At 73.5% G+C, this 57671-nt stretch carries 45 protein-coding genes and 2 riboswitches (2 of these 47 cut by a window edge); of the genes, 35 read left to right on the top strand and 10 right to left on the bottom strand.

The annotated features are described in order from the left end of the window. Positions 1 to 106 carry the 3' portion of a class II fumarate hydratase gene (locus ACZLKG_RS06575; RefSeq protein WP_425708280.1) on the top strand. Its footprint begins 1289 nt before the window's first position, so only the last 106 of its 1395 coding nucleotides appear in the window; the start codon falls outside the window, past its left edge; it ends in the stop codon at positions 104 to 106. Positions 107 to 216: 110 nt separating this feature from the next. Here ACZLKG_RS06575 and ACZLKG_RS06580 read toward each other — a convergent pair whose 3' ends face one another. Further along, positions 217 to 1404 carry an acetate/propionate family kinase gene (locus tag ACZLKG_RS06580; protein ID WP_425708279.1) on the bottom strand — a complete coding sequence of 396 codons (1188 nt, stop codon included), beginning with the start codon at positions 1402 to 1404 and terminating at the stop codon, positions 217 to 219. Then, positions 1401 to 3473: a phosphate acetyltransferase gene (gene pta / locus ACZLKG_RS06585; protein ID WP_425708278.1), complete on the bottom strand. Its 2073-nt coding sequence runs from the start codon at positions 3471 to 3473 to the stop codon at positions 1401 to 1403. Before pta ends, ACZLKG_RS06580 begins: the two co-directional genes overlap by 4 nt. 136 nt (positions 3474 to 3609) lie before the next feature. Here pta and ACZLKG_RS06590 point away from each other — a divergent pair, with 136 nt between their 5' ends. Beyond that, on the top strand, positions 3610 to 4812 hold the full coding sequence (locus ACZLKG_RS06590) for an SURF1 family protein (protein WP_425708277.1): 1203 nt from the start codon (positions 3610 to 3612) through the stop codon (positions 4810 to 4812). A gap of 14 nt (positions 4813 to 4826) precedes the next feature. Here ACZLKG_RS06590 and ACZLKG_RS06595 read toward each other — a convergent pair whose 3' ends face one another. Both ACZLKG_RS06595 and ACZLKG_RS06600 read right to left on the bottom strand, forming a co-directional pair. Beyond that, positions 4827 to 6560: an ABC transporter ATP-binding protein gene (locus ACZLKG_RS06595; protein WP_425708276.1), complete on the bottom strand. Its 1734-nt coding sequence runs from the start codon at positions 6558 to 6560 to the stop codon at positions 4827 to 4829. Further along, complete coding sequence (locus ACZLKG_RS06600) at positions 6557 to 8413, bottom strand: ABC transporter transmembrane domain-containing protein (RefSeq protein WP_463648328.1); 1857 nt, start codon at positions 8411 to 8413, stop codon at positions 6557 to 6559. Before ACZLKG_RS06600 ends, ACZLKG_RS06595 begins: the two co-directional genes overlap by 4 nt. 106 nt (positions 8414 to 8519) lie before the next feature. On the opposite strand from ACZLKG_RS06600, the gene ACZLKG_RS06605 reads away from it, so the two are divergent. The 5 genes from ACZLKG_RS06605 (at position 8520) to ACZLKG_RS06625 (ending at position 12485) form a co-directional block, all read left to right on the top strand. Further along, the gene (locus ACZLKG_RS06605) at positions 8520 to 8993 is read left to right on the top strand and encodes a DUF3817 domain-containing protein (protein WP_425708274.1); all 474 of its coding nucleotides are present in this window, start codon (positions 8520 to 8522) and stop codon (positions 8991 to 8993) included. Continuing rightward, on the top strand, positions 8990 to 10594 hold the full coding sequence (guaA, locus tag ACZLKG_RS06610; RefSeq protein WP_425708273.1) for a glutamine-hydrolyzing GMP synthase: 1605 nt from the start codon (positions 8990 to 8992) through the stop codon (positions 10592 to 10594). Before ACZLKG_RS06605 ends, guaA begins: the two co-directional genes overlap by 4 nt. A gap of 117 nt (positions 10595 to 10711) precedes the next feature. Continuing rightward, positions 10712 to 11059, top strand: a complete 348-nt coding sequence (locus tag ACZLKG_RS06615) for a hypothetical protein (protein ID WP_425708272.1) — start codon at positions 10712 to 10714, stop codon at positions 11057 to 11059. 128 nt (positions 11060 to 11187) lie between these two features. After that, positions 11188 to 11661: a DUF456 domain-containing protein gene (locus ACZLKG_RS06620; protein ID WP_425708271.1), complete on the top strand. Its 474-nt coding sequence runs from the start codon at positions 11188 to 11190 to the stop codon at positions 11659 to 11661. Continuing rightward, entirely contained in the window at positions 11658 to 12485 is an 828-nt protein-coding gene (locus ACZLKG_RS06625; RefSeq protein ID WP_425708270.1) for a hypothetical protein, read from the top strand. The genes ACZLKG_RS06620 and ACZLKG_RS06625 overlap by 4 nt, the downstream gene beginning before the upstream one ends. A gap of 15 nt (positions 12486 to 12500) precedes the next feature. Here ACZLKG_RS06625 and ACZLKG_RS06630 read toward each other — a convergent pair whose 3' ends face one another. Next, the gene (locus ACZLKG_RS06630) at positions 12501 to 13160 is read right to left on the bottom strand and encodes a response regulator (RefSeq protein ID WP_425708269.1); all 660 of its coding nucleotides are present in this window, start codon (positions 13158 to 13160) and stop codon (positions 12501 to 12503) included. Positions 13161 to 13169: 9 nt separating this feature from the next. Beyond that, positions 13170 to 14705, bottom strand: coding sequence for a sensor histidine kinase (locus tag ACZLKG_RS06635; protein ID WP_425708268.1), 1536 nt, complete (start codon positions 14703 to 14705; stop codon positions 13170 to 13172). Between the two features lie 160 nt (positions 14706 to 14865). On the opposite strand from ACZLKG_RS06635, the gene ACZLKG_RS06640 reads away from it, so the two are divergent. From ACZLKG_RS06640 to ACZLKG_RS06680, 9 genes are all read left to right on the top strand, one after another. Further along, a complete protein-coding gene (locus tag ACZLKG_RS06640; RefSeq protein WP_425708267.1) occupies positions 14866 to 15642 on the top strand; it encodes a DUF4352 domain-containing protein in 777 nt (258 codons plus the stop codon). Positions 15643 to 16022: 380 nt separating this feature from the next. Next, a complete protein-coding gene (locus ACZLKG_RS06645) occupies positions 16023 to 16649 on the top strand; it encodes a hypothetical protein (protein ID WP_463648276.1) in 627 nt (208 codons plus the stop codon). Positions 16650 to 16681: 32 nt separating this feature from the next. Beyond that, positions 16682 to 17272, top strand: coding sequence for a hypothetical protein (locus tag ACZLKG_RS06650; RefSeq protein WP_425708265.1), 591 nt, complete (start codon positions 16682 to 16684; stop codon positions 17270 to 17272). A gap of 136 nt (positions 17273 to 17408) precedes the next feature. After that, positions 17409 to 17930, top strand: coding sequence for an NYN domain-containing protein (locus tag ACZLKG_RS06655; protein ID WP_425708264.1), 522 nt, complete (start codon positions 17409 to 17411; stop codon positions 17928 to 17930). A 107-nt stretch (positions 17931 to 18037) separates the two neighbouring features. Then, positions 18038 to 20752, top strand: a complete 2715-nt coding sequence (locus ACZLKG_RS06660; RefSeq protein WP_463648277.1) for a UvrD-helicase domain-containing protein — start codon at positions 18038 to 18040, stop codon at positions 20750 to 20752. Positions 20753 to 21013: 261 nt separating this feature from the next. Continuing rightward, positions 21014 to 23101, top strand: coding sequence for an acyltransferase family protein (locus ACZLKG_RS06665; RefSeq protein ID WP_463648278.1), 2088 nt, complete (start codon positions 21014 to 21016; stop codon positions 23099 to 23101). Positions 23102 to 23284: 183 nt separating this feature from the next. Next, positions 23285 to 24451 carry an ADP-forming succinate--CoA ligase subunit beta gene (gene sucC / locus ACZLKG_RS06670; protein ID WP_425708261.1) on the top strand — a complete coding sequence of 389 codons (1167 nt, stop codon included), beginning with the start codon at positions 23285 to 23287 and terminating at the stop codon, positions 24449 to 24451. 18 nt (positions 24452 to 24469) lie between these two features. Further along, complete coding sequence (gene sucD / locus ACZLKG_RS06675; protein ID WP_463648279.1) at positions 24470 to 25396, top strand: succinate--CoA ligase subunit alpha; 927 nt, start codon at positions 24470 to 24472, stop codon at positions 25394 to 25396. A gap of 216 nt (positions 25397 to 25612) precedes the next feature. Beyond that, positions 25613 to 27250: a cell division protein PerM gene (locus ACZLKG_RS06680; RefSeq protein WP_463648280.1), complete on the top strand. Its 1638-nt coding sequence runs from the start codon at positions 25613 to 25615 to the stop codon at positions 27248 to 27250. A 60-nt stretch (positions 27251 to 27310) separates the two neighbouring features. Here the strand turns inward: ACZLKG_RS06680 and ACZLKG_RS06685 are convergent, their stop codons facing one another. Beyond that, positions 27311 to 28489 carry a cystathionine gamma-synthase gene (locus ACZLKG_RS06685; RefSeq protein ID WP_425708258.1) on the bottom strand — a complete coding sequence of 393 codons (1179 nt, stop codon included), beginning with the start codon at positions 28487 to 28489 and terminating at the stop codon, positions 27311 to 27313. 101 nt (positions 28490 to 28590) lie between these two features. Continuing rightward, a complete protein-coding gene (locus tag ACZLKG_RS06690; protein WP_463648281.1) occupies positions 28591 to 29151 on the bottom strand; it encodes a hypothetical protein in 561 nt (186 codons plus the stop codon). A 40-nt stretch (positions 29152 to 29191) separates the two neighbouring features. Between ACZLKG_RS06690 and purN the strand changes: the two genes are divergently transcribed. Together purN and purH are read left to right on the top strand one after the other, a co-directional pair. After that, positions 29192 to 29803: a phosphoribosylglycinamide formyltransferase gene (gene purN, locus ACZLKG_RS06695; RefSeq protein ID WP_463648282.1), complete on the top strand. Its 612-nt coding sequence runs from the start codon at positions 29192 to 29194 to the stop codon at positions 29801 to 29803. Positions 29804 to 29840: 37 nt separating this feature from the next. Further along, a riboswitch (ZMP/ZTP riboswitch) is annotated at positions 29841 to 29929 on the top strand. Between the two features lie 45 nt (positions 29930 to 29974). Continuing rightward, positions 29975 to 31735, top strand: a complete 1761-nt coding sequence (gene purH / locus ACZLKG_RS06700) for a bifunctional phosphoribosylaminoimidazolecarboxamide formyltransferase/IMP cyclohydrolase (protein WP_463648283.1) — start codon at positions 29975 to 29977, stop codon at positions 31733 to 31735. Between the two features lie 23 nt (positions 31736 to 31758). Here the strand turns inward: purH and ACZLKG_RS06705 are convergent, their stop codons facing one another. Then, entirely contained in the window at positions 31759 to 33189 is a 1431-nt protein-coding gene (locus ACZLKG_RS06705; protein ID WP_463648284.1) for an FAD-dependent oxidoreductase, read from the bottom strand. Between the two features lie 22 nt (positions 33190 to 33211). On the opposite strand from ACZLKG_RS06705, the gene ACZLKG_RS06710 reads away from it, so the two are divergent. The 5 genes from ACZLKG_RS06710 to ACZLKG_RS06730 all read left to right on the top strand — a co-directional run bounded on the left by ACZLKG_RS06710 (position 33212) and on the right by ACZLKG_RS06730 (position 42748). Continuing rightward, positions 33212 to 33478: a hypothetical protein gene (locus tag ACZLKG_RS06710; RefSeq protein WP_425708254.1), complete on the top strand. Its 267-nt coding sequence runs from the start codon at positions 33212 to 33214 to the stop codon at positions 33476 to 33478. A gap of 93 nt (positions 33479 to 33571) precedes the next feature. Further along, entirely contained in the window at positions 33572 to 34963 is a 1392-nt protein-coding gene (locus ACZLKG_RS06715) for a hemolysin family protein (RefSeq protein ID WP_463648285.1), read from the top strand. Between the two features lie 96 nt (positions 34964 to 35059). Further along, positions 35060 to 36049 (top strand): malate dehydrogenase, encoded by a 990-nt coding sequence (locus ACZLKG_RS06720; protein ID WP_463648286.1) that lies wholly within the window; start codon positions 35060 to 35062, stop codon positions 36047 to 36049. Positions 36050 to 36316: 267 nt separating this feature from the next. Beyond that, the gene (locus ACZLKG_RS06725; protein ID WP_463648287.1) at positions 36317 to 37411 is read left to right on the top strand and encodes a CE1 family esterase; all 1095 of its coding nucleotides are present in this window, start codon (positions 36317 to 36319) and stop codon (positions 37409 to 37411) included. A 252-nt stretch (positions 37412 to 37663) separates the two neighbouring features. Continuing rightward, positions 37664 to 42748 carry an ExeM/NucH family extracellular endonuclease gene (locus ACZLKG_RS06730; RefSeq protein ID WP_425708250.1) on the top strand — a complete coding sequence of 1695 codons (5085 nt, stop codon included), beginning with the start codon at positions 37664 to 37666 and terminating at the stop codon, positions 42746 to 42748. A gap of 166 nt (positions 42749 to 42914) precedes the next feature. Here ACZLKG_RS06730 and purU read toward each other — a convergent pair whose 3' ends face one another. Then, positions 42915 to 43787 carry a formyltetrahydrofolate deformylase gene (purU, locus tag ACZLKG_RS06735; protein ID WP_463648288.1) on the bottom strand — a complete coding sequence of 291 codons (873 nt, stop codon included), beginning with the start codon at positions 43785 to 43787 and terminating at the stop codon, positions 42915 to 42917. A gap of 89 nt (positions 43788 to 43876) precedes the next feature. Here purU and ACZLKG_RS06740 point away from each other — a divergent pair, with 89 nt between their 5' ends. The 12 genes from ACZLKG_RS06740 to ACZLKG_RS06795 form a co-directional block, all read left to right on the top strand. Further along, positions 43877 to 44383: a GNAT family N-acetyltransferase gene (locus ACZLKG_RS06740; protein WP_425708248.1), complete on the top strand. Its 507-nt coding sequence runs from the start codon at positions 43877 to 43879 to the stop codon at positions 44381 to 44383. A 101-nt stretch (positions 44384 to 44484) separates the two neighbouring features. Then, a riboswitch (ZMP/ZTP riboswitch) is annotated at positions 44485 to 44585 on the top strand. A 49-nt stretch (positions 44586 to 44634) separates the two neighbouring features. Next, entirely contained in the window at positions 44635 to 45936 is a 1302-nt protein-coding gene (gene glyA / locus ACZLKG_RS06745) for a serine hydroxymethyltransferase (protein WP_463648289.1), read from the top strand. Next, positions 45933 to 46817, top strand: coding sequence for a bifunctional 5,10-methylenetetrahydrofolate dehydrogenase/5,10-methenyltetrahydrofolate cyclohydrolase (locus tag ACZLKG_RS06750; protein WP_425708246.1), 885 nt, complete (start codon positions 45933 to 45935; stop codon positions 46815 to 46817). Before glyA ends, ACZLKG_RS06750 begins: the two co-directional genes overlap by 4 nt. Positions 46818 to 46930: 113 nt before the next feature. After that, entirely contained in the window at positions 46931 to 47443 is a 513-nt protein-coding gene (locus tag ACZLKG_RS06755; protein WP_425708245.1) for a 2Fe-2S iron-sulfur cluster-binding protein, read from the top strand. Beyond that, positions 47440 to 48453 carry an FAD binding domain-containing protein gene (locus ACZLKG_RS06760; RefSeq protein ID WP_425708244.1) on the top strand — a complete coding sequence of 338 codons (1014 nt, stop codon included), beginning with the start codon at positions 47440 to 47442 and terminating at the stop codon, positions 48451 to 48453. The genes ACZLKG_RS06755 and ACZLKG_RS06760 overlap by 4 nt, the downstream gene beginning before the upstream one ends. Continuing rightward, the gene (locus ACZLKG_RS06765; protein WP_463648290.1) at positions 48446 to 50518 is read left to right on the top strand and encodes a xanthine dehydrogenase family protein molybdopterin-binding subunit; all 2073 of its coding nucleotides are present in this window, start codon (positions 48446 to 48448) and stop codon (positions 50516 to 50518) included. The genes ACZLKG_RS06760 and ACZLKG_RS06765 overlap by 8 nt, the downstream gene beginning before the upstream one ends. A 43-nt stretch (positions 50519 to 50561) precedes the next feature. Further along, entirely contained in the window at positions 50562 to 51377 is an 816-nt protein-coding gene (locus ACZLKG_RS06770) for an exodeoxyribonuclease III (RefSeq protein WP_425708242.1), read from the top strand. A 51-nt stretch (positions 51378 to 51428) separates the two neighbouring features. Then, complete coding sequence (locus ACZLKG_RS06775; RefSeq protein WP_425708241.1) at positions 51429 to 52670, top strand: YihY/virulence factor BrkB family protein; 1242 nt, start codon at positions 51429 to 51431, stop codon at positions 52668 to 52670. Further along, positions 52667 to 53785 (top strand): mannose-1-phosphate guanylyltransferase, encoded by a 1119-nt coding sequence (locus tag ACZLKG_RS06780; RefSeq protein ID WP_463648291.1) that lies wholly within the window; start codon positions 52667 to 52669, stop codon positions 53783 to 53785. Before ACZLKG_RS06775 ends, ACZLKG_RS06780 begins: the two co-directional genes overlap by 4 nt. 67 nt (positions 53786 to 53852) lie before the next feature. Beyond that, positions 53853 to 55136, top strand: coding sequence for an amidohydrolase (locus ACZLKG_RS06785; RefSeq protein WP_463648292.1), 1284 nt, complete (start codon positions 53853 to 53855; stop codon positions 55134 to 55136). A 200-nt stretch (positions 55137 to 55336) separates the two neighbouring features. Then, complete coding sequence (locus tag ACZLKG_RS06790; protein ID WP_463648293.1) at positions 55337 to 56542, top strand: BMP family lipoprotein; 1206 nt, start codon at positions 55337 to 55339, stop codon at positions 56540 to 56542. A gap of 178 nt (positions 56543 to 56720) precedes the next feature. Continuing rightward, a protein-coding gene (locus ACZLKG_RS06795; RefSeq protein ID WP_463648294.1) for an ABC transporter ATP-binding protein crosses the window boundary here: on the top strand, positions 56721 to 57671 show its 5' portion. Its footprint extends 618 nt past the window's final position; the window shows 951 of its 1569 coding nt (coding positions 1–951); its start codon is at positions 56721 to 56723; its stop codon lies beyond the right edge, outside the window.

Raw genomic sequence — 57671 nt, forward strand, 5'->3', positions numbered from 1 at the left:
CGAGGCGACCCGCGACCTCGGCTACGTCGAGCGCGGCGAGATCACCGAGACCCAGCTCGACGAGCTCCTCGACGTCCGCACGATGACGGGCCCGAACCAGGCCTGAGCCTCCGTCCGGGCCGCGCTGGACCCGACACCCTCGAGATGGACCTCTGCACGGTCCATCTCGAGGGCCTCTGGTCCAGCTCGGCGCGGGGCTGCCGTCGACGGCGTCGGTCAGGCGCCGCTGACCTCGATCGTCTGCCGAGCGATCGCCAGCTCCTCGTTCGTCGGCACCACCAGCACCGTCACGGCCGAGCCCGGCGTCGAGATCACCCGCGGCTCGCCCGAGCGCGCGGTGTTCGCGTCGTCGTCGAGCTCGATCCCGAGGAAGGCCAGGGGAGCGAGGACCTCGGCCCTGATGAGGGCGTCGTTCTCGCCCACGCCGGCGGTGAACGTCACCGCGTCGAGCCCGCCCATGACGGCCGCGTACGCGCCGATGTACTTGCGCAGCCGGTGCGCGTAGACGTCGAGGGCGAGCCGGGCGTCGGCGTCGCCGGCTCCGGCCAGCTCGCGGACCTCACGCATGTCGTTGTGCCCGGTCATGCCCTTGAGGCCGGACCGCTTGTTGAACAGGTCGTCGATCTCGGCCACGTCGAGCCCGCCGACCCGGTGCAGGTGGAAGGCGACCGCCGGGTCGATGTCCCCGGTGCGGGTCCCCATGACCAGGCCCTCCAGCGGCGTGAGTCCCATCGACGTGTCCACCGCTCGTCCGGCGCGGACCGCCGACGCCGACGCCCCGTTGCCCAGGTGCAGGACGATCTGGCGCAGGTCGTCGCGCCCGAGGCGCTCGCTCACGGCCCTTGATACGAGCTCGTGCGAGGTCCCGTGCGCCCCGTAGCGCTTGACCGCGTACCGCTCGGCGGTGGTCCGCTCGAGCGCGTAGGTGGCTGCGGCCGCCGGCAGGTCGGCGAAGAACGCGGTGTCGAAGACGGCCACGTGCGGGACGTCCGGCACGAGCTCGCGCGCCACCCTGATGCCGGCGACGTTGCCGGGGTTGTGCAGCGGGGCGAGCGGGGAGAGCGCGTCGATGCGCTCCACGGCGTCGTCGTCGAGCTCGACCGGGCCGGAGAACTCCGCGCCGCCCTGGACGACCCGGTGGCCCACCGCGCGGATCCCGGCGTCGGCGAGGACCGGCCCGAGCTCGTCGAACGCCTCCAGCACCGCCGCGAGCCCGGCGGTGTGGTCCGGCACGGGCAGGTCCCGTTCGGTGGTCCCGTCCCCGGTCGTGTGCCGCAGGTGCCCGGAGACCTCGCCGATCCGCTCGAGCAGGCCGGAGGCGACGACGTCCGCGGTGTCGGGGTCGACCAGCTGGTACTTGATCGACGACGATCCCGAGTTGACGACGAGGACGGTGCCGCTCATGCGTTCTCCTTCTGCGCCTGGGCCTGGACGGCCGTGATGGCGACGGTGTTGACGATGTCTCCGACCAGTGCCCCGCGGGAGAGGTCGTTGACCGGCTTGCGCAGGCCCTGCAGGACCGGGCCCACGGCGACGGCCCCGGCCGAGCGCTGGACCGCCTTGTACGTGTTGTTGCCCGTGTTGAGGTCGGGGAAGATGAAGACCGTCGCCCGGCCCGCGACCTCGCTGCCGGGCAGCTTCTTCGAGGCCACGGAGGCGTCGACGGCGGCGTCGTACTGGATGGGGCCCTCGACGACGAGCTCGGCGGCCCGCTCCCGCACCGTGTCCGTCGCCGAGCGCACCTTCTCCACCTCGGCGCCGGCGCCGGACGCGCCGGTGGAGTAGGAGAGCATCGCGATGCGCGGGTCGACGCCGAACTGCGCTGCGGTGTCCGCCGAGCTGATGGCGATGTCGGCGAGCTGGTCCGCCGTCGGGTCCGGGTTGACGGCGCAGTCGCCGTAGACGAGGACGCGGTCCGCGAGGCACATGAAGAACACCGAGCTGACGATCGAGACGCCCGGCCGGGTCTTGATGATCTCGAACGACGGCTTGATCGTGTGGGCGGTGGTGTGCGCGGCGCCGGAGACCATCCCGCCCGCGAGCCCGAGGTGGACCATGAGCGTGCCGAAGTAGGAGACGTCGGTGATGACCTCGCGCGCCCGCTCCAGCGTCATGCCCTTGTGCTCGCGCAGCCGGGCGTACTCGGCGGCGAACTCCTCCACGTGCTCCGAGGTGGCCGGGTCGACGACGCGCGCGGCGTCGATGTCGAGGCCGAGCTCGGCGGCCCGCGCCCGTACCTCCGACTCCTTGCCGAGGATCGTCAGGTCCGCGACCTGGCGGGAGAGCACCGTCGACGCCGCGCGGAGGATCCGGTCGTCGTCACCCTCGGGGAGCACGATGTGCTGCCGGTCGGACCGCGCGCGGTCGAGCAGGGTCGCCTCGAACATCAGCGGCGTGACGACCTCGCTGGCCGGGACGTCGATGAGCCCGAGCAGCCGGTCGGCGTCGAGGTTCTGCTCGACGACGCCGAGCGCGAGGTCCCTCTTGCGCTGGGTGTGGCGGGACATCACGCCGCGCGTGCCGGAGACCTTGAGCGCCGTCTCGAACGTGTCGTCCTCGGTCGTGATGACGGGGAGCCGGTCGACGAGGCCCGACATGAGCTGCCGTAGCTGCTCGCTGGGCAGGTGACCGCCGTTGAGCACGAGCCCGGACAGCGAGGGGAAGCCGTCGGCCGCGTGGGAGGCGATGACGGCGAGGACGGCATCGACCCGGTCCGCGGGCGCGATGACGAGCGTGCCCTCGCGCAGCCGTTCGATGATGTGCTCGGCGTTCATCCCGGTGACGAGGATGTGCTCGGCCTCGCGGGAGAGCAGGTCGGGCTCGCCCATGTACAGGCGTCCCCCGAGGGCCTCGCGGACCTCGTCGACGGTCGGCGCCGACAGCACGGGGATCTCGGGCAGGACGCCGGTGTCCAGGGGCTCGTCCTTCAACGCTGCGCGGACCTCCTCGACCCGGTCGGCCTCGCACCGGTTGACGACCACGCCGACCGTGGTCGCGTGCCCCTGGGTGATCTCGTTGGTGCCCACGCCGACGACCTGGCGGATCTCGTCGACGCTGCGCCCGAGACCGCGGACCACCAGGAGCACGGGCGCCCCGAGGTTCGCCGCGATCCGCGCGTTGGACGCGAGCTCGGTCGGCGTCGTCACGTCCGTGTAGTCCGAGCCCACGACCACGACGACGTCGGTCTGCCGGGCCACCGCCCGGTAGCGCTCGACGATGGTCGTCAGCGCCGCCTCCTCGTCGGCGAACCACTCGTCGTAGGTCACGCCCAGGCACTCGTCGAACCCGAGGTCGACGGCGTCGTGCTCGAGCAGGAGCTCGAGGACGGGGTCGCGCTCCTCGCGGGACTCCACGAGCGGCCGGAAGACGCCGACCCGGGACGCGCGCCGGGCGAGCTGGTCGACCACGCCGAGCGCGACCAGTGACTTTCCCGTGAACCCCTCGATCGAGGCGATGTACAGGCTCTGGGTCATGCTCCGGGCTCCTTACGGGAGAGGACGGGACGCAGTCCTGGGGAGGACGGGACGCAGCCTCGATGCTTCCAGATCGGCGGCGTCCGCGCGTCGGCCGGCTCAGTCAACAGTGCCTGTGCTCGCCTACCCTGGGACGATGGACCCTGTCGCCGAGCGCTTACCCGGCGGGTCGGGGCGTACCGGCGGTGAGCCGGGGCGCACCGGCGCCCGTGGCGGCCTGGCGACGGCCCTGCCCGGCCGTGGCGACGACGAGGCGGCGGAGGACGCCGCGACCGGCGGCGACGGGGACGACCCCGTTCCGCCTCCCGCCCGCGGGATCGCGCCGGACCGGGACCCCGCCGCCATCGCCGCGGACACCGCCCCCGCGCCCGACGCCTCCGCCGGCCGCACACGTCGTCGCCGGGCGCCTCGCCCGAAGGTCTCGGCCCGCGAGCTGTGGCGCTCGGCCTTCTCGCTGCGGATGGTCGGGCTCCTCGTGCTGCTCCTGGCGGCCGCCGTCGTGTGCGTGCAGCTCGCCGCCTGGCAGCTCGACCGGGCCTCGCTGCGGGGGGCCGAGCGCGCGATCGCCGAGCACGCCGCCACGCTCGAGGCCGACCCGGTGCCGCTGGACGACGCCCTGCGGGCGCAGTCGAGCTTCTCCTCCGACGTCTACGCCACCGGAGTGAGTGTCATCGGGCGGTGGGAGCCCGAGAACCAGGTCCTCGTCGTCGACCGTGCCGTCGAGGGGGAGCCCGCGGTCCTCGTCGTCACGGCGCTGCGGCTGACCGACGGTCCCGACGCCGGCGCGATGATCCCTGTCCTGCGCGGATGGCTCCCCGCCGACGACGTCTCGGTGACCGACGCCGGGGCGCAACCTGCCGACCCGGCGGCGCTCGACGTCCCGGACGGGGAGGTCACGGTGACCGGCCACCTGTCGAACTCCGAGGCGCAGCGCACGGGCGACGCGGCGCCCGGCACCGCCCTGTCCATCTCCACGCCCGGCCTCGCCGGCGAGTGGGGCGGTCCGACCTTCTCGGGCTACCTCGTCCAGGGCGCGCACGACGGTGAGGGCTGGGTCCCGCTCCATGGCGCCGACGACGCGCTCGAGCAGGCGCCGGACCCGACCATCGCGGTCGAGACCGGGCTCAACATCCAGAACCTCGCGTACGCGATCGAGTGGCTCGTCTTCGGCGGCTTCGCGCTGTGGCTCTGGTGGCGCCTCGTCCGCGACGACGCGCTCGACCGCCGCGACGAGGAGCTGCTCGACGCGGAGCCGGTCGGGCCCGACGCCGAGGCAGACGCCGACGCCCGGCTCGTGTCGGCGGGCGACGGATCAGTCGGCCGAGCGACCGCCGACTGACTGCCGGCCTGCGCTCAGTCCTGCTGCCAGCTCGCCCACAGGGCCGCGTACTCGCCGCCGGCGGCGACCAGCTCGTCGTGCGGGCCGAGCTCGACGATCCGGCCGTCCTCGACGACGGCGACCCGGTCGGCGTCGTGCGCAGTGTGCAGTCGGTGCGCGATGGCGACGACCGTGCGCCCGGTGAGCACGTTGCCCAGGGACCGTTCGAGGTGCCGCGCGGCGCGCGGGTCGAGCAGCGAGGTGGCCTCGTCGAGGACGAGCGTGTGCGGGTCGAGGAGCACGAGCCGCGCCAGCGCGAGCTGCTGGGCCTGCGCGGGTGTGAGCTCGAGCGCCCCGGAGCCCACCTCGGTCTCCAGCCCGAGCTCGAGCCGGTCGACCCAGTCGAGGGCGTCGACGGCGTCCAGCGCGCGGCGCATCCCGGCCTCGTCCACGCCGGCGTCCGCGAGCCGCAGGTTGTCGGCGAGCGTGCCGACGAACACGTGGTGCTCCTGGGTGACCAGCGCGACCTGCCGCCGCAGCTCCTCCTCGGGCAGGTCGACGAGCCGGACCCCGCCGACGGTCACCGCACCGCCGGTGGGCGGGTGGATGCCGGCGAGCATGCGGCCGAACGTCGACTTGCCCGCGCCCGAGGGGCCCACGATCGCCAGGCGCTCGCCGGGCCGCAGGTCGAGGTCGATGCCGTGCAGGACGTCCTTGCCCTCGACGTACGCGTAGCGCACGGAGCGCGCGCTGATCTCGGCGCCGCGGGGGCGCTGCTCGCCGACGGTCCGGTCGGGCTCGACGAGCGAGATCCCGAAGATGCGGGCCAGGGACGCGGCGGCCACCTGCAGCTCGTCGATCCACATGAGCAGCTCGGTGAACGGTGCCCGCACCTGCATGGCGTACAGCGCCACGGTGGTCACCGCGCCGATGGTGACGACGTCCTGCTCGATGAGCAGCGCACCCCACACGACGACCGCGGCCAGCGGCAGCACGAAGCTCAGCTCGAGGCTGCGGAACAGGTGGACCCGGAGCCAGATGGTGACGACCTCCCAGTGCCAGGCCTCGGCCATCGCGCCGTCCGAGCGTCGGCGGCGCTGCCGTCCGAGCGAGAGGGCGTCGACCGTCCCGGCCTGCTCGACGTTCTCGGTGACGACGCCGTTGATGTCCGCGAACGCGGCAGAGTCGGCGAGGTAGGCGGGCATGGCGCGGCGCAGGTAGCGACGGGCGCTCCACCACAGCAGCGGCAGGCCGACGAGCATGCCGAGCGCGACCCGCCAGTCCACGAGGAACGCGGCCCCGTAGGTGAGGACCACGGTCGTGGCCCCGACGAGCAGCGCCGGGATCCCGAACCTCAGCACCCACTGCACGCGGTCGATGTCGTTCGTCGTCCGGCCGAGCAGGTCGCCCGTGCCGGCGCGCTCGACCGTGGACAGCGGCAGGTGGGTGACGGTGCGCAGGAAGTCCTCCCGCAGCTCGGCGAACAGCTGCTCGCCGAGGACGAGCGACGCACGGTGCGCCCAGGCCGCGAGCAGGGTCTGCGCGACGACGGCGGCCACGAGCCACAGCGCCGTCTCGTCGACCTCGGCGGCGACGGTCCCGGCGGCCACCGAGTCCACGAGCCGGCCGAGCAGCCAGGGCATCGCGAGCGCCGCGACGGCGGCGAGCGACTGGACGAGGACGACGACGGCGAGCTGGCCCGCGTGGGCGCGCAGGAAGCGCAGGCCCTGCCGGGCGGTCGTGCGCGTGTCGGCGACGGGGAGCCTCATCGCACGGCCTCCTGCTCGTCGTCGGCGGTGGACCTGGTGACGACGGCGCGGTAGCGGCGCGCCGCGGCGTCGCCCTCACGGGCGCGGCGGGCGAGCTCGGCGTGCGGGGCCTGCACGGTCACCCGACCGCCGTCGAGGAACGCCACGTCGTCGGCGTGCTCGAGGACGAGCGGGGAGGAGGTGACGACGACGGTCGTGCGGCCGGCGCGACGTCGCACCAGCGTCGCGGCGATCCGCGCCTCGGTGTGGGCGTCCACGGCTGACGTCGGCTCGACGAGCACGAGCGCCGGGGCCTCCGTGAGCAGGGCCCGGGCCAGTGCCACGCGCTGGCGCTGACCGCCCGACAGGGAGCGGCCCTTCTCCGCTATCTCGCCGTCGAGCGCGCCGCCGACGGAGTCCAGGACGTCCTGGCCGTCGGCCGCGGCGAGGGCGTCCAGCAGCGCGGTGTCGTCCCCGCGGTCGCGCACGTCGAGGGTCTCGCGCAGCGTGCCCGCGAACAGCTCGGGGCTCGAGCCGGCCACGACGACGCGCTCGCGCACCTCGGCCACGGCGAGCTCGTCGACCGGCGTGCCGTCGAGCAGCACGGGGGAGGGGGGCGCGGTGGCGCGGTCCGTGCCCGGCAGCGGGTCGGTGGCGTCGGGGACGAGGGTGGGGTCCACGAGCCCGAGGTCCGAGCGGTCCGGGTCGAGGAGCCGGCCGAGGCGGGCGGCGAGCGCGCTCGCGTCCTCCGGCGGGTCGGAGACCACGGCGACGAACGTCCCGGGCTCGGCGGCGAAACCGGACGTGGGGTCGGTGAGGCCCGCCCCGGATCGTGCGGGTCCGGGCCACGGGCGGTCGTCGGCCGCCTCGGACTCGGCGAGCGTGCCGGCGGACGGTCCGGTGCCGACCACCCGGATGACCTTGTCGGCGCCGACGCGGGCGCGGACGAGGAGCTGGACGAACTGGGTGAAGGCCTGGAGCGGGGCCGCGAGGTAGGTGGTGTAGCCGAACAGGGCCACGAGGTCGCCCGGCGACATGTCGCCGCTCAGGGCCAGGTGCGCCCCGAACCAGACGACGAAGGCGACGAAGAGGCCGGGCAGCAGGACCTGCAGACCCCGCATGAGCGCGGCGATCGTCGCAACGGAGACCCCGGCGGCGCGTACCTCCTGCGACCGGGTCGCGTACCGGTCGGTGAACACGTCCTCGCCACCGATGCCGCGAAGCATCCGCAGGCCGGCCACGGTGTCGGTCGCGAGCGCGCCGAGGCGGCCCTGGGCCTCGCGCTGGGCCCACTGGCGCCGCTGCAGGGGCCGGACGAGGAGCGCCACGGCCGCGGAGACGACGGGCATGCCGATGAGCACGGCGAGCCCGAGCTGCACCGAGGTCTGCAGGAGCACGACCGCGACGAAGAGCACGCCGGCCAGCGACCCGACGAACCGCTGGGCCATCTCGAAGACGTTGCCGATGTGGAACGTGTCGTTCGTGACGCTCGCGACGACCTCCCCGGTCGCGGCGTTGCGCGTGACGTTCGGCCCGATCCGCGTGACGTGGTGACCCACGAGGCGGCCGGTGTGGAAGGTGCCGTAGACCCAGCTCATCGTCTCGAAGAGGTGCCCGTACGCCGAGGTGAGCGCGGCGGCGACGCCGACGAGCAGGACGGCACCCGCGCCCCACCAGGTGGCCGCCGACAGTCCGTCGGTCAGGCCCGTGTCGAGCGCCCGGCCGAGCACGAGCGGGATCCCGGCCGTCGCGACGTTGCGCGCGACGCCGAACAGGACGGCCACCAGCAGCGTGAGCCGCTGCCTGCGGGCCAGCCAGGCGAGAAAGGCGTTCGCACCCGTGAGCGGCGGCGACCCGGGGTGGTCGGTGGGCATGGTCAGCACCGTCCGGACGCTACGCCGCGGCCCCGACACCGGCCACGGCATTTGGGGTGACCGCCGACTCACCCTCCCCACCTCGTCGAGGAGGGACAATGGAGGCATGTCGGAGACAGGGCCCACCACCACGTCGGCCGAGGCGCGCGCGGCCGGCCAGGCCGCCGCCGAGGTGGCCGAGACCAGGGCGCACCGCGCGTTCGGCTGGTACCGCGCGATGGCGTTCGTCACGGGCGTGATGCTGCTCGTCCTCACCGCCGAGATGGTGCTGAAGTACGTGTTCGGCGCCGCCGGGTACGAGGACGAGTCGAAGTGGTGGACGGCGCGTCCCGTCATGGGCGCATGGGTCGCGATCCTGCACGGCTGGATCTACGTGGTCTACGCCGCCACCGTCCTCAACCTGTGGTCGGTCATGCGCTGGGGGCTGGGCCGGATGGTCGCGCTCGTCGCCGCCGGCGTCGTGCCCGTCCTGTCGTTCGTCCTCGAGCGGAAGGCCCACCACTGGGTCGAGGCCGACCTGCCCGCCGTCACCGGCCGTGCGCGGGTCGTCGCCGAGCGCCGGACTACCCTGGGCCGGTGACCACGGACGCGCCGGACACCGCCGGCACCACGAACCACCGCCCCGTCCTCGTCGTCGACTACGGGGCCCAGTACGCCCAGCTCATCGCGCGGCGCGTGCGTGAGGCCAACGTCCTCTCCGAGGTGGTGCCCCACACCGCCTCGGTCGACGACATGCTCGCCAGGGAGCCCGCGGCGATCATCCTCTCGGGCGGGCCGTCCTCGGTCTACGCCGAGGGCGCCCCGGGGGTCGACCCGGCCCTGTTCGACGCCGGGGTGCCGGTCCTCGGGATCTGCTACGGCTTCCAGGCGATGGCCAAGGCCCTCGGCGGGACCGTCGACCGCACCGGCGAGCGCGAGTACGGCGGCACGGTCGTGCGCGTCGGCGAGGAGCGCGAGGGCTCGACCCTGCTGGCCGGCTCGCCCGACGTGCAGACCGTGTGGATGTCCCACGGCGACGCCGTCTCCGCGGCGCCCGACGGGTTCGAGGTCCTGGCGACCTCGACCGGCGCGCCCGTCGCGGCGTTCGAGGACACCGACCGGCGGCTCTACGGCGTCCAGTGGCACCCCGAGGTCCACCACACCGAGCACGGCCAGACCCTGCTCACCCGCTTCCTGCGCGAGGGGGCCCGGGTCGACGCCGACTGGACGGCCCGCTCGGTGGTCGCCGAGCAGGTCGAGGCCATCCGCAGCCAGATCGGCGACGCCCGCGTGATCTGCGGCCTGTCCGGCGGCGTCGACTCCTCCGTCGCAGCCGCGCTCGTCCAGCGGGCCGTCGGCGACCAGCTGACCTGCGTGTTCGTCGACCACGGGCTGATGCGCGCCGGCGAGGCCGAGCAGGTCGAGCGGGACTTCGTGGCAGCGACCGGCGTCGACCTGCGGGTCATCGACGCCTCGGAGACGTTCCTCGACGCGCTCGCCGGGGTGACCGACCCCGAGGAGAAGCGCAAGATCATCGGCCGGGAGTTCATCCGCACCTTCGAGGAGGCCGCGGCGGGCATCGTGGCCGAGGCGGGGCAGCAGGGCGAGCAGGTGCGGTTCCTCGTCCAGGGCACCCTCTACCCCGACGTCGTCGAGTCCGGCGGCGGCGAGGGCGCGGCGACCATCAAGTCGCACCACAACGTGGGCGGCCTGCCCGAGGACATGACGTTCGAGCTCGTCGAGCCGCTGCGCCTGCTGTTCAAGGACGAGGTCCGCGCCGTGGGTCGCGAGCTCGGCGTCCCCGAGGTGATCGTGGCCCGCCAGCCCTTCCCGGGGCCCGGCCTCGGCATCCGCATCGTCGGCGAGGTCACGCGCGAGCGACTGGAGATCCTCCGCGCGGCCGACCTCGTCGCCCGGGAGGAGCTGACGGCCGCCGGCCTCGACGAGGCGATCTGGCAGTGCCCGGTCGTGCTGCTCGCCGACGTCCGATCGGTCGGCGTCCAGGGCGACGGCCGCACGTACGGACACCCGATCGTGCTCCGACCGGTCACGAGCGAGGACGCGATGACCGCCGACTGGTCGCGCGTGCCCTACGACGTGCTCGCCCGCATCTCGACCCGCATCACCAATTCCGTCCCGGAGGTCAACCGGGTGGTCCTCGACGTGACGTCGAAGCCACCGGGCACCATCGAGTGGGAGTGACGTCGCGCCACGGGTGAGCGGCCCGTGCGCGAGCGGGCCGGGCCCGCGCCCCGTGCGGTGAGCGACCTCATCGGCGCGTGGCAACTGTGCTGACACGGTGACAGATAACCTGGAGGCATGGACATCGTCACCGGCATCCTCCTCGTCATCCACCTCCTCGGCTGGGCGATGGCCCTCGGCATGGCGATCGCCGGGCTGCGCGGCGGCGAGCTCCCCAAGGGTGCGACCCACGGCGTGCTCACGGCCCTCGTCGCCGGCATCCTGCTCGTCGGCATGGCGGAGATGGGCGACGGCGAGGTCAACCACATCAAGATCGGTGTCAAGCTCGTCATCGCCCTCGGCGCGACCGTCGTGGCCTTCCTCGGCGACCGCGACCGCAGGGACGGGAAGAAGGGTTCCCCGATGATCCCGACCCTGATCGGGCTCATCGTCGTCAACGTGGCCGTCGCGGTGCTCTGGACCTGATCCGACGCCGCACCGAGGGGCCGGGACCTGACGGGGTCCCGGCCCCTCGCGCGTGCGGGGCGGCTCCCGCGCGTACGATCTGAGCCGCGCCGCCGACCGGCGCGCACCGACGAGGCAGGAGCGCGACCGTGGCCGAGCTGCTCACGATCCTGGCGATCGTCGTCGGGCTGTTCGGCACGGTGACGATGATCTTCCCCGGCGGCGGTCTCGTCGCGGCAGCCGTCGCGATCTGGGGCTGGTACCAGGGCGGCACGCTCGGCCTCACCGTCGCGATCATCGCGATCGCGTCCTTCCTCCTCGCGATGGTGCTCGGCTACGTCCTCGCCGGGCGGTACATGCAGCGCGGTGGCGTGCGCACGTCCACGCTCGTCGTCGCCGCCCTCGCCGGTGTCGTCGGATTCTTCGTCGTGCCGGTCGTCGGACTGGTCCTGTTCTTCGTCGGCACCGTGTTCCTCGTCGAGCTCGCGCGGCTGCGGGATGTCCGGAGCGCCTGGCCGGCCACGGTCCGCGCGCTCAAGGCCGCCGGGCTGACGATCCTCATCGAGCTCGCCGGGGCGATGGTCGCCGTCGGTACGTTCGTCGTCGCCTGGATCGTGCGGTGAGCGCGCACCCGGGGCGACCGCTGTCGCCGGCTCAGGAACGCCGGGCACGTGCGCGTGCGCCGGTCGGACTCGCCTCGTTCCTCGCGCTCGCCGGCGCGCTCGTCGCGTGCGGGCCGTCGGACGACGAGGCGACGGGGGAGTCGTCCACCGACGCACCCTCCGACGCGGCGTCGGAGGGGCCGCCCGACGCGTCCGCGTCCGACGGACCGGACGAGCCGACCGGTCCGGCCGTGACCGCGCGCACGGTGGCCGACACCGCTTCGCCCGGTGACGTGGTGGTCATCGACGCCGCTCTCATCGCGTACGAGCGGGCCGAGCTGTGCGACGTCGTCGGTGAGACGCACCCGCCCGTCTGTGCGCCCGCGATCCTCGAGCTGACCGGCGCTCCCCTCGACGATCTCAACCTGCTCGAGGCGTCCGGCGCCCGGTGGGGAAGCGTCGTCATCGTCGCCGAGGTCGTCGACGCGGACACGGTGGCCTATCTCGACGTGGTCGAGCAGAACGAGACCCCGTCCGGGTGGCCCGTGTCCGAGGGGCGAGAGTCGTGGACCGTGGCGGACGCCCTAGAGATCGCGGTGCCGAACCTCGGGCTCGTCGTCGACTCTGTCCTAGTCACCACGGATGCTCCGGACGGCTCGGCCTACCTCTGCGACGAGGTCACTGAGACGGAACCGCCCGCGTGCGACGAGCCCCGTATCGAGGTCACCGACGCCCCGCTCGACGAGCTCGACCTCGACGAGTCCGGCGGCGAGCAGGTCGGGCCCGTGCGCCTGGACCTCGGGTTCGTGGACGAGGACACGGCTGTGTTCCTCCGGGCGCGGTAGGCGGCTGCTCGTCGCTCAGTCGCCGAATGCCGCCCGGTCGACGATGACGGCGACCTGCGTGCGGTTCTCCGCCGCCAGCTTGGCCTGGACGCCCGCGAGGTAGGTCTTCACCGTTGTCTCGCCGAGGTGCAGGCGACCCGCGATCTGGCCGTTCGACAGCCCCTGAGCGACGAGGCGGGCGACGTCCATCTCGCGCTCGGTCAGGCCGGCCAGCGCCTCGCGCGCTGCCGTCCGACGCGTGGAGCCGGCTCCCGCCATCCGCCGCAGCAGCCCGGGCTGGACCTGCGGTGAGATCGCGCCGTGCCCCGCCGCCACCGCGTGGATCGAGGCGAGGAGCTCGGCCGGCTCGGCGGTCTTCAGCTGGTAGCCGACCGCCCCGGCCTGCAGGGCGGCGTCGACGCTGCTGTCGACGTCCCACGTGGTGAGGACGAGCACCGCCGGCGGCGACGGGCGCGCGCGGATGGCCCGGGTCGCGGCCACGCCGTCGGTGCCCGGCATCGTCAGGTCCATGAGGACGACGTCCGGGTGGTGGGCGATGACCGCCTCGAGCGCCGCGGCGCCGTCGGCGGCCTCGCCGACGACCTCGAGGGCGTCGTCGGTGTCGATGATCCGTCGCACGAACGCGCGCACCATCGGGTCGTCGTCGACGACGAGCACGCGAGTGGGCGGGGGCACCCGAGCAGTCTAGGAGGAGGTGCTGCCGTCCCCGTCCTGCCAGGGGAGGTGGACGTCCACGCGGAACCGGTCGCCGTCGACGCCGTACCGCGCGGTCCCGCCGAGCAGCTCGGCACGCTCGACGATGCCGACGAGCCCGGCGCCGCCGGGCGCGGCGCCGGGGCCGCGGCCAGTGGCACCGACCGGACCGAGACCGGGTTCGCCAGCCGGACCACCGGACTCGTCGGGCTCCGGTGGTGCGGGCACGCGGTTCGCGGCCTCGACGTCGATACCGGTCCCGGGGCCGCCCGTCACCCGCAGGCGGAGTGTCTCGCGGGGAGCGTGCTTGCGCGCGTTCGTCATGATCTCGGTCGTGATGCGGTGGACCGCCCGGGTGAGCGTGGCCGGCGCGGCGGCACCGTCGTCGATCCGCACCGTCGCCGACAGGAGCTGGCCGGCGTCCGCCGACTCGTCGAGCACGGTCTGCAGGTGGTCGAGCGTGACGACCGGCTCGGGCGTGGGCTCGCGCAGCATCCCCACCAGCGTCCGGAGCTCCTGGGTGGCCTCGGCGGCCTGCGAGCGCAGGCGTGCCGCCGATTCCTCGAGCCGGCCGTCCCCGCGCGCCTCGAGCTGTAGTGCCCCGGCCTCGAGGGAGAGCAGGGAGAGGCGGTGCCCGATGCCGTCGTGGATCTCGCGGGCGACCTGCTCGCGCTCGGCTCTGCGGGACGCGGTCGTCACGGCGTCGTCGCGTTCCCGGCGGGCGTCCATCTCGGCGGTACGCGCCTCCTCGGCCACGCTGCGGGCGCGGTCGGCGGCGTCGCGGGCAGCCCGCGCCTCGAGCCGCGCGCGCCGCAGCTGGCCGATGCCGATCGACGCACCGAACGTGAGGCCGACGAGGACGACGACGCCTGCCCACGGCACGGGTGCGGGCGCGTGGTCGGACGGCGCGTTGGACAGCAGGACCCGCATCCACGACGTCCATGTCGTGGTGCCGAGCAGGTCCCGCCACGTGCACACAGCCGTCGCGACGGCGACCACGGCGCAGGCGAGCACCGGACGGTCGAGCCGGCGGTGCGTGAGGTGGCTCGAGAGCACGACGAGCGCGGCGACGGGGGAGAACGGCAGGACGAGGGCGCTTGCCGAAGCGATCGCCAGGGTCACCCGCGGCCACCGAGCGCGCGGGAGGACCACCAGTCCGTGCAGCGCGCCGGCGAGGGTGAGGACCAGGACGAGCACGACCTTCCAGATGGCGGTCGTGTCGGGGTCCTCCTCCATCCATGCCCGCACCCAGGGGGAGTAGATGAGGTCCATCAGGGCGAAGACCCCGATCACCACGCAGAGCGCGATCGTCCGCGTCCGCCGCAGCTCGCGGCGGACCACCCCGAGTCGAGGAGCCGTGGAGGTGGCTCTGTTCGTGCCGGAGTCCCGGGGCGCTCGCCCGGGCGCCCTGACCCCTGCGGGCTGCATCGCCTCGCTCTCCCAGGCGGTGCCGTAGGCGCCCGGAGGGAGCACGGACGCCGGATCGGCGTGGTGCTCGCCGGGACGGCCGGCGCTCGGGATGGTCATGGCGCACATTGTGTCCGCTCCCGCGGCCTCCGGCGCCCTCCGTACGGCCCGGCCGGTCGGACCGATCGGAGGGGGCGGGGCGGACCGGTCGGGGGAGCCGCCGTGCGGGCCCGGCGGGCGAGTCTTCCCCCGTACCGACCAGCCCCCACCGGAGGATCCGATGACCACGCAGCCCACGCCCGAGAACGGCGGCCCTGCCGCCCCCACCCCCTACGGCGCGCCCGCCGTGCCGATGAGCAAGAAGGAGCTCAAGGCGCAGAAGCGCATGCAGAAGGCGAGCCGCGGCTGGCTCGCCCGCCACAAGGTGCTCACCGGCGTGCTCGTCCTCGCCGGCGTCGGGGTCGTCGGCTCCCAGCTCGGTGGGGACGAGGACGCCTCCGAGGCCGCGACGCCGAGCGTGACCTCGGCGCCCACCGCCTCCGCCGAGGCGACCGCGCCGGATGGCGACGCCTCTGCCGAGGCGACCGACGGCGTCGAGGTGGCCGACGGGGCCCCGGCGGACGACGCGCCGGCGGCCGACGCGCCGGCCGAGGAGCCGGCCGACCCGCAGATCGGCGTCCCGGTCCAGGTCGGCGACCTCGAGGTCACGGTGACCGAGGTCGAGACCGGCATCGCGTCGGTCGGCGACCAGTACTTCGGCGAGCAGGCCCAGGGCCAGTTCGTCCTCGTGCAGCTGAGCATGACCAACACCGGCGACCGCGCCGAGACCTTCGTCGAGTCGAACGCGGTGCTCGTGGACACGGCAGGCCGCCAGCACGACACGTCGTCGGCATCCATCTACCTCGACGGGACCACCTCGTGGCTGGTCACCGACATCAACCCCGGCAACACCGCCTCCGGCGCACTGCTCTTCGACATCCCGGCCGACGCCGAGGTCGACCTCCTCCAGGTCTCGTCCGGCCTGTTCTCCAGCCCCGAGGACGTCCGGTTGCGCTGACCATCGACCGCCCGGCCCGCGACCTCCCCGGCGCGGGCCGGGCCCCCGGTCCGGGATCGCGCGACCCCCGGCGCACGATCCCGGTGCCACGACGGCGGGCCAAAAGAGGAGGCTACCCCCCCCCCTCTGCGCCCAGACCCCCCCCTATCGCGCAACCCCTGGCACACGGTCCTGGTGCCACGATGGTGGCCCGACGGCGGAGCTCACCCTCCGCCGTCGGGCCGCCGTCCCTCATGGTTCCCCGCTGCTCGTCGGCGCGCCGCCGCGACCTGCGACCGGGCAGAAGGCCCCGTCGGGACCGGTGTGCGCGTGACCGGTCGGCTGAGACCCTCGGGCGGACGGCGCGCCGACGCGGGTGCGAGGGACGGAGGGTGAGGGGCATGTCGGGCGACGCCGACCAGGAGAGACCGAGGAACGGGGCCACCGGTGACCGCGACCGGCACCCGGGACGGACGCGGCTGCTCGTGGTGCTCGTCGTCGCGCTCGTCGCCGCCAACGTCTACCTGTGGTTCGACGGCTGGCCGGCCTTCGGCCAGGGCGGCGGCCCCGACGGTGACGCCGGGACCGTCGGCCTCGGAGAGCCGGTTCCGGTCGGTGCGCAGTTGCGGGGCGGAACCTCGGCGACGCCCGGCTCCGCCGGGACGCTGCGCGTCGACGAGGTCGAGGTCGGCGCCCCCGCGCCGCGCGGTTTCCGCGAGACCGACGGTCGGTACGTCGTCCCCCGGGTCGTCGTCGAGTCGGACTCGGACCAGATCCCGCTCCACCTCGACTCGGGCCGGCTCCGCGTCGTCGATGAGGAGGGGCGCCGGTACGCGGCGGTCGCCTCCGACGAGCAGCTGAGCGAGCACGCGTGGCTGATGGGCGGCGACGTGACGGTCGACGCCGGAGGACGGACGTCCGGGCGGCTGGTCGTCGACCTGCCCGCCGACGCCGTCCCGGACGCACTCTGGGTCCCGGCGCACCTCACGTCGGGCGCGACCGGTGACGTCCTCGTGGAGCTGCGATGAGCGGCGCGGAGGAGAGCGTGGGTCGCAGGTCCATGACGCGTCCTCAGAAGGTCCTCGCGATCGCGGCCGCGGTGCTGCTCGCCGTGTTCCTCGTCCAGGTGATCGTCGGGTTCGCCAGCACCAACGACGTGCCCGGACGGCTGGGCACGGCCGACGACGACGCCCCTGGCCTCGACGACACCGTCGAGATCGGGGAGCTCGAGGTGCGGGTGACGGATGTCGACGACGTCCTCCTGGGGACCCAGGTCGTCATGCGCGACTACGCCGACGAGGAGGACGGGCCGGGCTACGCGCGCAAGGTCACGGTCGTCACCGTCGCGATCTCCAACCCCACCGACGGCCCGCAGGAGATCGGTCTCGTCAACAGCGTGCTGGTGGACCGCGTGGGCGGTTGGTACGGCACGGTCGAACCCGACTGGCTGGGCGACGAGGCGCTGGCCGAGATCGCCGGCGAGGGGCGAGCCATGCCGCGCACCCAGCACGTCAATCCAGGGCAGACGGTATTCCGGGACCTCGTCTTCGACGCGTCCGAGGAGAGGATGCCGGACCACGTCCGTCTCGTCGGCGGCACGGAACGGTTCGAGCCCACCACGGGTGAGCACGTGGTCCGGTTGGAGGAGTAGGTGCGCCGTCCGGCCCGGTCGGTGAACGGCCCGGACGAGGCCCGTCGATCGGTCCGGCTGGACGGGCCAATCGGCGGTGTGGCTCCAGGCCGATCAGAGGTCCCTCAGAAGGCGGTCTCGAGGCGAATCTTGGCCCATGACAACGACACTCATGGCCCCGTCCACCCCCAGCCCCGCACGGTCCGGCGTCCGCGCCGATCGTCGCCGCCTCGTTCTCGTCGACCTCGAGAACGTCGTACGCGGCGGCGTCTCCACCCCGCAGCTCGCCCGTACCGGGCGCGCGATCATCGAGTCCCAGGTGGGCGTCGGTGAGCATGAGCAGGTCGTCGTCGCGACCGACGTGACCGGCGTCTTCAACGCCCGTACCGCATGGTCGGGCGCTCGCCTCCGGATCGGGACCGGTCCCGACGGCGCCGACCGAGCACTCCTCGAGGTGCTCGACGAGGGCCTGCCCGAGCGGTTCGACGAGCTCGTCCTGGTCTCCGGTGACGGCATCTTCGCCGACCCCGTCGGGCGCCTCGTGCGGCGAGGCCTTCCGGTGCGGGTCGCGGCGTGGAGCTGGTCGCTGTCGCGCCGGCTGAGGAGGGCGGCGTCGGAGACGATCCTCCTCGACCCGTGGTTCGTCACGGACGCGCCTGGCGTGCCGACACTCGCCTGATCAGACGGGGCGTCGGCACGTGTCTCGTGCCGATGCCCCACCTGCGCGCGTCCCCGTCCACAGGCCGGCGCCAGGGTGTCGGCGGGCGCGGCTAACCTGGACCGACGATGAGCACCCTGTTCGACGGACTCGACCTCCCCGCGCGCCCGGGCCGTACCACGGCCCTTCCCGCGACCCTCGCCCCGCGCCCCGACGAGGACGACTGGGTACCGCCCGAGGCGCCCCCCGAGGAGGACCCGGGCCCGTCGGACTCGCTGCCCGCGCAGGCCGACCCGTTCGCCGGCCTGCCGACGGCGGGCTCGGGGGCGCAGCTCCCGACCAGGGCGGAGCGTGACGCGGCCCGCGCCGCGGCGGCCGGGGCGAGCGACGACGAGCGCGCCGAGTCCCTGCTCGTGGGGCTCAATCCGCAGCAGCGCGAGGCCGTCGCGCACGCCGGCAGCCCGCTGCTCATCGTCGCGGGCGCCGGCTCGGGCAAGACCCGGGTGCTCACGCACCGCGTCGCCCACCTGCTCGCCACCGGTCGTGCCCGCCCGGGCGAGATCCTCGCGATCACCTTTACGAACAAGGCCGCCGCGGAGATGCGCGAACGCGTCGAGGACCTCGTCGGCGCCTCCGCACAGCGCATGTGGGTCTCCACCTTCCACTCCGCCTGCGTGCGGATCCTGCGCCGCGAGCACGAGGCGCTCGGGATGCGCTCCTCGTTCTCCATCTACGACTCGGCGGACAGCCAGCGGCTCATCACGCTGGTCGGGCGCGAGCTCGACGTCGACCTCAAGCGTTTCCCCGCGAAGCTCCTCGCCCGCAAGATCTCCGACCTCAAGAACGAGCTGATCGATCCCGACGACCACGCGTCATCGGTGATGGGCTCCGGCCAGGAGCTCGACGAGGTCGTCTCCCAGGTCTACCGGGGCTACGACGCGCGGCTGCGCCAGGCCAGCGCGATGGACTTCGACGACCTCATCATGCGCACGGTCCACCTGCTCCAGGCGTTCCCGGCGATCGCCGAGCACTACCACCGCCGGTTCCGGCACGTGCTCGTCGACGAGTACCAGGACACGAACCACGCCCAGTACGTCCTCGTCCGCGAGCTGTCCGGCGGCACCGAGGACGCCGGCGCGCCGACGGGCCCCGGGCAGGCGGTGCCGCACGCCGAGCTCACCGTCGTCGGCGACGCCGACCAGTCGATCTACGCCTTCCGCGGCGCCACGATCCGCAACATCCTCGAGTTCGAGGCCGACTACCCGGACGCCCGCACGATCCTGCTCGAGCAGAACTACCGCTCGACCCAGAACATCCTCACCGCGGCCAACGCGGTTATCACCCCCAACCCGGGGCGGCGCCCGAAGAACCTGTGGACCGACTCCGGCTCGGGCCCGCGCATCGTCGGCTACGTCGCGGACAGCGAGCACGAGGAGGCGCGGTTCGTCGTCGAGGAGGTCGACCGGCTGCGGGACGACGAGGGCGCCACCACCGGTGGGCCCGGGCCGGGCGAGCGCGCGCTGCGCTACGGCGACATGGCGATCTTCTACCGGACCAACGCCCAGTCCCGGGCGCTGGAGGAGATGCTGGTGCGGGCGGGCGTCCCGTACGTCGTCGTCGGGGGGACGCGCTTCTACGAGCGGCGCGAGATCAAGGACGCCGTCGCCTACCTGCGGGCCGTCGCCAACCCCGACGACGAGGCGAACCTGCGGCGCATCATGAACGTCCCCCGGCGAGGGCTCGGCGACAGGGCCGAGCAGATGCTCGAGCGGCACGCGGCGCGGGAGCGCGTCTCGTTCGGCCAGGCGATCGCCGACGCCGCCGGCACGCCGGGGGCGAGCGTCGACGGCCGGACGACCCCCGAGGTGCTCGGCCTGGCCACCCGCAGCCGCACCGCCGTGGGCGGCTTCCACGAGCTGATGAGCGGCCTGCGCGAGATGCTCGACGCCGGCTCGACCCCCGCAGAGATCCTCGACGCCGCCCTGGACCGGTCCGGCTACCTCGCCGAGCTGCGCGCCTCGGAGGACCCGCAGGACGCCGGCCGGGTGGAGAACCTCGCCGAGCTGCACGCCGTGGCCCAGGAGTTCGCCGAGGCCGACCCCGAGGCCACCCTGGGGGACTTCCTCGAGCGGGTCGCCCTCGTCGCCGACGCCGACCAGATCCCCGGCCGCGCGGGGGACGAGGGCGTCGTCACCCTCATGACCGTCCACACCGCCAAGGGCCTGGAGTTCCCGGTCGTGTTCGTCACCGGTCTCGAGGACGGCACGTTCCCGCACCAGCGCTCCCTGGGGGAGTCCGACCAGATCGCCGAGGAGCGCCGCCTCGCCTACGTCGCGCTCACCCGCGCGCGCGAGCGCCTCTACCTCTCCCGGGCGGCGGTGCGCACGGCGTTCGGCCTGCCCCAGGAGATGCCGGAGTCGCGGTTCGTCTCCGACATCCCGCCCGAGCTCGTCGAGTGGCGCCGCGAGCAGTCCTCGACCGACGCGATCCGTGGCTCCGGCCGCGGCGCCGACGGCCGCACCTGGGCCTCGGGCGTGCGGATCTCCCGCGCCGAGCCCCCACGCCCGGCGCGGCCGCCCCGGGGAGGTGCCTCCCCGGGGCCGTGGAAGCCCGGCGAGAACGTCCGCAAGGACGGCGAGGCGCGCTTCGGGTCCGCGACCCCGCGGCCCGACGTCGAGGTCCCGTCCCTGAGCCCGGGCGATCGCGTCACGCACGACGCCTACGGGCTCGGGACCGTCGTCTCGCTGGAGAATCCCGGCCCGTCCGCGGTCGCCAAGGTCGACTTCGGCGGCGGCCAGGTCAAGCGGCTGCTCCTGCGCTACGCGCCGGTGACCAAGCTCTGACGTGTCCGGCACGGCCGGGGACCTCGCGAGGACACCCGGCGTGAACGGGTGAGCCCGTGCCCGGATGCTGCTCCGAGAGGCCCTGACCACGGTGCTCGTGGTGCGTCTGTGGCTGGTGTGACCTGCGGGAACGGGCGGGCGAAGTGCGGGGATGTCTGCCCGCGCGTCGACCTCCCACAGGGCAGAACTGAGTCATAGCGTGTGCGCGGACGACGTGGCACCGGAGAGCGCCGGTGCAGCGAGCAACAGGTGGGTGAGGCGATGGACGACCGTCAGCGGCCAGGCGGCCCGGTCGGTGTGCAGCGCGGCCCGACCGCACGAACCGGCCCGCCCCGCGGGGGCTCCTCGGCCCGCGACATCGTCCGCTCGGGACGCATCCCGGGCCTGGACGGCATCCGGGCGCTCGCCGTCGGCGCCGTGCTCGTGTTCCATCTCTTCCCGGCGCTCTCCCGCGGCGGGTTCATCGGCGTCGACCTGTTCTTCGTCCTGTCCGGCTTCCTCATCACGACCCTGCTGCTGCGCGAGATCGGGCGCTCGGGCCGGATCGACCTGCCCGGATTCTGGCGGCGGCGGGCCAGACGCCTGCTGCCCGCCCTCGCGCTCGTCGTCGTCGTCACCGTGCCGGTGGCGGCCCTCGTCGAGCGCGACCTCATGGTCAACATCGGGCGGCAGGTGCTCGGCGCCCTGACGTTCTCCTCGAACTGGCTGGAGATCGCGGCGGGCTCCTCCTACGCCGACCAGACCGCGCCCCAGCTGTTCGTCAACTTCTGGTCCCTCGCCGTCGAGGAGCAGTTCTATCTCCTCTGGCCGCTGCTCGCGCTGCCGCTCGTCAAGCTCGTCCGCGCGCCGCGGGCCCTCGCCGCCGTCGCGATCGCCGTGGCCGTGGCCTCGGGCGTCCTCATGGCCGTCCTCGTCACCCCCGGCGCCGACCCGACGCGCGTCTACTACGGCACCGACACCCACCTGTTCGGCCTCATGCTCGGGATCGCGCTGGCGTTCGTCGCGCAGGACTCCCGCGGGCCGCTCACCGCGCCCGCGTGGCAGCGAGCGCGACCGGTCGTGCCGTTCGTCGGCCTCGCGGTGCTGCTCCTGCTCTCGACATTCATGGCGTTCGACTCCGTGTGGACGTTCCGCGGCGGCCTGTTCGCCGCCTCGCTCGCCGCGGCGCTGCTCGTGGCCGCGCTCCTCGGCCCGCGCACCTGGTTCACCGCCGTCATGGAGCTCGCGCCGCTGCGCTGGCTGGGCGAGCGCTCGTACGGCATCTACCTCTGGCACTGGCCGGTCGTCATCGTCCTCGACGCGCTCGTGCCGACTGCCGAGGGCTCCGCCGCACGGACCGTCCTGCGGCTCGCCGCGCTCGTCGTCACTCTCGGGGTGTCCGCCGCTTCCTACGAGTGGCTCGAGCAGCCCGTGCGCCGCAACGGCATCCGCGCCACGCTGCGCTCCTGGCTCGCCGCCATCACGGGTTTCCGCCCCGCCGCCGCAGCGCCCGCCCGCATGGCCGGCGCGCTCGGGCTCCTGCTCGTGGCCGGGACCGGGGTGGCCGTCGCCACCGCGCCCGACCAGACCGACACGGCCGCCCAGATCGAGACCAACGAGGACCGCCTGGCCCAGCAGCGCGCCGAGGAGCTCGCCGCCGCCGAGGAGGCGCAGGGGGCCGCGGGAGAGGCGCCGTCGGGCGGCGAGGACGCCGTGCCGGGGGAGCAGCCGCCGGAGGCCGAGGAGGGGGCCGGCGAGGAGAACTCCGGTTCGGAGAGCCCTGGTGAGGAGGGGTCCGGCGAGGCGGCCCCGTCGGACGAGGAGCCTGCGGAGGAGACCGACCCCGTCGACTCCGACGCCGACTTCTCGGTGCCCACGGGCGACGAGCTGTCCGTGTTCGGCGACTCGATGGTCGTCACGACGCTCGACGCCCTGGAGTACTACTACCCGGGCGTCCACGTCAGTGCCCTGTCGAACGACCAGTGGCCGGCGGGGGAGGCCGTCGTCGACGCCGCGATCGAGGCCGGCACGGTGCGCCGCGCCGTCGTCGTCCACTACGGGACCAACGGCGGCGTGCCCGACCCGAGCATCCCCGAGCGGATCCTCGACGCGCTGGGCCCCGACCGGCCCGTCGTGCTCGTCAACCTCTACGGCGCGTCGTCGTGGATCCCCGCCGCGAACGAGGAGCTCGAGCGCCTCGCCGAGGGCCGGGACAACGTGGCGATCGCGGACTGGAACGCCACCGCGACGGCGAACCCCGGCGCGCTGCAGGCGGACAACATCCACCCCGACATCGACGGTGCCCACGAGTACACGCACACGCTGACGGCTGCGTTCGAGGAGATCGCCGAGCGCCACGGCCAGGGATAGGACAACGCCCCGCCACGGTCGTCCCAAGACTTGGCCACGATTGCCGGAAACCGCGGGAATCCGCCGTGGAACGTGGTCTGGCACACCCTGAGACGGTCCGGCCGGGACCTAGGTCCCGCGCTACGCTCCCAGCGGTGTCCCGGAGTCGAGACACCGCCAACGAGCGAGGGAAGGAACCATCGGGTGGACCTCTTCGAGTATCAGGCGCGCGACATGTTCGAGAAGCACGGCGTCCCCGTGCTGCCGGGCATCGTCGCCTCGACCCCGGCCGAGGCGCGCGCCGCCTACGAGGAGCTCGGTGGCGAGCTCGCGGTCATCAAGGCACAGGTGAAGATCGGCGGTCGCGGCAAGGCCGGCGGCGTCAAGCTCGCCCGCTCCGCCGACGAGGCCGAGCAGCACGCCCAGGCCATCCTCGGCATGGACATCAAGGGCCACACCGCCCGCAAGGTGCTCGTCGCCGCCGGCGCGGACATCGACACCGAGTACTACTTCTCCGTCCTCCTCGACCGCTCCGAGCGCCGCTACCTCGCCATGGCGTCCGTCGAGGGCGGCATGGAGATCGAGCAGCTCGCCGTCGAGCGTCCCGAGGCCCTCGCCCGCGTCCCCGTCGACCCGGTCGTCGGCATCGACAAGGCCAAGGCCGACGAGATCGTCGCCGCCGCCGGGTTCTCCGACGACGTCGCCCCGAAGGTCGCTGACGCGATCCAGCGGCTGTGGACCGTCTACCGCGAGGAGGACGCCACGCTCGTGGAGGTCAACCCCCTCGTGCGCACCCCCGACGGCGACATCATCGCCCTCGACGGCAAGGTCTCCCTCGACGACAACGCCTCCTTCCGCCACGAGGACCACGAGGCGCTGGTCGACGCGGCGTCGGAGGACCCGCTCGAGGCCAAGGCCAAGGCCAAGGGGCTCAACTACGTCAAGCTCGACGGCTCGGTCGGCATCATCGGCAACGGCGCGGGCCTCGTGATGTCCACGCTCGACGTCGTGGCCTACGCGGGCGAGACGCACGGGGTCGGACCGGCGAACTTCCTCGACATCGGCGGCGGCGCCTCGGCCCAGATCATGGCCGACGGCCTCGACGTCATCCTCGGCGATACGCAGGTCCGCTCGGTCTTCGTCAACGTCTTCGGCGGCATCACCGCCTGCGACGAGGTCGCCCGCGGCATCGTCCAGGCGCTCGAGATCATCGGCGACCAGGCCACCAAGCCGCTCGTCGTGCGGCTCGACGGCAACAACGTCGAGCAGGGCCGGGCGATCCTCGCCGAGGCGAACCACCCCCTGGTCACCCAGGCGGACACCATGGACGGCGGCGCGGCCAAGGCCGCCGAGCTCGCGGCAGCGAAGTAAGGAACGGGACCCACCACCATGTCGATCTTTCTCAACCGCGACTCCAAGGTCATCGTCCAGGGCATCACGGGCTCCGAGGGCACCAAGCACACCGGCCGCATGCTCGCCGCCGGCACGAACGTCGTCGGCGGAACCAACCCGCGCAAGGCCGGCACCACCGTCGACTTCGACGTGACGCCGATCGGCCCGGGCGCCGAGGAGCGCACCGGCGGGGCGGTGTCCGTCCCCGTGTTCGGTACGGTCGCCGAGGCCAGGGAGGCCACCGGCGCGAACGTGTCGGTCATCTTCGTCCCGCCGGCGTTCGCCAAGGGCGCCGTCGTCGAGGCCGTCGACGCCGGCGTCGAGCTGGTCGTCATCATCACCGAGGGCATCCCGGTCAAGGACTCCGCCGAGTTCTTCACCTACGCGCAGACCAAGGGCGTGCGCCTCATTGGCCCGAACTGCCCCGGGATCATCACGCCCGGCCAGTCCAACGTGGGCATCACCCCGCCGGACATCACCGGTCCCGGCCGCATCGGCCTGGTCTCGAAGTCGGGCACGCTGACCTACCAGATGATGTACGAGCTGTCCGACATCGGCTTCTCCACGGCCATCGGCATCGGCGGTGACCCGGTCATCGGCACCACGCACATCGACGCCCTGCGCGAGTTCGAGGCCGACCCGGACACCGACCTCATCGTCATGATCGGCGAGATCGGCGGCGACGCCGAGGAGCGGGCGGCGGCGTTCATCAAGGACAACGTCACCAAGCCGGTCGTCGGATACGTCGCCGGCTTCACCGCCCCCGAGGGCAAGACGATGGGCCACGCCGGCGCCATCGTCTCCGGCTCCGCCGGCACGGCCGCGGCCAAGCAGGAGGCCCTCGAGGCCGCCGGCGTCCGCGTGGGCAAGACCCCCACGGAGACGGCGAACCTCGCCAAGGAGATCCTCGCGGCGAAGGCCTGACCCGACGTCGGGCCCGCACCCGCGGCCCGGTGCTGCACGGACGTACGCCCCCGGGCGACCATCTGGTCGCCCGGGGGCGTATGTCGTCGTCGGGCTTGCGCAGTGTCGGGTGCCGGGTGCCGGGTGCCGAGGGGCGCGGGCCGCGGCCCGCGGTGAGCACCGACACCCGGGCGTGGCTCCCGCTCTCGGGCGACGATCGGCGCGACCATGTCCCCGATGACCGCCACGACGACCCGACCCGCGGCGACCGGCACCGGCCGCCGGTCGCTCCTGCCCGAGGGCTGGCTGCGCGCGCTCGTCGCCGCCCTCGAGGCGGCGCTGCTGGGCTGGCTGGTCTGCGTGGTCCCCGCGATCGCCGCCTACGTGGCCACGGCCGCCTCGCCGGCGCTGGGGGAGACGACGTGGCAGTCCGCGCTCGGCGTGGGCTCGGCCGCCTGGCTGCTCGGCCACGGCGCACCGGCCGGGACGCTCTCGCTCGTGCCGCTCGGCCTCAGCGCGGTCCTCGCCGCGCTCGTCATGGCCACCGCCCGGCGCCACGTCCTGGTCGGCGCGACCCACGTCGTCGTCGGCGTCGGCTACGTCGTCCTCGTGCAGGGCGTCAGCCTCCTCTCGCCGTTCGACGTCGACCACCTGCGCCTCGCGCTCGGGTCCGCCCTCGTGGCCGCGGCCGGTGGCCTGTGGTCGTGGTGGCGCACCGGGGCTCGGACCAGGGACGTCATCGCCGACGACGCCGCGGCCGCCCCGAGCGACCGGTTCGGGTACCGCAGCCTCCTGGTCGGTGTCCGCGCCCTGCGCGGTGCGGCCGCGACGCTCGCCGTGCTCGTCTGCCTCGGCCTGCTCGCGTCGGTGGCCGCGCTCGCGCTGCACGCCGACCGGGTCCTCGCCCTCCACGAGTCCTTCGACGCCGGGGTCGTCGGGGCCACCGTGCTCGTGCTCGGCCAGCTCGCGTACCTGCCGACCCTGGGGGTGTGGGCGCTGTCCTACATCGCGGGTCCGGGCTTCGCCGTCGGCGCCGGGACCTCGGTCGCGCCCGGCGGTGTCGAGCTCGGCGCCGTCCCGGGCATCCCGCTCCTCGGCGCGCTGCCGGAGTCGCCGTCACCGCTGGGCGCCTGGCCCGTGCTGCTGGTCGTCGTCGCGGGCGCCGTCGGGGCCTGGTGGACGAGCCGGCCCGGCCACGCCCACCGCCTCGTCGACGCCGTCGCCGGCGCGCTCGGCGCCGCCCTGATCGTGGGAAGCGCGACCCTCGTGGCCGCACTGGCGTCGTCGGGCGGCATCGGCTCGGGGCGGATGGCCGACCTCGGCCCCGACGCCCTCGTGCTCGCCGGCCTCGTGACCGCAGGGGTCGCGCTCGGCGCCCTCCTCACCACAGTCCTTCTCCACCCCCTCGTCCGCGCCGGGATCGCCGGCGGTGTCCGCTCCGTGCGGGGGCGCACGGGAGGTACGGAGGGCACGGACGACGCTGACGCGGGGTCCGGGGCCGCCACAGCAGGGACGTCTACGAAGGGTCCGCGGAGCGAGAAGGGTCCGCGGGGTGAGAAGGGCGCGGCCGCTACGCAGGGCGCAGCGAGCACGACGGACTCGGCGAGCGCGGGTGCGGCGGGGGAGAGCGTGGCGAGGTCGACCGGTGCCGGGAGCGGCGCCGGCACGACCTCGACGCAGTCCTCCTCGGCCCGCTCGAACCGGTCGCGGACGTCGTCGACGCGCACCACCTCGTCGACGAGCGCCACATCCACGACCCGCACCACCTCGTCGACGAGCGCCGGCCGCTGGTCGGTGACGGGCTCCATGGCGAGCTCCTCGCGGTCCCGCGGCGGTCGAGCGCACGGCGCCGCGGCCTCGGGCTCGACGCGCTGACGGCGCCGCGGCCTCGGACCCGTGGGGCTGACCGCCCCCGGCGTCGGTCAGGCGGCGTAGTCAGGCGGTGGCGGTGACCTGCCGGTCGGCCGAGGTGCGTGCGCGGTCGAGCGCCCGGAGGAGGTCCTCGACCAGGTCCCCGGCGTCCTCGATGCCGACGGAGATCCGCACGAGGTCGTCCGGCACCTGCAGGGGCGTGCCGACGGCGGCGAGGTGCGTCATCGTCGCCGGGTGCTCGATGAGCGACTCCACCCCGCCGAGCGACTCGGCGAGCGTGAACAGCTCGGTGGACTCGACGAAGGTGCGCGCCGCCTCGGCGTCGGTCAGGCGGACCGAGACCATGCCGCCGAACCCGGACATCTGGCGGGCGGCGACGTCGTGCCCGGGATGGGTGGTGAGGCCGGGGTAGGCGACCTCGGTGACGAGCGCGTGGTCCGCGAGGGCCTCGGCGACCCTCGCGGCGTTCGTACAGTGCCGGTCCATCCGCACGGCGAGCGTCTTGATCCCGCGGCTGACCAGCCAGGAGTCGAACGGGGACAGGCCGGTGCCCGCCCCGTTCTGCAGGTCGGCCAGGGCCTCGCGCCACGTGTCGTCGGCGAGGACCACCGCGCCGCCCACGACGTCGGAGTGCCCGCCCAGGTACTTGGTCAGCGAGTGCACGACGAGGTCGGCCCCCAGGGCGATCGGCTGCTGGAGGTAGGGCGTGGCGAAGGTGTTGTCGACGACGACGACCGCCCCGGCCGCGTGGGCGATCTCGGCGACCGCGGCGACGTCGACGATCCGCAGCAGCGGGTTGCTCGGGGTCTCGATCCAGACGACCCGCGGCGGGGTGTGCGCGACGGCCGCCCGCACGGCGTCGACGTCGGACAGGTCGACCGTGGACAGCGTGACGCCCCACGGGCCGAAGGTCGACTCGATGAGCCGGTGCGTCCCGGCGTACGCGTCGTCGCCGAGCAGGACGTGCGCCCCGGGGCCCGTCAGCGTCCGCAGCACGGCGTCCTCGGCGGCCATCCCGCTGGCGAACGTGAACGCCCCCGCGCCGCCCTCGAGCTCGGTGAGCGTCTCCTGCAGCGCGTCCCGCGTCGGGTTGCCGGTGCGGGTGTACTCGTAGCCCGCCCGCAGGACACCCACGGAGTCGTGGCGGAAGGTCGAGGAGAGGTGGAGCGGCCTGCTCACCGCGCCCGTCGCCGGGTCGGGGGACTGGCCCGCGTGGATGGTCCTGGTGCTCGGCTGCGTCATGCCCGCGACGCTAACGGCGCGGCGGAGCGGGCGCTGACGGCGAGGAGCGGTGTCCGGGACGTGGGACGGCGGGACCGGGGTCGGTGGCTCCGGAGCGTCCCTCAGCCGATGGGGAGCATGTCCCGCAGCCGGTCGTCGAGCTCGTTGGCGCAGGCGTCCCGCCCCTGGTTCGTCACGGCGCCGTCGAGGCACTCCTGGTGGTCGAGCTGGATGTTCCAGGCGAGCGCGGGCAGCAGGTGGAGCGCCGCGACGATCGAGCCGATGACGATCGTCACGACGGTCGAGCGCGCACGGCGCTGCTCGAGGGTGGGTCCCGGGCGGTCCTCGGGTGCGTCAGCGGCGCCGGCCCGGCCACCACTGCCGCCCTTTGCACCGCGGCTGCCCTGGCCGCCGACTGGCCCGGCCGGTCCCGCACCCGCCGTCGGTGCGCGGAACCGACGCGCGTAGACCGCGGCGGCGAGGCCCATGAGCGCGAGCACCCCCAGCCCGATGCTCTGCGGGAAGCGGGTGACGACCAGGGTGCCCAGGGCGCTGCCGATGACCAGGACGCTGGCCGCCGTCGACCAGCGGGCCAGCTGCGTGGCACGCTCCTCCTCCGCGGACCCGGACGGCCCCGGGTCGCTCGTCGGGGCGGGCGTCCGTCCGGTCGGTGGCGTCGTCACCGACCCATTGTCACCTCTTCGACGTCTACCGTTGGTCGTCGTGACCACCTCCGCCGCGCAGCGGCTGCGCCTCGTCGTGCTCGTCTCCGGATCGGGGACGCTCCTCCAGGCCGTCCTCGACGCCGCTGCGGGCGGGGCGCCGATCGACGTGGTCGCCGTCGGCGCGGACCGGCCGGGAACGCTCGGCGAGCAGCGCGCCCGGCGGGCGGGCGTGCCGACGTTCGTCGTCGCCCTCGGGGACCACCCGGACCGCGGGGCCTGGGACGCCCGGCTCGCGGAAGAGATCACCACCTGGTCGCCGGACGTGGTCGTGAGCGCGGGGTTCATGAAGATCCTCGGCCCGGCCGTGCTGGCCGCCGGCACCGTGCTCAACACGCACCCCGCGCTCCTGCCCGCCTTTCCCGGCGCCCACGGGGTGCGGGACGCCCTCGCCCATGGGGTGCGCGTCACCGGCTGTACCTGCCACGTGGTCGACGCCGGGGTCGACACCGGACCGATCGTCGACCAACGGGCCGTGCGGATCGAGCAGGACGACACGGAGGCGACGCTCCACGAGCGCATCAAGATCGAGGAGCGGGACATGCTCGTCGACGTCCTCACCCGGCTCGCCCGGGGCGAGCTCGCGCTCCCGGAGGCGCGTCCCACGTCCTGACGGCGCGCCGTGCGCCGCGGGAGCGAGCCGTAGACTGGCCACCGGTCGCGACTGGCGAACGAGGTGGGTGACCACCGGGGAGCGACCGACGCACCCCTCACCGCGCCGCTCGCCTGGGCGCCGGGGCCGGGCGCCCGCCGCGCCCGGGACCGCCGACCCGAGGAGGACCCCGTGACCGTCCAGCCGAACACCGACGCCGCGCCCGACGCCGACGCCCCGTCCACGAGCACCGCACCCGGGACGGGCCCCGAGCGCTCCGTCCGGGCCGCCGCGGACCGCCACCAGGTCCGTCGCGCGCTCGTCTCCGTCTACGACAAGACCGGCCTGGAGGACCTCGCCCGGGCGCTCGCGGAGGCGCGCGTGGAGATCGTCTCCACGGGCTCGACCGCCGCCCTCATCGCCGACGCCGGTATCCCCGTCACCCCCGTCGAGGCCGTCACCGGGTTCCCCGAGTGCCTCGACGGACGGGTCAAGACGCTGCACCCGAACGTCCACGCCGGAGTCCTGGCCGACCGTCGGCTGCCCGCGCACCGCGAGCAGCTCGACGAGCTCGGCATCGAGCCGTTCGACCTCGTCGTCGTCAACCTCTACCCGTTCGCGCAGACCGTCGCCTCCGGTGCCGGGTACGACGCCGCGGTCGAGCAGATCGACATCGGCGGACCCACGATGGTGCGCGCCGCGGCGAAGAACCACCCCTCGGTCGCGGTCGTCGTCGACCCGGGCCGGTACGGCGAGGTCGTCGCCGCGCTGGACGCCGGCGGGTTCACGTTCGCCGAGCGGCGGGCGCTCGCCGCCGACGCCTTCGCCCACACCGCCTCCTACGACTCGGCCGTCGCCTCATGGTTCGCCGAGCAGGTCGGGAAGGCCGAGACCGCGTCGACCGGCTATGACGCCGACGCCCCCGTCGCGCAGGCACCGGCCTTCGTGGGGCTGGCGCTCGAGCGGCGCGCCACCCTGCGCTACGGCGAGAACCCGCACCAGGCCGCCGCCCTGTACGCCCCCGCGGGTGCCGTCGACGGTATCGCGGGAGCGACCCAGCTGCAGGGCAAGGCGATGAGCTACAACAACTACGTCGACGCCGACGCCGCCCTGCGCGCCGCACTCGACCACGAGCGGCCCGCGGTGGCGATCATCAAGCACGCCAACCCGTGCGGAATCGCGGTCGGTCAGGACGTCGAGGACGCCTACCGCGCCGCGCACGCCTGCGACCCGGTCTCGGCCTACGGCGGCGTCATCGCCGTGAACCGGCCCGTGACCGCCGCGATGGCCCGGGCCATGAAGGGCGTGTTCACCGAGGTGCTCGTCGCACCGGAGATCGAGCCGGAGGCCGTCGAGGTGCTGTCCACGCGGAAGAACCTCCGCGTCCTCACGGTGACCCCGGCGCCGCGCGACGGCACGGAGATCCGACCCGTCACCGGCGGTGCGCTCGTCCAGGCCCGCGACGCGGTCGACGCCCCCGGCGACGCCGTGGAGGCCTGGACCCACGTGGCGGGCGAGCCGGCCGACGCAGCCACGCTCGCGGACCTGGAGTTCGCGTGGCGGTCCGTGCGGTCCGTGCGCTCGAACGCGGTGCTGCTCGCGCACGCCGGCGCGACCGTGGGCGTGGGCATGGGCCAGGTCAACCGCGTGGACTCCTGCCGGCTCGCCGTCGAGCGCGCGAACACGCTCGGGGTCGAGGTGAGCTCGGACGTCGACTCCGCGGGCGGCGCGCAGGCCACCGGTGCGGCCGCGCGGCCCGAGCGTGCGCGCGGCGCGGTCGCCGCGTCCGACGCGTTCTTCCCGTTCGCCGACGGGCTGCAGGTGCTCCTCGACGCCGGCGTCCGCGCCGTCGTGCACCCGGGCGGCTCGATCCGCGACGACGAGGTCACCGCGGCCGCGCAGGCCGCCGGCGTGACGATGTACCTCACGGGCACCCGCCACTTCGCCCACTGAGCCGGGCCCGGCCCGGTGCGCGGTCAGCGGCGCGCGATCGCGTCGCGCAGCCGCCGGGACGGGTCCGCCGCGACGGCGGCGTCGAGGTTGGGCCGGCCCCCGCCCGCCAGCGCGCGGCGCAGCGGCGGCACGTCGCGGGGGTGGTCGGCCGTGGCGGCACCGACCAGCCGGCCGGCGTCGTCGGTCCACAGCCAGGTGACCCCGGCGTCGTCCGACCGTTCCACGGTGGGCGGTCCGGCCGGGTCGCCGAGGACCGCGACGTCGTGCCCGAACATCTCCGAGAAGACGTAGGACGCCGGCGGTGGTGGGGCATCGAGGCCGAGGACGCCCGCCGCGAGCGCCGTCGGGTGGTGCAGCGCTCCCTCCCAGTGGGCACCCGGCTCCGTGCGGCCGTCGGGACGGACGGTCGCCGCGGCGTCCCCGACCGCCCACAGCCACGGCGGCCCGTCCAGGGCCCGCCCCAGGGCGTCGACCCGCACGTGACCGGTCGGGGCGAGCGGGGCGGCGCCGGCCAGCCAGTCCGTCTCCGGCACGGCCCCGAGGGCCGCGAGCACGACGTCGGCACGCACCTCGCGGCCGTCCGTCAGGGTGACGACGCGCTCGCCCGGGTCGGCCGGTCCGGCGTCGGGGCCCTCGGCCGGTCCGGCGTCGGAGGCTGCGGCCGGGTCGGCCGGTCCGGCGGCCTCGCGCGTCAGGGCGACGGTGGACACGCCGGTCCCGGTGAGCAGCTCGACCCCCGCGGACTCGAACCAGCCGCGGACGTGGCGCCCGAGCACGCGGGGCGCACGACCGAGCGGCTCGTCGGCGGTCTCGACGACCGTCACCCGGACCCCCGCCGCGGCGGCCGCCCCCGCTACTTCCGCGCCGATCCAGCCCGCGCCGACGACGACGAGCCGCGCTCCGGGTGCGAGCGCGGCCCGCAGACCCGTGGCGTCGGCGGCCGACCGCAGGGTCCGCGCGCCCGGCCACGGAGCGGCGACGGCGCGCGCACCGGTCGCGGCGACGACGACGCGGGCGCGCACGACCGTGCCGTCGTCGAGCGTGACCTCGGCCCTGGCGCCGGCGGGCGCCCCGGGACCGGTCGTCGTGCGGACCGCCGGTCGTGGCGTCGTGCCGGGGGTGCTCCCGGCCGCGTCCTCTCCGGTGGTGTAATCGCCGGCCGCGTCATCGCCCGCCAGGTCTCGCACCGACCGGACGGCCGCCCGGCGATGGGGGACACCGAGCGCGTCGAGGTCGCCGAGGCCGCCCGCGGACAGCAGCGGGGGTGCCTCCTGTGTGAAGAGGTGGGTCGACAGGGTGGTGCGGTCGTACGGGTCGCCCTCCTCGGCGCCGACGAGGAGCACCGTCCCGGCCAGGCCCGCCTCCCGCAGGGCGGCCGCCGTCCGCAGGCCCGCCAGGCCGCCGCCCGCCACGAGGACGTCGACCTGCTCGGGACGGGCTGCCGGCGGACGCATCCGCCCACGGTAGCCTCGCCGCGTGACGACGAACCGGGCACCCGTCCTCCCCGGACTCGCGATCCTCGGCTGGGTCGCGGTCGTCGTGCTCGTCGGCGTCGTCGTCGGCGTGCCGACCGCCTGCTACCTGCTCGCCGGCATGCTCGTCGTCATGGCCGTGGTCCGGGCCGCGTTCGGCGCGCGCGAGATCATCGGGGGCCGCGCGCTCGCGATCGACCTCGCCACGCTGCTCGGTGCGGCGGCCGTCCTGGCCTTCCTCGCCCCGTGGGGGAACGCCGTCGCGGTCTGACGGCCGGGCCGGGCGCGACGGCCGCCATCGCCGGAGCGGAGCGCCACACGCGGCCCGCCACCACGCCCGGTCGACCGACCCGATAATGGACGGGTGCACCCGCTACTTCAGGACTCCTTGCTCGTCCTCGTCTTCGTCCTCATCGGCGGGGTGTTCGCGGCCTCGGAGTTCGCGCTCGTCTCGCTGCGTGAGTCGCAGGTCCGATCGATGGCCGCCCGCGGCGGAAGCGGCGCCACCGTCGCGAAGCTGACCGAGAACCCCAACACCTTCCTGTCCGCGGTGCAGGTCGGCGTCACGCTCGCGGGCTTCTTCTCGGCCTCCTACGGCGCGTCGACGATCGCCCCCTACGTCTCCCCCTACCTCGTGGACTGGGGACTCTCCGAGCGGGTCGCCGGCACAGCGGCGTTCATCGGCATCACGCTCATCGTGTCCTACATGTCGCTCGTCTTCGGCGAGATGGTGCCCAAGCGGCTCGCGATGCAGGGCGCCGAGAAGTTCTCGATGATCGTGGCCCGGCCGCTCAACGTCATCGCCCTCGTCCTGCGCCCCGTCATCTGGCTGCTCGACGTCTCCACCAACCTCGTGCTCCGTGTCCTGGGCCGCGACCCGCACGCCCGCGCGGAGGAGATGGACGCCGAGGAGCTGCGCCAGATCGTCGCCGGCCACGAGGGGCTCGGCGCCGAGGAGCGCCAGATCGTCACCGACCTGCTCGCGGTGGGGGAGCGGTCCGTCCAGGAGGTGATGACGCCGCGCACGGAGGTCGAGTTCCTCGACGCCGACACCCCGATCGAGGACGCGCGCGCGACGGTGGGGTCGATGGAGCACTCGCGCTACCCGGTCCGCGGCGAGAACGACGACGACATCCTCGGCTTCGTCCACGTCCGCGACTTCATCAACCCCGGCCCCGAGATCCGGTTCGTGCGGGACCTCGTGCGCGAGACCCTGTACTTCCCGACGGGCAAGGAGGTCCTCTCGACGCTCACCGAGATGCGCCGCACGCACGCGCACTTCGCCGTCATCGTCGACGAGTACGGCGGCACCGACGGCATCGTGACGATGGAGGACGTCGTCGAGGAGTTCGTCGGCGAGATCCACGACGAGTACGACCGTGAGGAGCCGGAGGTCGTGGAGGGCGCCGGCGCCGACGACGTCTCCGGGCTGCTCAGCCGCGCAGAGATCCAGCGGCTGTTCGATGTCGAGCTGCCGGAGGGCCCCTACGACACGCTCGCGGGCTACATCATGTCCGAGCTCGGTCGTCTGCCGGCCGAGGGCGACGCCGTGGCCTGGGGCGACGCGACGCTCACCGTGCGGACCCTCGACGGACGCCGCATCGACCGCGTCACCGTCACGCGGCCCGAGCCGGAGCCCGAGGACGCCCGTGCGGACGGGGCGGACGCGTCCGTCGCCGGTGCCGACGGGGAGCAGGCCCGCGCCGGTGCGGCCGACGACGGACGACCCGGCCCGGACCGGCCGCACGCCCACTAACCTGGAGGCGCGCGGGGCACCCACCGGCAGGCCGCGACCCGACCTGGCGGCGCCCCACCGGCCCACGTCCGCACATCCCCGACGAAGGAGTCCTGCATGTCCGCCACCCCCGTGAACGTCACCGTCACGGGCGCCGCCGGCCAGATCGGCTACGCCCTGCTCTTCCGCATCGCCTCGGGCCAGCTGCTGGGCGCCGACACGCCCGTGCGCCTGCGTCTGCTCGAGATCCCGCAGGCCGTCAAGGCGGCCGAGGGCACCGCGATGGAGCTGGCGGACGGCGCGTTCCCGCTCCTGGCCGGCGTCGACATCTTCGACGACCCGGTCAAGGCCTTCGACGGCACCAACGTCGGCCTGCTCGTGGGCGCACGCCCGCGGGGCGCCGGCATGGAGCGCGGCGACCTGCTCGCGGCCAACGGCGGCATCTTCGGCCCCCAGGGCAAGGCGATCAACGCCGGCGCCGCGGACGACGTCCGGGTCCTCGTCGTCGGTAACCCGGCCAACACCAACGCGCTCATCGCGGCCAAGAACGCCCCCGACGTCCCGGCCTCTCGCTTCACCGCGATGACCCGCCTGGACCACAACCGGGCCGTCAGCCAGCTCGCCTCGAAGACCGGCGCCGCCGTGAGCGACATCGACCGGCTGACGATCTGGGGCAACCACTCCTCGACCCAGTACCCGGACCTCACGCAGACGACGATCGCCGGCAAGCCCGTCACCGACCTGCTCGCCGACCGCGAGTGGGTCGAGAACGACTTCATCCCGACCGTCGCCAAGCGCGGGGCGGCCATCATCGAGGCGCGCGGCGCGTCGTCGGCGGCCTCGGCCGCGTCGGCCGCGATCGACCACGTGCACGACTGGGTGAACGGCGTGACGGGCTCGTGGACGTCGGCGGCCATCTACTCCGACGGCTCCCACTACGGCGTGCCCGAGGGCATCGTCTACTCCTTCCCCGTGACGTCGGAGAACGGCGAGTGGAAGGTCGTCGAGGGCCTCGACATCGACGAGTTCTCCCGCGGCCGGATGGACGCCACCGCTGCGGAGCTCGTCGAGGAGCGCGACGCCGTCGCGGAGCTAGGCCTGATCTGATCCGTCCCGCCGGCGGGTGAGCCGGCGGGTCGTCCGTGGCTTGCGAGCGGGTGGGGACCACGGCACGTTGCCGGAGCGGACCCCGGTAGATCGCCGGAGCGGACCTCACGGGGCCGCCACCTACGGGTGGCGGCCCCGTCGTCGTTCGTGCTCGTCAAAGGTGCGGTGCGCCCGCTGGTTCTCGCGATGTGGGACCTCGGCATCGTCGGAGATTCCCAGGTCGCGGCGGGGATAGCGTCACGGTTCCCCTCGAGATCAAGGAGAACCATGAGGACCCCTCGACGCGTGATCGGTGGCGCTGCGCTCGGCACGCTGCTCCTGACGGTGGCCGCCTGCGGTGCCGACGATGCTGCGAACGACGACGACACCGCGACGGACGAGTCCGCGACGGACGACGACGCCGGAGAGAGCGAGTCCGGGACGGACGGGGCCGGCGGCTCGGGAGACGCCGTCGACGACGAGGAGCTCGCGCCCGGGCAGCACGAGTTCGCGGCCGAGATCGACGGTCACGACAGGAGCGGAGTCGTGCTCCTGCCGTCCGGCTGGACGCCCGACGCCGATCTCCCGCTCGTGGTCAACCTGCACGGATCCGGCTCGGACGGCGCCGAGCAGGTTCTGTGGTCCGCCGCGACCGGCACGGCGGACGCGGAGGGCTACGTCGTCGTGCTCCCCGACGGAGGGTTCGAGGACCCGGACGGCGGTCGGCTGTGGAACGTCCCCGGCGTGACCGACGCGCCTGACGACGCCCCGGACGACATCGCCTTCCTCCAGGCTCTGGTCGACTGGTCCGCCGAGGAGTACGGGACCTCGACCCAGGACGTCTTCGCGACCGGCTACTCCGGCGGGGGCCGGATGATCTCGCAGGCCGCGTGCGACGACCCGGACCTGTTCCGTGCCATCGCGCCCGTGACGGGACTTCGCTCCGGGGCGCCCGTCGAGGGCGAGGACGGCTGGGTGCCCGACCCCGCCACCTGCGAGCCGGACGAGGTCACGCCGATCGTCACGTTCGTCGGCACCGACGACCCGGTGAACCCGCTCGACGGGGGCGGCGCCGACTACTGGCGTTACGGGCACGAGGCCGCCCTCGACCGGTGGGCCGAGATCGGCGGCTACGAGGTCCGGGAGGACACGGACCAGGGGGACGGCGTCACCCTCACCTCCATCGGCGACGGCGAGGGCCCCGACGAGATCCGCTCGTGGTCCATCGACGGGGCCGGACACGTCTGGCCCGGATCGCCGGCGTTCGAGGAGGAGACCGACTGGGCCGGGACGCCCACGGACGCGATCGATGCGAACGAGCTCATCTGGGACTCCTTCGAGCAGTTCCTGGGCGAGAACCCGACTGCCGACGCAGGGCGCTGAGGCGTCGGACGTGGGTCGGCGGGCGCTGTGGACGTCCGACGACGTCCGCAGCGACCGCCGCACGTGACGGTGGTCAGGGTCGTGAGGGTGTGCGACACTCCCGTCCGAAGGCGCGGTGAACGGGAGATGCACAGTCGACGACGAGTGTGCTGACCGGTCCTGCAGGGCGGTCGCCCGGGGCGAGGATGGTCCGGGCACCGGTGACGGTCGCCCACCCTGCCCATGTCCCCACCCGGCAAGGAGCAACACGACGTGACTGTTCGCCCCATCACCGGACGACGGGGGGTGGGGCTGGGCGCTGTCGTCGCTCTCGGTCTGACCTCCGCCGTCGTTCCCGTCGCCGCGGCGCCCGCGGTGGCCGCACCCGACGACTCCGACGTCATCATCAACGAGTACTACGCGCGCGGTGGGTCCGCGAACGCGCCGTACCAGCAGAAGTTCGTCGAGCTGTACAACCCGACGAGCGAGCCGATCGACCTGTCGGGCATGTCGCTGCAGTACCGGTCCGCGACCGGCACCGGTGCCACGAGCGGCAACGCCGCGCTCGAGGGCACGATCGAGCCCGGCGAGTACTTCGTGGTCTCCGGCGGTTCGAACGGATCGACCGGTCAGGACCTCTCCGAGCTGTCTGACCTTCACGTCGGCGGCTCGCTCAACCCGGGCGGGAGCAACGGGGTGATCGTCCTCGTCGACGGCACGGACAACGTCACGCTGCCGCAGGGCAGCGTGGCGACCGGTGACCTCGACGGCGCGATCGTCGACCTCGTCGGGACGGGCACCGCGACGACGTTCGAGGGCACGGGGGCTGCTGCCAACCAGGGTGGTACCACTGACCCGCTGTCCTGGCAGCGCGACGGCCACGCGGACACCGACGACAACGCGGCCGACTTCGAGATGGCCGCCCCGACCCCGGAGATCGAGGGCGGTGGCACGGACCCCGACCCCGACCCGGATCCGGACCCCGAGCCGGGCGAGCCCCTGACGATCGAGCAGATCCAGGGCATCGGCGACGCGACCCCGTACGACGGCGACGCCGTCACCACACGCGGCGTCGTCACCGCCGTCTACCCGGCCGGCGGGTTCGACGGCTTCACCATCCAGACCGAGGGCACCGGAGGCGACCTGAGCGAGCACACCGCCTCGTCGGGCATCTTCGTCTACGGACCCGACGTCGTCGGCGACGTGGAGATCGGCGACTTCGTCGAGGTCTCCGGCACCGCCGGCGAGTACTTCGGCCTCACCCAGATCTCCGGGCCGACCGTCACGCCTCTGGAGGAGGAGTTCACCGACGTCGAGCCGGTCGAGATCGCCTGGCCCGAGACCGACGCGGAGCGCGAGCTCTACGAGTCCATGCTCATGCTGCCGACCGACGAGTTCACCGTCACCAACACCTACTGGACGCTCCAGTACGGCGAGGTCGGCCTCGCCACCGGCGACAGCCCGCTCATCACCCCGACCGACGTCGCCAACCCGGTGACGGACCCCGAGGGCGTCGCCGCCGTCGAGGCCGACAACGCCGCCCGCGGCGTCGTGCTCAACGACGGGTCGAGCTTTAACCTCATCAACTTCGACTTCGACGACCACGAGATCCCGCTGCCGTACGTCACGCCCGACGCGCCCCTGCGGACCGGCGCAGCCGCGACGTTCGAGGCCCCGGTGATCGTCGACTTCCGCCGCGTCCAGAACGGCGACAGCGCATGGAGCTTCCAGCCCACCACCCGCGCCAGCGGCGAGAACTACACCGACTGGCTCGAGTTCGAGAACGACCGCGCCGAGCACGCCGCCCCGGCGGAGGTCGGCGGCAACATCCAGGTCGCCTCGTTCAACGTCCTCAACTACTTCTCCACCCTCGGCGAGGACGAGGAGAACTGCGACTTCTACCCCGACCGTGAGGGCAACCCGACCACGGCCGACTGGTGCGACGTCCGCGGGGCCTGGTCCAGCGAGGCGTTCGCCCGCCAGGAGGAGAAGATCGTCGACGCGATCAACACCCTCGACGCCGACGTCGTCGCGCTCGAGGAGATCGAGAACTCGGCCGAGTTCGGTCAGGACCGCGACGCGGCCCTCGCCACGCTGACCGAGGCGCTCAACGAGGACGCCGGCGCCGGCACGTGGGGCTACGTCGAGTCGCCCGCCGAGCTCCCCGCGGACGAGGACGTCATCCGTACGGCCTTCATCTACCGGGTCGACACGATCTCGCCCGTCGGCGAGTCGCTGATCCTCACCGACAGCGACGCGTTCGGCAACGCGCGCGAGCCGCTCGCGCAGGAGTTCGCCGCGGTCGGCGCGGACGAGGAGCTCTCGGAGACGACCTTCGTCGTCACCGCGAACCACTTCAAGTCCAAGGGCTCCGGCACCGACGACGGCACGGGCCAGGGCAACGCCAACCCGGACCGCATCGCGCAGGCCGAGGCCCTCGTCGAGTGGACCGAGGGGAACTGGGGCGCCGACCAGCCCGTCCTGCAGGCCGGTGACTTCAACGCCTACTCGGCCGAGGACCCCATGCAGGTCTTCTACGACGCGGGGTACACGAACCTCACGGAGTTCGACCGCTCGGGCGCGCACAGCTACAACTTCGACGGCATGGACGGGTCGCTCGACCACATCCTCGCCAACGAGGCTGCGCTCGAGCTCTTCACGGGCTCGACGATCTGGGAGATCAACGCCAACGAGCCGCTCGCGCTCGAGTACAGCCGGCACAACTACAACGTGACGAACTTCCACGAGGTCTCCCCGTTCCGGTCCTCCGACCACAACCCGGGCATCGTCGGCCTCGACATCCCCCTCGACGCCGAGCCTCCGGCCGACCCGGGTCCGCTGTCGCTCACGGTGGTCAACCGGCAGGACGGTGTGGTGGGTTCGACGGGCTGGTTGTTCGAGTCGGAGGACGGCGCGTCGTTCTACGTCGCGGACAACAACCGGTCCACCGGTGAGGACGGCGTCGAGACGCTTGTCGACGAGGACTCCGCGTTCGGGTCGATCGTGGTCAACGGTCTGCCGGCCGGCGACTACACGGTGACCAACCAGTCGCCCGGTTCCTCGGGCTACCGCGCGCCGGAGCCGATCTCGGTGACGATCACGGGCGAGGAGCAGTCGCTGGAGCCGTTCGTCATGCTCGGCAACGGTTCGACCTCGGTGTTCGCGTACGACGAGGACGGCGAGCTCGTCCCGGGTGTCACCTACCGCTTCACCAGTGCCGAGGGCGAGACCTTCGAGATCGCGGACGGGTCCGAGCAGGACACCTCCGACGTCGAGGGCCGCGTGAGCGTGGGCGGCCTGGAGCTGGTGGACTGGACGATCGAGCTCGTCGAGGTGCCGGACGGCTTCGAACTCGACGAGGAGGCGTCCCTGACGGTTCCGCTGTCGCCGGGCACGCCGCACCGTATGGCCGGTTCGTTCACGCTCGCGGCCGCCCCGGTGGTGCCGGGCCCGGTGAGCTTCTCGGTGGCGGACTCCTCGGGGTACACGATCTCCAACACGGTGTGGCAGTTCACGGACGCCGAAGGCGCCACGTTCACGGTGGCGGACAACAACGCTCGGGCTGCGGACCTGGAGGACATCGACGACGAGCGCAGTCAGGTCACCGTGTCCGGGATCTCGGCCGGTGAGTACACGGTGGAGAACACCTCTGTGGCCTCGCCGTGGCGTGCACCGGAGCCGTTCTCGGTGACGGTCACCGGCGACGAGCAGGACCTCGGCGAGTTCCTCATGCCCGGTAACGGCCGCATCGCGGTGTGGGTGCAGGACCAGGACGAGGAGCCGATCGAGGGCGTGACGTTCCGATTCACGGCTGCCGACGGAACGGAGATCGACGTCGTCGACGGGTCCGAGGAGGACCTGGCGCCGGCCGTGGGCACGGTCCGTGCCGGTGAGCTGGAGCTGGGCACGTACCAGGTCTCGATCGTCGACGCCCCGGGCTACGCGTTCGACCCGGAGGAGACCCTCGAGGTCACGATCGACTCCGGTACCCCGAACAGGTTCGCCGGCGGCTTCACCCTGACCCAGGCCGTTCCGGGTCCGGTGACGATCGATGTCGACGACGTGGACGGACAGTGGGTGAACTTCACGACGTGGCAGTTCACGGACGTCAACGACCCGGAGTCGGTGTTCGTCGTCAACGACAACAACTACTACAGCCAGGACATCGCCAACCTGCAGGACACCGACGACGAGTTCGGTGTCACGACGTTCACGGGCCTGCCGGCCGGTGAGTACGAGGTCGAGGCGCTGCGGGTGCCCGACGCCTGGCGTGCGCCGGAGCCGTTCACCATCGAGGTGACCGGTGAGGAGCAGGCGTTCGAGCCGTGGGTGCTGCCCGGGAACGGGACGGTGACCGCGATGGCTCGGGACGAGGACGGTGCGCTGCTCGCCGGTGCGACGTTCCTGTTCACCGCGCCGGACGGTACGGCGATCGAGGTGGTCGACGGCGGTGAGCTGGACACCAACCCGAACGACGGTGTCGTGCGGCTCTCGGAGCTGGAGTTCGGTACGTACTCGGTCCAGGTGGTCGCGGCTCCGGAGGGCTACGAGTTCGACGCCGAGGACGTCCGCGAGGTCACGCTCACGCGCAGCTCCTACGTCGGATCCATCGGCCGGGCCTTCGAGCTCACCGAGGCGCCGGTCGAGCCGGAGCCGGAGCCGGAGCCGGTCCCGCCGACGCCGGGTCGTGGGTTCTACCTCAACGACGGCTGGGACATCTGGGCGGACCACGAGTTCTCCTTCGGCCGCCCCGGTGACGACGTCCTGGTCGGTGACTGGGACGGCGACGGCTCCGACACGCTTGCTGTGCGTCGGGGCAACAGCTACTTCCTGTCCAACACCCTGTACGGGGGCAACGCGGACGTGGAGCTGACCTACGGCCGCGCGAGCGACACCGTGCTCGTGGGTGACTGGGACGGCGACGGCGTGGACACCCTGGCCGTGCGTCGTGGCAACGCCTACTTCGTGTCGAACTCGCTCGCGGGCGGCAACGCGGACACGGAGCTGACGTACGGCCTTAGCACCGACACGGTCCTGGTGGGTGACTGGGACGGCAACGGGACGGACACCTTCGGTGTGCGTCGCGGGAACGCCTACTTCCTGGCGAACTCGCTGGCCGGTGGGAACGCGGACGTGCAGCTGACCTACGGCCGGGCGAGCGACACGGTGCTGGTGGGTGACTGGGACGGCAACGGCGTGGATTCGTTCGCGGTGCGTCGCGGTAACCAGTACCTGGTGTCGAACTCGCTGACCGGCGGATGGGCCGACCGCGAGGTCCGCTACGGCCGGGTCTCCGACGAGGTGTTCGTCGGTGACTGGGACGGCGACGGCTCCGACACCCTCGGTGTGCGCCGCTGACCCGCACACACGGTCACGCGTGAGCGGGCCCCGCACCCAGATCGGGTGCGGGGCCCGCTTCGTCGTATCGAGGGGATCGTGCTCAGCCGAGCGGTGGGCGATGTGCTCGCTCGCCGGGCGGAAGTCCGCTCACTCGTGAGGAGGAAGTCCGCTCACTCGCCAGGGGTCAGGGCAGGACGACCGTGCGGTGTCCGTTGAGCAGCACGCGGTGCTCCGCGTGCCAGCGCACCGCGCGGGCCAGCACGCGCCGTTCGACGTCCTGGCCGCGCGCCACGAGCTCGGCGACCTCGTCGGCGTGGTTCACGCGCTCGACGTCCTGCTCGATGATCGGCCCCTCGTCGAGGTCCGCCGTCACGTAGTGGGCGCTCGCCCCGATGAGCTTGACGCCCCGCGCGTGGGCCTGGGCGTAGGGGCGCGCGCCCTTGAAGCTCGGCAGGAACGAGTGGTGGATGTTGATGGCCCGCCCCTCGAGCTTGCGGCACAGGTCGTCGGAGAGGATCTGCATGTAGCGGGCCAGCACCACCAGCTCGACGTCGAGCTCGTCGACGAGGTTCATCAGCCGGGCCTCGGCCTCGGGCTTCGTCTCCTTCGTCACCGGGACGTGGAGGAACGGCACCCCGTAGAACTGCGCCAGCGGCTCGAGGTCCGGGTGGTTCGAGACCACGGCCTGGATGTCGACCTGCAGGCGGTCCGAGCGCTGCCGGAAGAGCAGGTCGGTGAGGCAGTGGGCCTCCTTGGACACGAGCACGATCGTGCGCAGGGGCCGGCCGACGACGTCGAGCGTGTACGTCATGTCGAACCGCTCGGCGAGCCCCTCGACCGCGGCCCGCACGTCCTCGACGTCGTGCTCGGTGCGGACCTGGACCCGCATGAAGAACAGGCCCGTCTCCGGGTCCCCGTACTGCTGGGATTCGGTGATGTTGCCGCCGTGCTCGGACAGCACGCCGGACACGGCGTGCACGATGCCGGGCCGGTCCGGGCAGGACAGGGCGAGGACGAGGTGCTGCGGATCGACGACGGTGGGGGTCACCGGCCGCACCCTAGCCCTCCCCGCGCAGCCGCGGCCGGGATGACCACGCCTCGCGCCGACGTCCGTCACGGCGGCGCCGAGGGTGGAAGAATGTCGCCATGGACGTAACGATCGACGTGGTCGACGACGAGCACGCGGGCGACCTGCTGACGGTCCGTCGTGCCGCGTTCGTCACCGAGGCCCAGATCTACCAGGACCCGCACCTGCCGGCGCTCACGCAGTCGCTCACCGAGCTGCGGGCCGACCTGGCGCGCGAGGACGTCGTGACGATCGGCGGATGGCTCGGGCACCGGCTCGTCGGCTCGGTCCGGGTCGAGCTCGGTGGGGACCGGGCCACCCTGAGCAGGCTCGCGGTCGTCCCCGACCTGCAGAACCAGGGCATCGGGACCGAGCTGCTGATGTCGGTGCTCGAGTACCTCCCGGAGGAGACCTCCGAGGTGTGGATCTCCACGGGCCAGGACTCCATGCAGAACCTCGCGATGTACCAGAAGAACGGGTTCGAGCACCAGTTCGACCAGCACACCGGCGACCTCACGTACGCCTACCTGCGGCGCATCCTCGGCGAGGGGGAGCCGGTCGGGGCCAGCGCCGGCAGTCCCGAGTAGCCGGCACGGCGCCGGCGGCGCAGGCAGCGTCGAGCAGCCTGCACGGCGCCGAGCAGCCGCAGCCCGCGCGCTGGCACTCCACCCCCGTCGGACCGGTAGGCTGGCCGCGTCGTGACTGGCGCGAGGTGGATCCACCACCGGGGAGCGACGAACCGTGGCCCGCCACGGAGGCAGTCTTCGGCCGTCCGCCTGGGTCGGGGTCACCACAGTCGTGAGTCCTCACGCCGTGGCGTGACCGACCGAGGAGAGAGATGACCACCGAGACCAGCCCGACCGACCGCGCACTCACCGCACCGCTCGCGGAGGTGGACCCCGAGATCGCCGCCGTCCTCGACGGCGAGCTGACCCGCCAGCGCGAGACCCTCGAGATGATCGCGTCCGAGAACTTCGTGCCGCGCGCCGTCCTCCAGGCCGCCGGCTCCGTCCTGACGAACAAGTACGCCGAGGGCTACCCGGGCCGCCGGTACTACGGCGGCTGCGAGCAGGTCGACATCGCGGAGAACCTCGCGATCGATCGTGCGAAGTCGCTGTTCGGCGCCGGCTGGGCCAACGTCCAGCCGCACTCGGGCGCGCAGGCCAACGCGGCCGTGCTGCACGCACTCGCCTCGCCCGGCGACCCGATCCTCGGGCTCGACCTCGCCCACGGCGGCCACCTCACGCACGGCATGCGGATCAACTTCTCCGGCAAGCTCTACGACGTCGCCGCCTACGGGGTGGACGAGCAGACGCACCGCATCGAGATGGACGCCGTCCGGGAGGCCGCGCTGGCCCACCGCCCGAAGGTCATCATCGCCGGGTGGTCCGCCTACCCCCGCCAGCTCGATCTCGCGGCCTTCCGGGAGATCGCCGACGAGGTCGGTGCCTACCTGTGGACCGACATGGCGCACTTCGCCGGTCTCGTGGCCGCCGGGCTGCACCCGAACCCGGTCCCGCACTCGGACGTCGTCTCGACCACGATCCACAAGACGATCGGCGGGCCCCGCTCCGGGATGATCCTCGCGCGGGACCCCGAGCCGCTGGGCAAGAAGCTCAACTCCGCGGTCTTCCCCGGCCAGCAGGGCGGGCCGCTCATGCACGTCATCGCCGCGAAGGCGGTCGCACTCAAGCTGGCGCACGGCGAAGAGTTCAAGGACCGTCAGCGCCGGACCGTGCAGGGCGCCCAGATCCTCGCCGAGCGGCTCCTCGCCGACGACGTCGCCTCGACCGGGGTCTCGCTGGTCACGGGCGGCACCGACCTCCACCTCGTCCTCGTCGACCTGCGCGACCACGCGCTCGACGGCCAGCAGGCCGAGGACCTCCTGCACTCGGCCGGCATCACCGTCAACCGCAACGCGGTGCCGTTCGACCCGCGGCCCCCGCGCGTGACCTCCGGCCTGCGCATCGGCACTCCCGCGCTCGCCACCCGCGGGTTCGGCGAGAGAGAGTTCCGGGAGGTCGCCGACATCATCGCGATCGCCCTGCGCGACGGCCAGGCGGCCGACGTCGCGGCCCTGCACGCCCGAGTCGACGCGCTCACCGCCGACTTCCCCCTCTACGAGGGCCTGACCCAGTGACTGCGCGGCTGCTCCCCGGCGGTCCGGTCGCCGACGCCGTGCTGGCGGACGTCGCCGACCGCGCCGCCCGGCTCGTCGCTGCCGGCACCACCCCGGGACTGGGGACCATCCTCGTCGGCTCCGACTCCGCCTCCGCCGGCTACATCCGGATGAAGCAGGCCAAGGCCGCCGAGCTCGGCTTCACCTCTCCGCACATCCACCTCGGCGACGACGCGACGCAGGCCGACGTCCTGGCTGCCGTGCGCGAGATGAACGAGGCGGACGACGTCCACGGCGTGCTCCTCCAGCACCCCACCCCGCCGCAGATCGACTTCGACGCCGCGCTGCTCGCGCTCGACCCGGACAAGGACGTCGACGGCCTGCACCCGGTGAACATGGGCCGCCTCGCCCTGGGCATGCCCGGACCCGTGCCCTGCACGCCGGCCGGCATCGAGGCGCTCCTCGCGCACCACGAGATCCCGGTCTCGGGCCGCGAGGTGGTCATCCTCGGCCGCGGCACCACCCTCGGCCGGCCGCTCGGCCTCCTGCTGTCCCAGAAGCGGGCCACCGCGGACGCCGCCGTGACGGTCGTCCACACGGGCGTGCCGGACTGGGACCGCTACACGCGCAGGGCCGAGATCGTCATCGCCGCCGCGGGCGTCCCCGGCATCCTCAGGCCCGAGCACCTCTCGCCGGGTGTCACCGTGGTCGGCGGGGGAGTGCGCTACGAGGGCAGGAAGCTGCTGCCCGACGTCGACGAATCGTGCGCCGAGGTCGCGGGCGCCATCACCCCGCGGATCGGCGGCGTGGGCCCGACGACGATCGCGCTGCTGTTCCGCAACGCGGTCGAGGCGGCCGAGCGGGCCGCCGGGGCGGGCACGGCCGCGGGGGCGCAGCGCTGATCCCGGGAGCCCGGGCCCGCGGGTAGACCGACCGGGCGGCGTCCGAAGTTGCCGGGGCACCCGACCCCGGTTACGTTCGAGTGACGCTGCACACGATCCCGTGGAGGCACGTCATGGACCAGCCGCTGCACCTCGTCGTCGACGGCGCGGAGCGCGCCCTGTCGGTCGACCCGCGCACCACCCTGCTCGACGCGCTTCGTGACCGGCTGGGTGTGATGTCGCCGAAGAAGGGCTGCGACCACGGCCAGTGCGGGGCGTGCACCGTCCTCGTCGAGGGCCGGCGCCTCAACTCGTGCCTCGCGCTCGCCCTCGTCCATGACGGCGCGGAGATCACGACGTCGGACGGCCTCGCCGACGGCGACGAGCCCGGCGCACTGCACCGCGCCTTCCTCGAGCACGATGCGTTCCAGTGCGGCTACTGCACGCCGGGGCAGGTCTGCTCCGCCGCCGGCATGCTGCGGGAGGCGGCCGGCGGTGCGCCGAGCGCCGCCACCGAGGACCTCGACGGGCCCTCGGAGCTGACCGACGCGGAGATCCGCGAGCGGATGAGCGGCAACCTGTGCCGCTGCGGCGCCTACGTCAACATCGTCGCGGCCGTCCGCGACGTGGCCCAGGAGCAGCGATGAGACCGTTCGACTACGAGCGGGCGACCGACCCGCGCGGTGCCGTCACCGCCGTCGCGGACCGCCCGGACGCAGCGTTCCTCGCCGGCGGCACCAACCTCGTCGACCACCTCAAGCTCGGCGTGCGCTCGCCGGAGCTGCTGGTCGACATCAACCGGCTCGACCTGGCGAAGGTCGAGGACCTGGATGGCGGCGGCCTGCGTATCGGCGCGATGGTGCGCAACAGCGACCTCGCCGCGCACCCGCGGATCCGACGGCACTACCCGGTGCTCTCGCGCGCCCTGCTCTCCGGCGCCTCCGGACAGCTGCGCAACGCGGCGAGCACCGGCGGGAACCTGCTGCAGCGGACCCGCTGCGTGTACTTCCAGGACGTCACCACCCCGTGCAACAAGCGCGAGCCCGGCTCCGGCTGCTCGGCGATCGGTGGCTACACCCGGTACCACGCCGTCCTCGGAGCGTCCGAGCACTGCGTCGCCACCCACCCCTCGGACATGGCCGTCGCCCTGGCGGCGCTGGACGCCACCGTCGTCGTCCTCGGACCCGACGGTGAGCGCCGCCTCCCGCTCGTCGATCTCCACCGGCTCCCGGGCGACCGGCCCGAGGTGGACACCGTCCTCGCCCACGGCGAGCTGATCACGGCGGTGGAGCTGCCCCCGCCGTCACCCTCGAACCGCTCGACCTACCGGAAGATCCGCGACCGCGCGTCCTACGCCTTCGCGCTCGTCTCCGTCGCGGCGGTCGTGGACGTGGACGACACGGGCCCCGGGCAGAGGATCGCCGGCGCGCGGATCGCCCTCGGCGGCGTGGCCCACAAGCCCTGGCGGGCGCGCCTGGCCGAGGAGGTGCTGCGCGGCGCCGAGCCCACGGTCGACGTGTTCCGCCGCGCCGCCGACGCCGAGCTCGCGGCGGCGCAGCCCCTCGACGGCAATGCGTTCAAGGTCCCGATGGCGCGCGGCACCCTCGTCACCGTGCTGGCCGAGCTCACCGGCATCGAGGCGACCGGCGATGAGTGAGCTCCTGGCCGCCTCGGCGATCGGCACCGACCCGGCGCGGCCCGAGGGCGCCGACAAGGTCCGCGGCCGCGTGCCGTACGCCTACGAGCACGACGTCGGTGCCGCGTTGTACCTCCACCCGCTGCAGTCCGGCGTCGCGCGCGGGCGGGCGGCCGAGATCGACACCGCCGCGGCGGAGGCGGCCGAGGGGGTCGTGCACGTCCTCACCCATCGCGACGCTCCGCCGCTCGGTGACACCTCCGACGGTGAGCTCGCCATCCTGCAGGGCGACGAGATCGGCTTCCGCGGCCAGTACCTGGGTGCCGTGGTCGCGACGACGCCGGAGGTCGCGCGGTACGCGGCCGGCCTGGTCGAGGTCCGATACGAGCACCAGGATCACGATGCCGACTTCCGGGCCGACCATCCCGCGGAGCGCGAGCCGGAGGGCGGCGCGGACGACGTCGAGGACGGCGACCTGGACGTGGCCCTGGCCGAGTCGGAGGTCGTCGTCGACGAGGTCTACTCCACGCCGATGGAGCACAACAACCCGATGGAGCCGCACACGACCGTCGCGCGATGGGACGGCGACCGGCTCACCCTGTGGATGTCGACCCAGGGTGCACACCCGGCGCGGAAGGCGCTCGCCCCCGTCCTCGGGATCGCACCGGAGCAGCTGCGGATCGTGGCCCCGCACATCGGCGGCGGCTTCGGGTCCAAGGGGCTGCCGCACGCCGACGCCGTGCTCGCGGCGCTGGCCGCGCGCGCCGTGCCCGGACGCGCGGTGAAGTACGCCGTCTCCCGGCAGCAGATGTTCGCGCTGACCGGCTACCGCGCACCGACGCACCAGCACGTGCGCCTCGGAGCCCGTGCCGACGGCACCCTCACCGCGCTCGGGTTCGACGCGGTCGCGATGTCCTCGCGCACCAAGGAGTTCACGGAGCTGGCGTCCAAGCCGGCGCGCATGATGTACGCCGGACCGAACCGGAGGATCACCCAGCGCGTGGTGCCGCTCGACGTCCCCGTGCCGTCGTGGATGCGCGCCCCGGGCGAGGCCCCCGGCATGGTGGGGCTCGAGATCGCGCTGGACGAGCTCGCCGTCCGTTGCGGCGTGGACCCGATCGTCCTGCGCGAGCGCAACGAGCCGGACGTCAACCCGACCAACGGCCTGCCCTTCAACCGGCGCCGGCTGATCGACTGCCTGCACGAGGGAGCGGCCAGGTTCGGCTGGGCCGACCGTGACCCGGCGCCGCGCTCGCGGCGCGAGAACGACTGGCTGATCGGCACCGGCGTCGCGTCGGCGCTCTACCCCTCCTTCCGTCAGCCCGGCTCGGCCGCGAGGATCCGCCGCACCGCCGCCGGCTACCGGGTCGAGATCGGCGCGGCCGACCTCGGAACCGGCACCTGGACCGCGCTGAGCCAGGTCGCCGCGGACGCGCTGGGCGTGCCGCTGGAGCAGATCGAGCTGCGGATCGGCGACACGGACCTGCCGAACGCCACGGTCGCGGGCGGCTCCAGCGGCCTGTCCAGCTGGAGCGCCGCCGTGCTGAGCGCCGCGGAGAGCTTCCGCCGCGAGCACGGCGCCGACCCCGCCCCCGGGGCCGAGTCGGAGGGGGAGGCGGGTCCCAACCCGGCGTCGAAGGAGATGTCGCTCAACTCGTTCGGGGCGCACTTCGCCCAGGTACGCATCAACGAGTCCACCGGCGAGATCCGGCTCGACCGCATGCTCGGCGTCTTCTCCGCCGGCCGGATCGTCAACCCGCGCACGGCCCGCTCGCAGCTCGTCGGCGGCATGACGATGGGCGTGGGCATGGCGCTGCACGAGAAGAGCGAGCTCGACCCGCGGTTCGGCCACGTCGTCAACCACGACCTCGCCGAGTACCACGTGCCGGTGAACGCCGACATCCCCGAGATCGACGTGAGCTGGCTGGACGAGGAGGACCCCGCCGCGGGGCCGTTGGGAGCGCGGGGGATCGGCGAGATCGGCATCGTCGGCGCCCCGGCCGCGATCGCCAACGCCGCCTACCACGCCACCGGTGTGCGGGTACGCGACCTGCCGCTGTTCGGGGACGCCTTCCTGTCCGCCTGAGCCCGCCGCTGCCACCGTGAGCCGGGCGTGGCACCCTGGCCCCATGAGGATCGCGACCGTCAACGTCAACGGAGTCCGGGCCGCCTACCGCAAGGGCATGGGGGAATGGCTGGAGGAGGCCGCCCCCGACGTCGTCCTCCTCCAGGAGGTCCGCGCCGACGAGACGATCCTCGCCGACCTCCTCGGCGAGGGATGGACGATCGTCCAGCAGGCCAGCGACCTCAAGGGCCGAGCCGGAGTCGCCATCGCCACGACGCTCGACGTCTCGGCCGTCCGCATCGGGCTCGGCACGGAGCAGGAGGCGCCGGTCGACACCGGACGGTGGGTCGAGGCCGACGTCGTCGCCCCCGGCCTGGAGGTCCCGCTCACGCTGGTCTCGGCCTACATCCACTCCGGCACGGTCACCGACCAGCAGAAGATGGACAACAAGTACGCCCACCTGCGACGCACGACCGCCCGACTGTCCGAGCTCACCGAGCAGCACAGCTCCGGCGAGCGCGAGGTCCTGCTGGCCGGCGACCTCAACATCGTCCGCAGCGAGCAGGACATCAAGAACTGGAAGGGCAACCACAACAAGACCTCCGGCGTCCTGGACGACGAGATCGCCTACGTCACCACGTGGATCGACGAGCTCGGCCTCGTCGACGTCCACCGCGAGCTCTCCGGCGACGTCCAGGGCCCGTACACGTGGTGGTCGAACCGTGGCAAGGCGTTCGACAACGACGCCGGCTGGCGCATCGACTACCAGCTCGTCACCCCCGGCCTCGCCGGGCGGGCCGAGTCCGCGCGCGTCGACCGGGCACCGAGCTGGGACACCCGCTGGTCCGACCACGCCCCGCTCGTGGTCACCTACCGCTGACCTGCACGTCGCAGGGCGCCGAACAGCGCCGGTGTCGTTAGCCTGCTCGGTGTGAGCGAGACGACGGACGAACGGGCGGCATCGACCGCCGACGAGCCACGCACCATGAAGGACCGCGCGCTGGCGGCCTGGGGGTGGATCCAGCAGAGCAGGCTGTGGCGTGCCAACCAGCGCTACGGCACCGCGCGCGGCGCGATGCTCGCGGGCGGTATCGCCTACTCCGCGCTGTTCTCGATCTTCGCGGCCCTCGCCATCGGGTGGACGATCTTCTCCCGGATCATGGGCGGGAACGCCGAGCTGCAGCAGACCGTCATCGACGCCGTCAACGACGCCCTGCCGGGCATCATCGACGACGGGTCCAACGGGGGGCTCATCAGCCCCGACCAGCTCGTCGTCTCGACGGCGCTCAACCCCGCGTCGATCATCGCGTTCCTCGTGCTGCTGTGGACCGCGAGCTCCGTGATGAGCAACCTCCGCCTGTGCATCCAGGCGATGTTCGGCATCAACGCACCGCCGGAGAACTTCCTCGTCGGTCGCCTCGCGCGTCCGATCGCCGGGTTCTTCGTCCTCGCGCTCGCCGTCCTGGCCACCGCGATCGCCTCGATCGCCGTCAACACGATCGGCGAGACGCTCCTGTCGGCCATCGGGGTCGAGGGCTCCACCGGGCAGTGGCTCCTGCGCATCGGCACGCTCGCGGCCTCGTTCGTCGTCGACGCGGCCGTGTTCATCATGCTCATCTCGTTCACCGCGTCCGTGCGAGCACCCCGTAAGGACCTGCTGCTCGGCGCCGCGATCGGCGCGGTCGGCTCGGGCGTCCTGCGAGCGCTCGGCACCACCGCGGTCGGCGCCGTCGACAACCCGCTGCTCGCCGGTTTCGCGGCCATCGCCACGCTCCTGCTCTGGGTCAATCTCCTCGCCCGCCTCATGCTCTACGTCAGCGCGTTCATCGCGAACCCCCCGCTGCCGCAGCGCGCCGAGGAGCCGGAGGAGGTCCACTTCACCGAGCGGCCGAACTACATCACCGAGTCGGTCCCGGAGACCAAGGAGTGGCCGCACCAGCAGATCACCGGGGTCATCGACGTCGACCCCTCGCTGCACCCCGACGCCGTCGCCGCGCGCGAGCGCGAGGAGCGCCTCGCGGAGGAGATGGGGACCAACCCCGGCGGTGTCCTCGGCTCCCTGCGCGAGCGTCGCGTGCGCCGCCTCGAGGAGAAGGCCGAGCGGGCCCGCGCCGAGCTCGACGCCGACACCCGCCGGACCTACCGCAGGTACGGGCCGCGGTCGGAGCGATGACCGCCGAGCCCGGTGGCGACCGGTCACCTCCGATCCACGCCGTCGTCCCCGCCGGCGGTGCGGGCACCCGCCTGTGGCCGCTCTCCCGTCGCGACCGTCCGAAGTTCCTGCTCGATCTCACCGGGTCGGGTCGCACGCTCCTGCAGGCGACCGTCGACAGGCTCGCGCCGCTCGCGGAGACGGTCACGGTCGTCACGGGTGTCGCCCACGAGGTCGCCGTGGCCGAGCAGGTCGGCGACGGCGTCGACGTCCTCGCCGAGCCGAGCCCCAGGGACTCGATGGCCGCGATCGGGCTCGCCGCCGCGATCCTCGGGGAGCGGCACGGGCCCCACGCCCTCGTCGGGTCCTTCGCGGCCGACCACATCGTCTCCGACGACGCCGCGTTCGCCTCCGCCCTCGCCCAGGCGGCGACGGCGGCCCGGCGCGACGACGTCTCCCTCGTGACCATCGGGCTGACCCCCGACCACGCCGCCACCGGGTTCGGGTACATCGCCGTCGGTGCGCCGCTGGGGGAGGAGCGGGCCCCGGACGCCTGCCGCGTGGACAGCTTCGTCGAGAAGCCCGACGCCGCGACGGCCTCCCGCTACGTCGCCGGCGGTGCGCACCTGTGGAACGCCGGCATGTTCGTCGCCCGCGTCGGTGCCCTGACCGACGCGCTCGCCGAGCTGCACCCGGAGCTCGCGATCGGCCTCGGCGCGATCGGCCGTGCCTGGGACACCCCCGAGCGCGACGCGGTGCTCGACGAGACCTGGCCGACCCTCACCCGCATCGCGATCGACCACGCGCTCGCCGAGCCGCTCGCGGCGGCGGGACGGGTCGCCGTCGTCCCCGCTGACCTGGGCTGGACCGACGTCGGCGACGCCGACGCCCTGGCCTCCGTCCTCGTTCCCGACGACCGGGGCGTGGCCGTCGGGACGGGCACGCGGGTCGTCGCCGAGGATGCCGACGGAGCGTTCGTCCACGCCTCCGGCCGGACGGTCGCGCTGCTCGGCGTGCCGGGCGTCGTCGTCGTCGACACGGGTGACGCCCTCCTGGTGACGACCAGGGAGCGGGCCCAGGACGTCAAGGGCATCGTCGACTCGCTCGACGGGCGCGGACTGGGGTACCTCGGCTGAGCCCGGGCGCGGACGGGGCGCGGACCGGGTCACCTCGGCCGAGCGTCGGCGCGAGTACCGTGGGCCGGTGCCCGTCCCCGACCTCCTGCCCACGATCGTCGCCTCGATCGACGCACGTACCGCGGACCTCGTCGCCTGGCGGCGCCGGATCCACGCCCACCCCGAGACCGCCTACACCGAGCACGAGACCGCCGCGTTCGTCACCGAGGTGCTCACCGGCGCCGGGCTGAGCCCGCGACGGGTCGCCGGCACCGGGGTCGTCGTCGACCTCGGGCCCGACCCGCGGCGCGAGCGTCCTGCCCCGCCGGAGGGGGCGAGCACCCCGGCCGACCGCTCGCGCCGCTCCGGCGGCCGCCACGTCCCGGGCGGTCGCCTCGCGCTGCGGGCCGACATGGACGCCCTGCCCGTCCCCGAGACGACCCGGCTGTCGTTCGCGTCGAAGCGGCGAGGGATCGCCCACGCCTGCGGGCACGACATCCACACCACGGCCCTGCTCGGAGCCACCCTCGCCCTCGCGGAGCTCGATGCCAAGGGGAGGCTCCCGCGCGGCGTGCGCGCGATCTTCCAGCCCGCCGAGGAGGCGCAGCCCTCCGGTGCGCGCACGCTCGTCGAGCACGGTGTCCTCGAGGGGGTCGGCGGGATCTTCGCGCTGCACTGCGACCCCAAGCTCGACGTCGGCCGGCTCGGCACCCGCATCGGCGCCATCACGGCCGCGTCCGACGCCGTCACCGTCCACGTCCGCGCCGACGGCGGGCACACGTCCCGGCCGCACCTGACCGGTGACGTCGTCAACGCGCTCGCCACGGTCGTCACCGGCCTGCCCGCGGTGCTCCGGCGCCGCCTCGACCCGCGCATCGGCGTGGACCTCACCTTCGGGTCCGTGCAGGCCGGGAGCGCGCCCAACGCCATGCCGTCGACCGGCGTGCTGCGCGGCACCCTGCGCTGCCTGGACGCCGACGCCTGGCAGGAGGCCGGTGCGCTCGTCGAGCCGGCGGTGCGCGCCATGCTCGAGCCGTTCGGGGTCGACGTCGACGTCGAGGTGCTCCAGGGCATCCCGCCGGTCGTCAACGACGAACGCGCCACCCGCGCGCTCGACCGTGCGGCGAAGTCCGTGCTCGGAGAGTCCGCCACCGAGCTGACCGAGCAGTCCCTCGGTGGGGAGGACTTCGCGTGGTACCTGCGCCGGGTCCCCGGCGCGCTCGCCCGGCTCGGCACCCGCACGCCCGGCGGCACCACCTACGACCTGCACCGCGGCGATGCGGAGTTCGACGAGCGGGCGATCGCTGCGGGCGCGAAGGTGCTCGCCGGGGTCGCGCTCACCGAGTCGGCCGGCCCGGCGACGCCCCCCTGACGTCCCACCTGCCGGACCCGCGATCCAGCAGGTGAACACGCAGTGACGACGGGGCGACGGAGCGGTGACCGACGCGACATCCGGGCCGGTCACGGATGCGCATCAAGTGGTCGGGAACGGTCCTTCGGGCCACTAGTGTGAGCCGCACTCACCCCGGGGCGACGGCAATCGGAGCCGTCGCCGGATGGATCGGAGACCCCGTGAAGAAGACCCTCACACTCAGCGGCATCACCCTCGCCGCCGCCCTCGTGCTCGCCGCCTGTGGCGAGGCCCCCGACGAGGAGACCGAGGCGGACAGCGAAGCTCCCGCCGACACCGGCGGAGACACCGGCGGAGACACCGGCGGCGAGACCGGCTCGGAGACCGGCTCGGAGAGCGGCAGCGACGCCGCGGGCGAGTCCGCCTCGGGCGGCGGTTCCGGCGACGGCGCCGACACCACCGCCTGCATGGTCTCCGACCAGGGCGGCTACGACGACCAGTCGTTCAACCAGTCCGGGGCCGAGGGCCTGGAGGCCGCGGTCGAGGAGTTCGGCGTCCAGACGATCCTCGTCGAGTCCCAGACCGACGCCGACTACTCGACGAACGTCAACTCGCTCATCTCGCAGGGCTGCAACCTCGTCTTCGGCGTCGGGTTCCTCCTGGAGAACGCGATCGAGCAGGCCGCGAACGACAACCCGGACGTCAGCTTCGCGCTCATCGACTCCGCGTTCGAGACCGACGACTTCGAGCCCGTCGAGCTCGAGAACGGGCGCCCGCTCATCTTCGACACGGTGCAGGCCGCGTACCTGGCCGGTTACGCGTCGGCCGGCATGTCCCAGACCGGCGTCGTCGCCACCTTCGGCGGCATCCAGCTGCCCTCGGTGACGATCTTCATGGACGGGTTCGCGCTCGGCGTCGAGGCGTACAACGAGGACAACGGCACCGAGGTCGCGGTCCTCGGCTGGGACGAGGAGGCACAGCAGGGCTCCTTCACCGGCGACTTCGAGGACCAGGGGCAGGGTCAGACCCTCGCCGACCAGTTCATCGCCCAGGGGGCGGACGTCATCATGCCGGTCGCCGGCCCCGTGGGCCTGGGCGCCGCCGCGTCGGCCGAGGCGGCGGGCGACGTCATGATCGTCGGTGTCGACTCCGACTGGTACGAGTCCACGGACTACGGGTCGATCGTCCTCACCTCGGTCCTCAAGGAGATCGGCCAGTCCGTCCAGGACACTGTCGGGGACTACGTGAGCGACGAGTTCGACAACGAGCCCTACGTCGGCACGCTCGAGAACGGTGGTGTCTCCATCGCCCCGTTCCACGACTTCGAGGCCGACGTGCCGAGCGAGCTCGTCGACCGGCTCGCAGAGCTCGAGGAGCAGATCATCTCGGGCGAGCTCGTCGTCGAGTCGGTCTCCAGCCCCCAGTAGTGACCGAGGCGGCGGCCCCGACCGGTCGCCAGGTGCGCGGCGGCCCGGCCCTCACGGCCGGGCCGCCGTAGCGTCCACCGGGCGGCGATAGTCTGCCCGTCACGGCCGGGTCACCCACCGTCGCCCACCACCCGCACGACCGTCGGACCAACCGACCGAGCGAAGGAGCTCAAGTCCCGTGAAGCTCGAGCTGCGCGGCATCACCAAGGTCTTCGGACCACTCGTCGCCAACGATTCCGTCGACCTCGTCGTCCAGCCCGGTGAGATCCACGCCCTCCTGGGCGAGAACGGCGCCGGGAAGTCGACGCTCATGAACGTCCTGTACGGGCTCTACCGGCCCGACGGCGGGCAGATCCTCATCGACGACCGACCGGTCGAGCTCGACGGCCCGGGCGACGCCGTCGCCGCCGGTATCGGGATGGTCCACCAGCACTTCATGCTCGTCCCCGTGTTCACGGTCGCCGAGTCGGTCATCCTCGGTCAGGAGACGACCGGCCCGTCCGGCCTGATCAGGAAGCGCCAGGCCGCTGCGTCCGTCCGTGAGATCTCCGCCAGGTTCGGTTTCGACCTCGACCCGGACGCGCGCATCGGCGACCTCCCGGTCGGCACCCAGCAGCGCGTCGAGATCGTCAAGGCGCTCTCCCGCAAGGCCTCGGTCCTCATCCTCGACGAGCCCACCGCCGTGCTCACGCCGCAGGAGACCGACGAGCTGATCGAGATCATGCGGGAGCTCAAGGCCTCGGGCACCTCGATCGTCTTCATCACCCACAAGCTCCGCGAGGTCCGTGCCGTGGCCGACACGATCACCGTGCTCCACCGCGGCAAGGTCGTCGACACCGTCGACCCGAGCACGCCCGAGGCCGAGCTCGCCTCGCTCATGGTCGGCCGACCGGTCGAGATGCAGGTCGCCAAGGAGCCGGCCAGCCCGGGCGAGGAGGGGTTCGCCGTCGAGAACGTCACGGTGCTCGACGACCGCAACCGGGTCGTCCTCGACGACGTGTCCCTCGACGTGCGCAGCGGCGAGATCCTCGTCGTGGCGGGCGTCCAGGGCAACGGCCAGACCGAGCTGACCGAGATGATCCTCGGGCTGACCAGGCCCGTCCGCGGCCGGCTGACCCTCGGCGGGAAG

This window comes from Georgenia sp. Z2081 (assembly GCF_055326445.1).

Coding starts and splice junctions, on each gene's coding strand:
- ACZLKG_RS06780 (WP_463648291.1), top strand. CDS start 52,667: ATGACCGCCGAGCCCGGTGGCGACCGGTCACCTCCGATCCACGCCGTC.
- ACZLKG_RS06650 (WP_425708265.1), top strand. CDS start 16,682: ATGACGCGTCCTCAGAAGGTCCTCGCGATCGCGGCCGCGGTGCTGCTC.
- ACZLKG_RS06765 (WP_463648290.1), top strand. CDS start 48,446: ATGAGTGAGCTCCTGGCCGCCTCGGCGATCGGCACCGACCCGGCGCGG.
- pta (WP_425708278.1), bottom strand. CDS start 3,473: ATGACCCAGAGCCTGTACATCGCCTCGATCGAGGGGTTCACGGGAAAG.
- ACZLKG_RS06705 (WP_463648284.1), bottom strand. CDS start 33,189: ATGCGTCCGCCGGCAGCCCGTCCCGAGCAGGTCGACGTCCTCGTGGCG.
- ACZLKG_RS06685 (WP_425708258.1), bottom strand. CDS start 28,489: ATGACGCAGCCGAGCACCAGGACCATCCACGCGGGCCAGTCCCCCGAC.
- glyA (WP_463648289.1), top strand. CDS start 44,635: ATGACCACCGAGACCAGCCCGACCGACCGCGCACTCACCGCACCGCTC.
- ACZLKG_RS06660 (WP_463648277.1), top strand. CDS start 18,038: ATGAGCACCCTGTTCGACGGACTCGACCTCCCCGCGCGCCCGGGCCGT.
- ACZLKG_RS06720 (WP_463648286.1), top strand. CDS start 35,060: ATGTCCGCCACCCCCGTGAACGTCACCGTCACGGGCGCCGCCGGCCAG.
- sucD (WP_463648279.1), top strand. CDS start 24,470: ATGTCGATCTTTCTCAACCGCGACTCCAAGGTCATCGTCCAGGGCATC.
- ACZLKG_RS06760 (WP_425708244.1), top strand. CDS start 47,440: ATGAGACCGTTCGACTACGAGCGGGCGACCGACCCGCGCGGTGCCGTC.
- ACZLKG_RS06755 (WP_425708245.1), top strand. CDS start 46,931: ATGGACCAGCCGCTGCACCTCGTCGTCGACGGCGCGGAGCGCGCCCTG.
- ACZLKG_RS06665 (WP_463648278.1), top strand. CDS start 21,014: ATGGACGACCGTCAGCGGCCAGGCGGCCCGGTCGGTGTGCAGCGCGGC.
- ACZLKG_RS06655 (WP_425708264.1), top strand. CDS start 17,409: ATGACAACGACACTCATGGCCCCGTCCACCCCCAGCCCCGCACGGTCC.
- ACZLKG_RS06580 (WP_425708279.1), bottom strand. CDS start 1,404: ATGAGCGGCACCGTCCTCGTCGTCAACTCGGGATCGTCGTCGATCAAG.
- ACZLKG_RS06595 (WP_425708276.1), bottom strand. CDS start 6,560: ATGAGGCTCCCCGTCGCCGACACGCGCACGACCGCCCGGCAGGGCCTG.
- ACZLKG_RS06725 (WP_463648287.1), top strand. CDS start 36,317: ATGAGGACCCCTCGACGCGTGATCGGTGGCGCTGCGCTCGGCACGCTG.
- ACZLKG_RS06600 (WP_463648328.1), bottom strand. CDS start 8,413: ATGCCCACCGACCACCCCGGGTCGCCGCCGCTCACGGGTGCGAACGCC.
- ACZLKG_RS06635 (WP_425708268.1), bottom strand. CDS start 14,705: ATGACCATCCCGAGCGCCGGCCGTCCCGGCGAGCACCACGCCGATCCG.
- ACZLKG_RS06680 (WP_463648280.1), top strand. CDS start 25,613: ATGACCGCCACGACGACCCGACCCGCGGCGACCGGCACCGGCCGCCGG.
- ACZLKG_RS06615 (WP_425708272.1), top strand. CDS start 10,712: ATGGACATCGTCACCGGCATCCTCCTCGTCATCCACCTCCTCGGCTGG.
- ACZLKG_RS06770 (WP_425708242.1), top strand. CDS start 50,562: ATGAGGATCGCGACCGTCAACGTCAACGGAGTCCGGGCCGCCTACCGC.
- ACZLKG_RS06605 (WP_425708274.1), top strand. CDS start 8,520: ATGTCGGAGACAGGGCCCACCACCACGTCGGCCGAGGCGCGCGCGGCC.
- ACZLKG_RS06590 (WP_425708277.1), top strand. CDS start 3,610: ATGGACCCTGTCGCCGAGCGCTTACCCGGCGGGTCGGGGCGTACCGGC.
- ACZLKG_RS06645 (WP_463648276.1), top strand. CDS start 16,023: ATGTCGGGCGACGCCGACCAGGAGAGACCGAGGAACGGGGCCACCGGT.
- ACZLKG_RS06740 (WP_425708248.1), top strand. CDS start 43,877: ATGGACGTAACGATCGACGTGGTCGACGACGAGCACGCGGGCGACCTG.
- ACZLKG_RS06640 (WP_425708267.1), top strand. CDS start 14,866: ATGACCACGCAGCCCACGCCCGAGAACGGCGGCCCTGCCGCCCCCACC.